General features: G+C 51.9%; 55 protein-coding genes, 8 tRNA genes, 1 rRNA gene, 1 pseudogene and 1 other annotated feature (1 of these 66 cut by a window edge). Of the genes and pseudogenes, 47 read left to right on the forward strand and 18 right to left on the reverse strand.

Features of this window, described 5'->3' with window-relative positions:
• The 7 genes from OCV63_RS10895 to OCV63_RS10925 all read left to right on the forward strand — a co-directional run.
• A 23S ribosomal RNA gene (locus OCV63_RS10895) occupies positions 1-89 on the forward strand; the annotation flags it as partial.
• An 89-nt stretch (positions 90-178) separates the two neighbouring features.
• A tRNA-Asp gene (locus OCV63_RS10900) sits at positions 179-252 on the forward strand.
• A 64-nt stretch (positions 253-316) separates the two neighbouring features.
• Positions 317-389 (forward strand) — tRNA-Val (locus OCV63_RS10905).
• A gap of 23 nt (positions 390-412) precedes the next feature.
• A tRNA-Thr gene (locus tag OCV63_RS10910) sits at positions 413-485 on the forward strand.
• A gap of 46 nt (positions 486-531) precedes the next feature.
• Positions 532-613, forward strand: a tRNA-Tyr gene (locus tag OCV63_RS10915).
• 42 nt (positions 614-655) lie between these two features.
• Positions 656-729, forward strand: a tRNA-Met gene (locus tag OCV63_RS10920).
• A 46-nt stretch (positions 730-775) separates the two neighbouring features.
• Positions 776-848: transfer RNA gene (locus tag OCV63_RS10925), tRNA-Phe, on the forward strand.
• A 76-nt stretch (positions 849-924) separates the two neighbouring features.
• Here the strand turns inward: OCV63_RS10925 and OCV63_RS10930 are convergent.
• Positions 925-2,433, reverse strand: coding sequence for a PucR family transcriptional regulator (locus tag OCV63_RS10930; protein ID WP_158363834.1), 1,509 nt, complete (start codon positions 2,431-2,433; stop codon positions 925-927).
• Positions 2,434-2,782: 349 nt separating this feature from the next.
• Here OCV63_RS10930 and OCV63_RS10935 point away from each other — a divergent pair, with 349 nt between their 5' ends.
• From OCV63_RS10935 to OCV63_RS10945, 3 genes are read left to right on the forward strand one after another with little or no spacing between them, the layout of a single operon-like run.
• Positions 2,783-4,015, forward strand: a complete 1,233-nt coding sequence (locus tag OCV63_RS10935) for a hypothetical protein (RefSeq protein WP_158363835.1) — start codon at positions 2,783-2,785, stop codon at positions 4,013-4,015.
• A 33-nt stretch (positions 4,016-4,048) separates the two neighbouring features.
• Positions 4,049-5,086: an aminomethyltransferase family protein gene (locus tag OCV63_RS10940; protein WP_158363836.1), complete on the forward strand. Its 1,038-nt coding sequence runs from the start codon at positions 4,049-4,051 to the stop codon at positions 5,084-5,086.
• 14 nt (positions 5,087-5,100) lie between these two features.
• Complete coding sequence (locus tag OCV63_RS10945; protein ID WP_158363837.1) at positions 5,101-5,997, forward strand: SDR family NAD(P)-dependent oxidoreductase; 897 nt, start codon at positions 5,101-5,103, stop codon at positions 5,995-5,997.
• 132 nt (positions 5,998-6,129) lie between these two features.
• On the opposite strand, the gene OCV63_RS10950 is transcribed toward OCV63_RS10945, so the two are convergent.
• Positions 6,130-6,203: transfer RNA gene (locus OCV63_RS10950), tRNA-Val, on the reverse strand.
• 23 nt (positions 6,204-6,226) lie between these two features.
• Positions 6,227-6,299 (reverse strand) — tRNA-Ala (locus OCV63_RS10955).
• A 200-nt stretch (positions 6,300-6,499) separates the two neighbouring features.
• Between OCV63_RS10955 and OCV63_RS10960 the strand changes: the two genes are divergently transcribed.
• The 7 genes from OCV63_RS10960 (at position 6,500) to rsmI (ending at position 13,470) form a co-directional block, all read left to right on the forward strand.
• On the forward strand, positions 6,500-7,525 hold the full coding sequence (locus tag OCV63_RS10960; protein ID WP_158363838.1) for a threonine aldolase family protein: 1,026 nt from the start codon (positions 6,500-6,502) through the stop codon (positions 7,523-7,525).
• Positions 7,526-7,587: 62 nt separating this feature from the next.
• Complete coding sequence (locus tag OCV63_RS10965) at positions 7,588-9,210, forward strand: aminotransferase class I/II-fold pyridoxal phosphate-dependent enzyme (protein WP_262670813.1); 1,623 nt, start codon at positions 7,588-7,590, stop codon at positions 9,208-9,210.
• A 13-nt stretch (positions 9,211-9,223) separates the two neighbouring features.
• Positions 9,224-9,811 carry a nucleoside/nucleotide kinase family protein gene (locus OCV63_RS10970; protein ID WP_158363839.1) on the forward strand — a complete coding sequence of 196 codons (588 nt, stop codon included), beginning with the start codon at positions 9,224-9,226 and terminating at the stop codon, positions 9,809-9,811.
• Between the two features lie 168 nt (positions 9,812-9,979).
• Positions 9,980-10,969: a DNA polymerase III subunit delta' gene (gene holB / locus OCV63_RS10975; RefSeq protein ID WP_158363840.1), complete on the forward strand. Its 990-nt coding sequence runs from the start codon at positions 9,980-9,982 to the stop codon at positions 10,967-10,969.
• 1 nt (position 10,970) lies between these two features.
• Positions 10,971-11,891, forward strand: a complete 921-nt coding sequence (locus OCV63_RS10980; RefSeq protein WP_158363841.1) for a PSP1 domain-containing protein — start codon at positions 10,971-10,973, stop codon at positions 11,889-11,891.
• Entirely contained in the window at positions 11,881-12,618 is a 738-nt protein-coding gene (locus OCV63_RS10985) for a tRNA1(Val) (adenine(37)-N6)-methyltransferase (RefSeq protein WP_158363842.1), read from the forward strand. The genes OCV63_RS10980 and OCV63_RS10985 overlap by 11 nt, the downstream gene beginning before the upstream one ends.
• 9 nt (positions 12,619-12,627) lie before the next feature.
• Positions 12,628-13,470, forward strand: a complete 843-nt coding sequence (gene rsmI, locus OCV63_RS10990) for a 16S rRNA (cytidine(1402)-2'-O)-methyltransferase (protein ID WP_158363843.1) — start codon at positions 12,628-12,630, stop codon at positions 13,468-13,470.
• A gap of 67 nt (positions 13,471-13,537) precedes the next feature.
• Here the strand turns inward: rsmI and OCV63_RS10995 are convergent, their stop codons facing one another.
• Positions 13,538-13,792, reverse strand: a complete 255-nt coding sequence (locus tag OCV63_RS10995; protein WP_158363844.1) for an AbrB/MazE/SpoVT family DNA-binding domain-containing protein — start codon at positions 13,790-13,792, stop codon at positions 13,538-13,540.
• 233 nt (positions 13,793-14,025) lie between these two features.
• On the opposite strand from OCV63_RS10995, the gene OCV63_RS11000 reads away from it, so the two are divergent.
• A complete protein-coding gene (locus OCV63_RS11000; RefSeq protein ID WP_158363845.1) occupies positions 14,026-14,628 on the forward strand; it encodes a nucleoside recognition domain-containing protein in 603 nt (200 codons plus the stop codon).
• Positions 14,629-14,632: 4 nt separating this feature from the next.
• Entirely contained in the window at positions 14,633-15,172 is a 540-nt protein-coding gene (locus OCV63_RS11005; RefSeq protein WP_158363846.1) for a spore maturation protein, read from the forward strand.
• Positions 15,173-15,178: 6 nt separating this feature from the next.
• Here OCV63_RS11005 and OCV63_RS11010 read toward each other — a convergent pair whose 3' ends face one another.
• On the reverse strand, positions 15,179-17,185 hold the full coding sequence (locus OCV63_RS11010) for a DUF885 domain-containing protein (RefSeq protein WP_262670814.1): 2,007 nt from the start codon (positions 17,183-17,185) through the stop codon (positions 15,179-15,181).
• 142 nt (positions 17,186-17,327) lie between these two features.
• Positions 17,328-17,915, reverse strand: coding sequence for a 50S ribosomal protein L25 (locus OCV63_RS11015; RefSeq protein ID WP_158363848.1), 588 nt, complete (start codon positions 17,913-17,915; stop codon positions 17,328-17,330).
• A 258-nt stretch (positions 17,916-18,173) separates the two neighbouring features.
• Positions 18,174-18,421: a binding site (T-box leader), on the forward strand.
• 213 nt (positions 18,422-18,634) lie between these two features.
• On the opposite strand from OCV63_RS11015, the gene metG reads away from it, so the two are divergent.
• The 11 genes from metG (at position 18,635) to OCV63_RS11070 (ending at position 31,905) form a co-directional block, all read left to right on the forward strand.
• Positions 18,635-20,608, forward strand: a complete 1,974-nt coding sequence (metG, locus tag OCV63_RS11020) for a methionine--tRNA ligase (protein ID WP_158363849.1) — start codon at positions 18,635-18,637, stop codon at positions 20,606-20,608.
• Between the two features lie 217 nt (positions 20,609-20,825).
• Positions 20,826-21,770 (forward strand): ROK family protein, encoded by a 945-nt coding sequence (locus OCV63_RS11025; protein ID WP_262670815.1) that lies wholly within the window; start codon positions 20,826-20,828, stop codon positions 21,768-21,770.
• A gap of 14 nt (positions 21,771-21,784) precedes the next feature.
• A complete protein-coding gene (locus OCV63_RS11030; RefSeq protein ID WP_158363851.1) occupies positions 21,785-22,873 on the forward strand; it encodes a lactonase family protein in 1,089 nt (362 codons plus the stop codon).
• A 168-nt stretch (positions 22,874-23,041) separates the two neighbouring features.
• Entirely contained in the window at positions 23,042-24,055 is a 1,014-nt protein-coding gene (locus OCV63_RS11035) for a sugar ABC transporter substrate-binding protein (RefSeq protein ID WP_158363852.1), read from the forward strand.
• Positions 24,056-24,165: 110 nt separating this feature from the next.
• A complete protein-coding gene (locus OCV63_RS11040) occupies positions 24,166-25,644 on the forward strand; it encodes a sugar ABC transporter ATP-binding protein (protein ID WP_158363853.1) in 1,479 nt (492 codons plus the stop codon).
• A gap of 16 nt (positions 25,645-25,660) precedes the next feature.
• Positions 25,661-26,632: an ABC transporter permease gene (locus OCV63_RS11045; protein ID WP_158363854.1), complete on the forward strand. Its 972-nt coding sequence runs from the start codon at positions 25,661-25,663 to the stop codon at positions 26,630-26,632.
• A 12-nt stretch (positions 26,633-26,644) separates the two neighbouring features.
• Complete coding sequence (locus OCV63_RS11050; RefSeq protein ID WP_158363855.1) at positions 26,645-27,613, forward strand: ABC transporter permease; 969 nt, start codon at positions 26,645-26,647, stop codon at positions 27,611-27,613.
• Positions 27,614-27,631: 18 nt separating this feature from the next.
• Positions 27,632-28,675: an aldose epimerase family protein gene (locus OCV63_RS11055; RefSeq protein ID WP_158363856.1), complete on the forward strand. Its 1,044-nt coding sequence runs from the start codon at positions 27,632-27,634 to the stop codon at positions 28,673-28,675.
• A gap of 32 nt (positions 28,676-28,707) precedes the next feature.
• Positions 28,708-30,096 carry a 6-phospho-beta-glucosidase gene (locus tag OCV63_RS11060; RefSeq protein WP_158363857.1) on the forward strand — a complete coding sequence of 463 codons (1,389 nt, stop codon included), beginning with the start codon at positions 28,708-28,710 and terminating at the stop codon, positions 30,094-30,096.
• Position 30,097: 1 nt separating this feature from the next.
• Entirely contained in the window at positions 30,098-31,060 is a 963-nt protein-coding gene (locus OCV63_RS11065) for an ROK family protein (protein WP_158363858.1), read from the forward strand.
• An 11-nt stretch (positions 31,061-31,071) separates the two neighbouring features.
• Positions 31,072-31,905, forward strand: coding sequence for a Cof-type HAD-IIB family hydrolase (locus OCV63_RS11070; protein WP_158363859.1), 834 nt, complete (start codon positions 31,072-31,074; stop codon positions 31,903-31,905).
• A 53-nt stretch (positions 31,906-31,958) separates the two neighbouring features.
• Here the strand turns inward: OCV63_RS11070 and OCV63_RS11075 are convergent, their stop codons facing one another.
• On the reverse strand, positions 31,959-32,714 hold the full coding sequence (locus OCV63_RS11075) for a DeoR/GlpR family DNA-binding transcription regulator (protein ID WP_158363860.1): 756 nt from the start codon (positions 32,712-32,714) through the stop codon (positions 31,959-31,961).
• A gap of 174 nt (positions 32,715-32,888) precedes the next feature.
• On the opposite strand from OCV63_RS11075, the gene OCV63_RS11080 reads away from it, so the two are divergent.
• Positions 32,889-33,668: a glycyl-radical enzyme activating protein gene (locus OCV63_RS11080; RefSeq protein ID WP_158363861.1), complete on the forward strand. Its 780-nt coding sequence runs from the start codon at positions 32,889-32,891 to the stop codon at positions 33,666-33,668.
• 78 nt (positions 33,669-33,746) lie between these two features.
• Here OCV63_RS11080 and gnd read toward each other — a convergent pair whose 3' ends face one another.
• From gnd to OCV63_RS11105, 5 genes are all read right to left on the reverse strand, one after another.
• Positions 33,747-35,198, reverse strand: a complete 1,452-nt coding sequence (gene gnd / locus OCV63_RS11085; protein WP_158363862.1) for a decarboxylating NADP(+)-dependent phosphogluconate dehydrogenase — start codon at positions 35,196-35,198, stop codon at positions 33,747-33,749.
• Positions 35,199-35,213: 15 nt separating this feature from the next.
• The gene (locus tag OCV63_RS11090; RefSeq protein WP_158363863.1) at positions 35,214-36,287 is read right to left on the reverse strand and encodes a PfkB family carbohydrate kinase; all 1,074 of its coding nucleotides are present in this window, start codon (positions 36,285-36,287) and stop codon (positions 35,214-35,216) included.
• A 36-nt stretch (positions 36,288-36,323) separates the two neighbouring features.
• Positions 36,324-38,738 (reverse strand): glycyl radical protein, encoded by a 2,415-nt coding sequence (locus tag OCV63_RS11095; RefSeq protein ID WP_158363864.1) that lies wholly within the window; start codon positions 38,736-38,738, stop codon positions 36,324-36,326.
• A 116-nt stretch (positions 38,739-38,854) separates the two neighbouring features.
• Positions 38,855-39,049, reverse strand: a complete 195-nt coding sequence (locus OCV63_RS11100) for a helix-turn-helix transcriptional regulator (protein ID WP_158363865.1) — start codon at positions 39,047-39,049, stop codon at positions 38,855-38,857.
• A gap of 83 nt (positions 39,050-39,132) precedes the next feature.
• Complete coding sequence (locus OCV63_RS11105; RefSeq protein WP_158363866.1) at positions 39,133-39,372, reverse strand: DUF2508 family protein; 240 nt, start codon at positions 39,370-39,372, stop codon at positions 39,133-39,135.
• Between the two features lie 229 nt (positions 39,373-39,601).
• Between OCV63_RS11105 and OCV63_RS11110 the strand changes: the two genes are divergently transcribed.
• The 13 genes and pseudogenes from OCV63_RS11110 (at position 39,602) to OCV63_RS11170 (ending at position 49,156) form a co-directional block, all read left to right on the forward strand.
• Positions 39,602-39,847: a pro-sigmaK processing inhibitor BofA family protein gene (locus OCV63_RS11110; protein ID WP_158363867.1), complete on the forward strand. Its 246-nt coding sequence runs from the start codon at positions 39,602-39,604 to the stop codon at positions 39,845-39,847.
• Between the two features lie 156 nt (positions 39,848-40,003).
• Positions 40,004-40,150 carry a hypothetical protein gene (locus tag OCV63_RS11115; protein WP_262670816.1) on the forward strand — a complete coding sequence of 49 codons (147 nt, stop codon included), beginning with the start codon at positions 40,004-40,006 and terminating at the stop codon, positions 40,148-40,150.
• Positions 40,151-40,153: 3 nt separating this feature from the next.
• Complete coding sequence (locus OCV63_RS11120; RefSeq protein ID WP_158363868.1) at positions 40,154-41,125, forward strand: P-loop NTPase family protein; 972 nt, start codon at positions 40,154-40,156, stop codon at positions 41,123-41,125.
• Between the two features lie 59 nt (positions 41,126-41,184).
• Positions 41,185-42,353 (forward strand): annotated as a pseudogene (locus OCV63_RS11125) (CpaF family protein).
• A gap of 5 nt (positions 42,354-42,358) precedes the next feature.
• The gene (locus tag OCV63_RS11130; protein ID WP_158363869.1) at positions 42,359-43,096 is read left to right on the forward strand and encodes a type II secretion system F family protein; all 738 of its coding nucleotides are present in this window, start codon (positions 42,359-42,361) and stop codon (positions 43,094-43,096) included.
• 1 nt (position 43,097) lies between these two features.
• Complete coding sequence (locus OCV63_RS11135) at positions 43,098-44,444, forward strand: type II secretion system F family protein (RefSeq protein WP_158363870.1); 1,347 nt, start codon at positions 43,098-43,100, stop codon at positions 44,442-44,444.
• A gap of 22 nt (positions 44,445-44,466) precedes the next feature.
• Positions 44,467-44,655: a Flp1 family type IVb pilin gene (locus tag OCV63_RS11140; RefSeq protein WP_158363871.1), complete on the forward strand. Its 189-nt coding sequence runs from the start codon at positions 44,467-44,469 to the stop codon at positions 44,653-44,655.
• Positions 44,656-44,664: 9 nt separating this feature from the next.
• Positions 44,665-46,056, forward strand: a complete 1,392-nt coding sequence (locus OCV63_RS11145) for a DUF5702 domain-containing protein (RefSeq protein ID WP_158363873.1) — start codon at positions 44,665-44,667, stop codon at positions 46,054-46,056.
• 189 nt (positions 46,057-46,245) lie between these two features.
• Positions 46,246-46,992, forward strand: coding sequence for a hypothetical protein (locus tag OCV63_RS11150; RefSeq protein ID WP_262670817.1), 747 nt, complete (start codon positions 46,246-46,248; stop codon positions 46,990-46,992).
• A gap of 3 nt (positions 46,993-46,995) precedes the next feature.
• On the forward strand, positions 46,996-47,412 hold the full coding sequence (locus OCV63_RS11155) for a prepilin peptidase (RefSeq protein WP_158363877.1): 417 nt from the start codon (positions 46,996-46,998) through the stop codon (positions 47,410-47,412).
• A complete protein-coding gene (locus tag OCV63_RS11160) occupies positions 47,409-47,825 on the forward strand; it encodes a TadE family protein (RefSeq protein ID WP_262670818.1) in 417 nt (138 codons plus the stop codon). Before OCV63_RS11155 ends, OCV63_RS11160 begins: the two co-directional genes overlap by 4 nt.
• 45 nt (positions 47,826-47,870) lie before the next feature.
• A complete protein-coding gene (locus tag OCV63_RS11165; RefSeq protein ID WP_158363881.1) occupies positions 47,871-48,917 on the forward strand; it encodes a DUF6382 domain-containing protein in 1,047 nt (348 codons plus the stop codon).
• Positions 48,918-48,979: 62 nt separating this feature from the next.
• The gene (locus OCV63_RS11170) at positions 48,980-49,156 is read left to right on the forward strand and encodes a hypothetical protein (RefSeq protein ID WP_262670822.1); all 177 of its coding nucleotides are present in this window, start codon (positions 48,980-48,982) and stop codon (positions 49,154-49,156) included.
• A 128-nt stretch (positions 49,157-49,284) separates the two neighbouring features.
• Here the strand turns inward: OCV63_RS11170 and dagF are convergent, their stop codons facing one another.
• The 6 genes from dagF to OCV63_RS11200 all read right to left on the reverse strand — a co-directional run bounded on the left by dagF (position 49,285) and on the right by OCV63_RS11200 (position 53,832).
• Entirely contained in the window at positions 49,285-50,019 is a 735-nt protein-coding gene (gene dagF, locus OCV63_RS11175; RefSeq protein ID WP_262670819.1) for a 2-dehydro-3-deoxy-phosphogluconate aldolase, read from the reverse strand.
• Between the two features lie 2 nt (positions 50,020-50,021).
• Positions 50,022-51,128: a DgaE family pyridoxal phosphate-dependent ammonia lyase gene (locus OCV63_RS11180; protein WP_158363884.1), complete on the reverse strand. Its 1,107-nt coding sequence runs from the start codon at positions 51,126-51,128 to the stop codon at positions 50,022-50,024.
• Positions 51,129-51,279: 151 nt separating this feature from the next.
• On the reverse strand, positions 51,280-52,131 hold the full coding sequence (locus OCV63_RS11185) for a PTS system mannose/fructose/sorbose family transporter subunit IID (protein ID WP_158363886.1): 852 nt from the start codon (positions 52,129-52,131) through the stop codon (positions 51,280-51,282).
• A 5-nt stretch (positions 52,132-52,136) separates the two neighbouring features.
• The gene (locus tag OCV63_RS11190; RefSeq protein ID WP_158363888.1) at positions 52,137-52,886 is read right to left on the reverse strand and encodes a PTS mannose/fructose/sorbose/N-acetylgalactosamine transporter subunit IIC; all 750 of its coding nucleotides are present in this window, start codon (positions 52,884-52,886) and stop codon (positions 52,137-52,139) included.
• Positions 52,887-52,924: 38 nt separating this feature from the next.
• Positions 52,925-53,413 (reverse strand): PTS sugar transporter subunit IIB, encoded by a 489-nt coding sequence (locus tag OCV63_RS11195; RefSeq protein WP_158363890.1) that lies wholly within the window; start codon positions 53,411-53,413, stop codon positions 52,925-52,927.
• A 2-nt stretch (positions 53,414-53,415) separates the two neighbouring features.
• Positions 53,416-53,832: a PTS sugar transporter subunit IIA gene (locus tag OCV63_RS11200; RefSeq protein ID WP_262670820.1), complete on the reverse strand. Its 417-nt coding sequence runs from the start codon at positions 53,830-53,832 to the stop codon at positions 53,416-53,418.
• Between the two features lie 268 nt (positions 53,833-54,100).
• On the opposite strand from OCV63_RS11200, the gene OCV63_RS11205 reads away from it, so the two are divergent.
• The 3 genes in view from OCV63_RS11205 to rsmA are tightly spaced (at most 41 nt apart) and all read left to right on the forward strand, a layout consistent with a single transcriptional unit that may run on beyond the window.
• Positions 54,101-54,943: a MurR/RpiR family transcriptional regulator gene (locus tag OCV63_RS11205; protein WP_158363892.1), complete on the forward strand. Its 843-nt coding sequence runs from the start codon at positions 54,101-54,103 to the stop codon at positions 54,941-54,943.
• A 41-nt stretch (positions 54,944-54,984) separates the two neighbouring features.
• Positions 54,985-55,761: a TatD family hydrolase gene (locus tag OCV63_RS11210; RefSeq protein ID WP_158363894.1), complete on the forward strand. Its 777-nt coding sequence runs from the start codon at positions 54,985-54,987 to the stop codon at positions 55,759-55,761.
• Positions 55,758-56,356: the 5' portion of a 16S rRNA (adenine(1518)-N(6)/adenine(1519)-N(6))-dimethyltransferase RsmA gene (rsmA, locus tag OCV63_RS11215; protein ID WP_158363896.1), read on the forward strand. 289 nt of this gene lie beyond the right edge of the window; 599 of the gene's 888 nt are visible here — the first part of the coding sequence; the start codon lies at positions 55,758-55,760; the stop codon falls past the right edge of the window. Before OCV63_RS11210 ends, rsmA begins: the two co-directional genes overlap by 4 nt.

A 56,356-nucleotide genomic window follows, 5' to 3' on the forward strand; every position in this document is an offset into this window, starting at 1 on the left:
CCTTGAAGACGACAAGGTAGATAGGGCAGAGGTGGAAGTGTGGTAACACATGGAGCTGACTGTTACTAATAGGTCGAGGGCTTGACCAAGAGTGTGAAGCGAAAGCGGAACGCGAAGCGTCATAGGATAGAAAATGTCTAAAGAGATATGCAGTATATAGTTTTGAAGGTGTAATTAAGGCCCGATGGCTCAGTTGGTTAGAGCGCCGCCCTGTCACGGCGGAGGTCGTGGGTTCGAGTCCCATTCGGGTCGCTTATATTGAGTAATCAATATATAAATAATCGTACTGACTGCTACATGCATGTCGAGTGCAAATGGGATCTTAGCTCAGCTGGGAGAGCATCTGCCTTACAAGCAGAGGGTCATAGGTTCGAGCCCTATAGGTCCCATTTTACAACCTAAAAGTTGTAGTGCCGATGTGGCTCAATTGGCAGAGCAGCTGATTTGTAATCAGCAGGTTATCGGTTCGAGTCCGATCATCGGCTTCACGGAACTGAAAAATGTGCGTTAGCCGTTGTTGGACCGTGTCATGGGGGAATTCCCGAGTGGCCAAAGGGGGCAGACTGTAAATCTGTTAGCTGTGCTTTCAGTGGTTCGAATCCACTTTCCCCCACTCTGGTTTATCTTTTAGATAAGCCACTTTTTAATTTCATATCGCGAGGTGGAGCAGTCTGGAAGCTCGTCGGGCTCATAACCCGAAGGTCACAGGTTCAAATCCTGTCCTCGCAACTTGAAGAGTACGAAGCACACGTCTCGTGCTCTTCTTTTGTAAGATGCCCAGATAGCTCAGTTGGTAGAGCAGAGGACTGAAAATCCTCGTGTCACTGGTTCGATTCCGGTTCTGGGCACTTTTTTAATTCCTGAAATTTATTCAGGAATTTTTTTTTGTGCTATAGGAAGAATCCTGTAAAGAAGGATTCTTCCTTAGGAACGAGAGGACTGTTTTTTTAGCAGCTGGATACATATACGAAGATACAAGCGTTCATCGGGCTGAGTCAGTGTGCTTCCCAGAATCCGATAGATTTTATCCAGACGTTTCAGAAGACTGCTGCGATGAATAAAGAGAGCTTCAGCTGTCCGGGTAATACTCGCTTCATTTTGCAGAAAGAGATCAAGAGTTTGAAAGTATTCGCTGGATTTTCGGCGATCATGTTCCAGCAGTTGGCGGATTCCGGTAGAAAGCAGGGAATCCAGCGGAAAATCATTCAGACAGGAATCCAGCATACAGGAAAGCGCATGATCCCGGAACAGAATAAGCCTTTCGGTTGTGGCGTGAATCTGTTCCAGAGCATAAACAGCCTGACGCAGGTAATCCTGAAGCTGTGTCAATTGTGTAAAAGGATTGCTTAAACCTGCGCAATATCCCATGCGGGAGACTGTATCGCCAAAACTTTTCAGAAGAGGCTGAAAATAAGGAGTCTGCTCCCGGGTGCGAAGGATGCCGACGATTTTTTCCTGATGAAGGACTGCGTAGACCATCTGTGGAAAAGAGGCGTTGAGGGTAGCATACATATAATCCACCGGAAGTGTACGTTCATTCTGGCATTCGCAGAGCTCGAAACAGAGCCAGACGTCGCCAGGATCCAGATGAAGAAGTTTCAGATCGTCCTTGCTGGGTGTATGGCCATTCAGAGCCTTTCGCAGGGCAGACAAGGCAGCGTTTTCCCGGTGTCCATAGGCGCGCAAATACTTGAAATACGCCTTTTCAAAATATCGGAAGAAATGAGCGTATATGGAAAGCTCCCAGGGCTGGAACGGATGTGGACTCTCAGCGATGGAGATACAGCCGCAAAACTGCTCAGAAAGATAAAGATTCTTGCAGTAAGCCCGTCCTGGTGATTCCACTGCAGTCTGATAGGGTTCCCGGATGACTCGTTCCAGAGAACAGACTTCTTTGATACGCTCATTATATTCTATAGACATGGGGCCGGAGGCTGGAATAAGATAGGCACCTTTCTGTGAATCGTACTGTGAAGCAAAAAGCGGCTGTAGGTTGCTGTCTACCACACTGAGGGCTCGATGAAAAAAATCACTAAAAAGCAAAAAAATTTTCTGAAGATCAAAATCTGCATCCTTTTCCAGTTCATCACGAAGTTGCTGCTCCCAACTATCAAAGTGATCAAAAATCTGCTGAATGTAGTTATAGACCTGATACAATCCGGGAGCTTCCGAAATTTGCAGTAATGAAAGACCGGAAGAAATCCAGGCCTTGGGAACACGTCGGCCGATACATAGAAAATTGCAGGAAGCAGATGGAGGAAAATCGGGAAGATTTTCTGTTTCTACCAGATAGAGAGCACCATCTGTTGGTGTAAGTTCCGGCTCATAGAGCAGAGGACGAGAGAGACACATAGATTTTTGTATTTTTCCGTATTTTTTTGTCGGCCAGCTTTCCGGCAGATAGGCAGCCAGAATATCCAGATTCAATAGCATATTGTCGCCTCCAGTCTTATATGTTTACTACAAAATGTCGCCCATATTTTTATACTGTTTTGTTTATTATTATAAGATAATCGGGAGAAAAATTCCACAATAAAACAATTTAAATGGAAAAGTGTCTATATTTTATAGACTAAACAGGAAAAAAAGACTACGATTTTGTGCCCCTTTTCTTTGTTGAAGAAAGACCGGAAAAGAATGTCAGGTTTAGGAGGGCTTATTTTTGCGCCCTTTTTAAAAAAAGGATTCTATTTTATGCAGTCTGTTTTTTAGAAAGGCATTTTGCTATGATAAAGACAGAAACAACGGACAAAACAAAGAGCTGGAAAGGAGTATGAGCTATATGAGCAAAAAAGTGGATGCAAGACTTCCCAAAGAGGTCGGAACAGGGCTGTATCCGGTAAAATCTCCCTGGGATAAGATGATTACCTATCATGAAGCTGCCCGTTACTGTCAGCGTTATACAGCTGTGGTTAGTGCGGCGATTATGCAGGCCTACCGTATGCTGGTGAAGGATTATGAAGCGCGCAGCAAAGCTATCTGCAAGAATGCCTACAATCGTCTGGCCTATGTCTATCAGGCAATTCCTGGATATACAGAGATGAATGCAGATCAGCTTCGGATGCACCCGTTTATGCGGGGCAATTTTGTAGGTGGCCTGATTGGTGATGCAGGCGACGAGGATCTTCTGATGTGCGGTCGTGTTAATGATTTTGGCACCTACCGGGCAGAAAAAGAGCTGGACGTCTGTTACTGGGATATTATCGGGTCGGAGCTGTGCCGTTCTACGACCCAGTCTCTGCAGGCCTGTGCGGATTATGCAGCGAAGCTTCGTCCGGAAGGCCCCCATATCGAGTATCATATGGTGGAAGCCAAGGGCTGTGGCGACCGGCATTGCCGGATTGTAGCGGAATGTCGGAAAAAGTATCCCATGCCGGAGCATGAGCAGTGGGAATGTTTTGGACCGGTGGCGACAGAAGCGCAGATCAAGTATACCAGGGAAGAGGATACGGTAGAGGATTCCATGATGTTCCGTGAGGAATGCGACTATCGATTCTCCAATGGTACCAATTTTGAAAAAGACTGGCGCTCAGCATATCCGATGGTTACGATGTCCAACGGTGCGACTTATATCTTACCAACTTTGGATGATCTGGTTCGGGAAGGCACACTGACAGATGAAGAAGTGGATTACGCGATTCATTGTGTATGTGAGGCGGCAGGTAAAGCAACTTTTATTGATGATTTTGCAAAAGAAGGTCTGAGAACCTGGCTGGGTGTTCCGCATTCTATCGGTAATGATGATGGACGTATCATGGGTGGTTATCTGGAAATGTTTTTGCAGTCTATGCATATTGCCTATGATATTGAAGCATTTAACCGGGAAGAGGTTATTTACCGGATAGATCGGATGGGATTGTCTAATCGGATGCCCAAAATGGTAAATGCTTATATCTGGTTCTGGTATGGCATGACTAAGAGTCTGGTGAATGCCCAGTGGTCCCTGTGGGAAGAGGCTTCCACAGAGGAGAAGGTTCGGATTAAGATCGCTAAAAAGGTTGATAAATTCTGCTGATGCAGCTGATTTTACAGAAAGGAGTCATGCATTATGAAATATCCATATCCCGTTATGTATCAGAATGTCTACTGCTATGACGAAATGAAACGGGCAGAGCACATGGCTGTGCGGGAGACCGTCGGCTGGTATCTCTGGACCCATCAGATTGTGGAGGTGACCGGAACAGATTGTACGGAATTTTTGGAAATGATGTTTCCGAAGCGTATCGGTAATCTGGCGGTCAGCCGGGAACGTTATACGCCTATGTTGAATGATGCCGCCGAGATTGTCGATGATGTGGTTGTGATGCGTATGGAAGAGAATCGGTACTGGGTATCCACGCTGTTTCGGGCAGATATGTTCCTCTGGTTTGACGCACACAGGGGAGAGCTGGATGTAGCCTATGAGGACATCACAAAAAACTGGGAAATGTATGCGGTACAGGGACCGAAATCACTGGAAATGATAAATGCACTGACAGAAAATCCGGTGGATGGACAGAAGTTCTTCCAGATCCTTCCCAATAAAATCGACGGTATTGATGTGCTCATCAACCGGGCCGGCTTTACCGGTGAAAAGCTGGGCTTTGAAATCTATTATCCCAAGGAGAAAGCGCCGGAGCAGGAGAAAAAGCTGCGGGAGCTGGCGAAGACCTACGGAGGCCGGGAGGTTACAGAATTCCAGATCATGGCATGGACCTTACCCTGTGAGGCGGGCTTCTATTACATGCGGGATCTGCGCCATACGAATCCCTATGAGGTAGGTTTGGATACAGGAATCTGCTGGGAGAAGGAGTTTATTGGAAAAGAGGCGCTGGCAGCCATACGGGATAAAGGAGCAGAGCGCGAAGTAGTCGGTTTTACCGTAGCGGAAAAAGATATCCACATCAAGGGACGCAATATGGGAAATGAAGGTGAAAAGGTGTTCCTGGATGGTGAAGAAATCGGCCGGGTAATGAAAATTACTTACAGCTATGTGTTAGATACCAATAACGGCACAATTATTTGCAGGAAAGGGAGTCTGCGTCCGGGGAATAAAGTACTGCTGCATGGCCATGAGGCTGTGATCTGCGCACCAAAATTTATCTGACGAGGAGGGAGCTTATGAATCTGACACCGGAAATGATTTTAAGAGGATATCTGGCCAATACAGCGTCTCTGGAAGAAATGCTGTCGGTGAAGGGAAAAACAGCGATTGTGACAGGAGGAACTTCCGGTCTGGGCTTTTGTGTAGCACGCAGGCTTTGCCAGGGCGGTGCGAAGGTGGTAATTGCCGGTTCCGGTGAGGGAAAGGGAGAACTGGCCGTTAAAATTTTGAAAGAAGAGAACCTGGAAGTGACCTTCTGTAAAACCAATATCAGAAAAGAAGAGGAGGTCGAGCGCCTGGTAGCTTTTACGGCAGAAATCTATGGCTCCGTGGACATTCTGGTTACAGCAGCAGGTATCTGGAGCTTTGCCCATATCGAGGATTTGCCAGAGGATGTATTTAAGGATACGCTGGATGTGAATCTTCTGGGCGCTTACCGCTGCGCAAAGTATGTGAGCCGCTACATGATCGAACATAAAATCAAAGGTAAGATGCTATTAGTGTCTTCTAACTCTGCGTATCTTCCACAGCCGGTCTTTGGCGGCTATGCCCACTATACGGCTTCCAAGGGCGGCGTGATTGCCATGACCACAGAGCTTGCTAAGGAGCTGAAGCGCTATGGCATCATGGTAAATACGGTAGCTCCGGGCGGTATGTTCACGCCGGGCTGTCTGACCAATGGTCCCATCCGTACCCTGTCGCCGGAAAAGCAGGCAGAGCTTGGTAAGGAAATGATGGTAGCAAAGTTGGATGAAATTCCGACAGCAGATTCTGTGGCGATTGTTGTCTACGGTATGTGTACCCGCATGGCAGATGGAGTTACCGGTGAATGTATCGTAGCGGATTCCGGTATGATGCGGAATATTATGGCTTTCCAGCCTGCGATTGAGGAGTATCCGCCTAAGGAAGGGTAGTATAAAGAGAAAACAGAATCAATGAAAAGCATATATTTAGATAGGAAGGCCTCGCAGGTTTGTGGGGCCTTTTTTCTGTGAAATAAAATAAATAATGTATTAAAAAAAGCCCGTAAATACAGGCTTTTCCAGTGGAAGTAATGGGGCTCGAACCCATGACCTCTCGCGTGTGAGGCGAACGCTCATCCCAGCTGAGCTATACTTCCGTATTTATAAAATCTTTGTTCCATGGACCTGAAGGGATTCGAACCCTCGACCTCTGCGTTGCGAACGCAGCGCTCTCCCAACTGAGCTACAAGCCCTTGCTGTTTCTATGTTTCATTGTAGCACTTTACCTCAGGAAATCAAGAGAGAATCCTAAAAAAAGCAACTTTTTTTCCAGAAAATTTGCGAGAACCTAAAATGAACAGGCAGATTCGTGATATAATTGCGGTAAAACAGAAATCCATAGTATAATAAAAACAACATCAGGATGCAGGGATAGAAAAGAGGAGGTTATGGTATGATTTCATTTGAGAACGATTATTCAGCAGGAGCCCATCCGCGGATTATACAGAGATTGACGGAGACGAACATGGAGCCGCTGCCAGGCTATGGCTCGGATGTATATTGTGAAAATGCCAAACGTAAAATCCGGGAAGCGGCGGAGTGCCCGAATGCGGTTGTGGAATTTCTGGTGGGTGGAACCCAGACCAATGCGGTGGTGATTGCGTCCATGCTGCAGCCTTATGAAGGCGTGGTAGCGGCTGAGACTGGCCATGTGAGCGCGCATGAAGCGGGCGCTATCGAAAATACCGGTCATAAAGTACTGACCCTGCCCCAGCATCTGGGCAAAATTGATGCGGGCGAGCTTAAGAATTATATGGAGACTTTTTATGCGGATGGCAATCATGAGCATATGGTATTTCCGGGGATGGTGTATGTGTCCTGGCCGACGGAGTACGGTACGCTCTATAACAAGGCTGAACTGGAGGCCATCGCGGAGGTATGTCATGCCTATGAGATGCCGCTGTATCTGGACGGCGCGCGTCTGGGCTACGGTCTCATGAGCCCGGAGGCGGATATGACCCTGCCGGATATTGCACGGATCTGTGACGTCTTTTATATCGGAGGCACTAAGGTGGGCGCACTCTGCGGGGAAGCTGTAGTATTTCCGAAAGGGAACGCGCCGAAGCATTTCATGACGCGGATCAAACAGCAGGGAGCGCTGCTGGCGAAGGGGCGTCTCTTGGGCATTCAGTTTGACGAGCTGTTTACGGGAAATCTGTATCTGAATATCAGCCGCAATGCCATCGAAATGGCGGAGCAGTTGAAGCGTCTGCTTCATGACAAAAATTATACTTTCTATTTGGAATCCCCGACCAACCAGCAGTTTGTGATTATGGAAAATGAAAGACTGGAGGAATTGAAGAAACACGTGGCAGTCAGCTTCTGGGAGAAAGCCGATGACACGCACACGGTGGTAAGGCTGGCGACCGGCTGGTCTACGACAGTCCAGGATATGGAAGAGCTGGGCGAGTGGCTATAAAGATAGCAAAAATCGGTGTGTTGCATCGAAGAATAAAACAGAGAAAGTGATTTAAAGATTGCGTGGACAGACAGAATAATAGAAGACAGGACAAGTTCGGCGGGCCGCTTTATGAGAAGCTGGCTGCCTACGGAGCTTCGGATTTTTACGCCTTTCATATGCCGGGGCACAAGCGGCTTATGGGGGAATTTGAGAATCCATTTCAAATAGATATTACGGAGATAGACGGCTTTGACGATCTGCATCATCCGGAGAATGACGGGGTGCTGACGGAGGCCCAGCGGCGGGCGGCGCAGGTGTTCGGGGCCGGGGAGACGCATTTCCTGGTAAATGGAAGTACGGCGGGAATCCTGAGCGCCATCTCAGGCTGCACGAAGTATGGCGGAACGCTTCTGATGGCCCGGAACTGTCACCGGTCTGCCTATCACGGGGCGGAGCTCAGGGGAGCAAAAACGGTGTATCTTTATCCACAATACATCCCGGAATTGGGGATAAACGGCGTGATTTTGCCGGAAGATGTGGAAAATGTATTGCAAAAGTCCATCATAGAGAAAAAACAGCAGGCGGATGGAAAAACAGAGAAAGACTCCGGTGGAGACAGGGAAAAAAATCAAAACCGGATTCAGACAGATATCCAGGCTGTCATGATAGTATCCCCTACCTACGATGGCGTCTGCTCAGATGTGCGCCGGATCGCGGGAATTTGTCATCGATATGGCGTTCCGCTGATTGTGGATCAGGCTCATGGGGCGCATTTTCCATTTTCAAAATACTTTCCGGAGGACGCGGTGAGCGCAGGGGCAGATGTGGTGATTCACAGTGTGCATAAGACGCTGCCGGCCATGACACAGACGGCGCTTCTGCATGTGCAGGGAGAAATCGCGAATCGGGAGCGAATTCGGAAATTTCTGTCTATCTATCAGAGCAGCAGCCCGTCTTATGTGTTGATGGCTTCCATTGACGCCTGTGTGGATTTGATAGAGCGGGACGGCGAGGAGCTGTTCGCGAAGCATGTGCGGGAGCTTAAGAATTTCCGGGAGAGCTGCCGGGAGCTGAAATGGCTGTATCTGGCCGGACTGGACAGTGAGAAGGACGGTATATGGCAGTTGGAAGCGAAACTGGCGGAGTTCGGGCAGACGGCGGATTTTGATCGGAGCAAGCTGCTGATTTCCGCAAGGAGAGCGAATCTGGCAGGAGCCGGGCTGACAGGAGAAGAACTGTCGCGGATTCTGCGGGAGCGCTATCATATCCAGATGGAAATGAGCGGGCCGGATTATGTGGTTGGAATCGCGGGAATCGCGGATTCGGAAGAAGGGTTCGGGAGACTGGCGGAAGCGCTGCATGAGCTCGATCAGGATATGGATGAAAAGATACCGGTCGGCGTGAGCACAGCAGATAAAGTGAGCGCCAAGATCAACGCGCTGCCACGTCTGAAGGCCGTTCTGACTATTGGTGAAGCAGCGGAGGCCGAAGGCGCTTGCAGGCCTCTGGCGGCCTGTGAGGGCGCTGTGGCGGGCAATTACGTGTATCTGTACCCGCCGGGAATTCCGGTTCTGGCGCCGGGGGAGCGGGTGACGGAAGAGCTGCTGAAATGCATAGAGGAATGGCTGGAGGCCGGTTATGAGGTGCATGGGCTGAAATACGACGGAGACGGGATTCCGAAGCTTGGGATTGTAAAAGAATAAAACGGAGAAAATGATGGGAAAATTATTTTATGTAATCGGGAAAAGCGCCACAGGCAAGGATACCATTTTTCAGAAGCTTCTGGAAAACGAAAGTCTGGCTCTGAAGCCGCTGGTGCTGTACACCACCCGTCCTATGCGGGCCGGGGAGGAGCAGGGGGTGCAGTATCATTTTACGGATGAAGCGGGTCTGACAGAACTTCAGAACGCCGGGAAGGTGATCGAACTTCGGGCTTACGATACGGTACATGGAGTGTGGAAATATTTTACAGCTGATACAGAGGCGACCGATCTGGAAAAATATAACTATGCGGGCGTCGGCGTACTGGAGTCCTACCGGGCACTTCGGAATTATTATGGGGCAGAGCGAGTGATTCCCATTTACATTGAAGTGGAGGACGGAGAGCGGCTGCAGAGAGCTCTCGATCGGGAGCGCGGACAGCAGGAGCCTAAGTACGCAGAGCTTTGTCGGCGGTTCCTGGCGGACAGTGAGGATTTCGCGGAGGAGAAAATTGCGGAGGCCGGGATCGAAAAGCGGTTTTATAACCGGGATTTGAAGGAAAGCATAGAGAAAATCTCAGCGTATATAAAAGAACATAAGTGAGAACCTTCAGATAAAAGAAATTACAGTCCGCAGGCGGATTTGCGGAGCAGAACAAAAGTATAAAAAGCTGTTTTTTCTAAAAAATGTATGTTATACTAAAAAGAGTATTTTTTCATCAAGTTAGTTTTGATAAAATGAATAACGGTAGAAAGAAGGGAGTGTGAATATATGGCCGGATTTTCCGAAATCTTGGGGCACGAGCAGATCATCGAGCATCTGCAGAATGCCATAAAGCTTCAAAAAGTATCCCATGCCTATATTCTGGATGGAGAAGAAGGAGCGGGAAAGAACATGCTGGCCCGGGCCTTTGCCCAGACACTCCAGTGTGAACGGGGCGGAACTGAGCCCTGCGGGGAGTGCCATTCCTGCAAGCAGGCCATGAGCGGCAATCAGCCGGATATCATCACGGTGACCCATGAGAAGCCCGCCAGCATCGGCGTGGAGGACATCCGCGGCCAGCTCTGCGGCGATATCCAGATTAAGCCCTACAGCAGTCCTTATAAGATTTACATCGTGGACGAGGCCGAGAAGATGACCGTACAGGCCCAGAACGCCCTCCTGAAGACCATCGAGGAGCCGCCTGCCTACGGCGTCATCATGCTGCTGACGACCAATGCGGACGCGTTTCTGCCGACGATTCTGTCCCGGTGCGTGACCCTGAAGCTGCGCCCGGTGAAGAACGAGATCATCAGGCCCTATCTGATGGAGAAGTACCATATTCCAGATTACCAGGCTGAGGTATGCACCGCATTTGCCAGGGGAAATGTGGGGAAAGCGGAGCGGCTGGCCCAGTCGGAGCAGTTCGCGGAGCTGAAAAGCCACCTGCTTCATCTGCTGCGGCATCTGCGCGATATGGAGGTCTACGAGCTGACCGAGGCGGTACGTTCGGCGTCTGAATATAAGACGGAAATTAACGATTACCTCGATCTGATGGCTCTGTGGTTCCGGGATGTGCTTCTATTCAAGGCCACACGCCAGATCGACGGACTGGTTTTCGCGGAAGAAATTAATGCTATCAGCGCCCAGGCCCAGAAAAGCTCTTACGAGGGGCTGGAGCGGATTTTAAAGGCACTGGAGAAGGCCAAGGTGCGGTTGAACGCCAACGTAAACTTTGAGCTGACCATGGAGCTTCTCATGCTGACGATAAAGGAGAATTAAAATGGAAAAAGTCATAGGCGTCAGATTCCGGAACGCGGGAAAAATATATTTCTTTTCCCCCGGAAAGCTGGATATCCCCAAGGGAAAGCATGTGATCGTGGAAACCGCCAGAGGCGTGGAATACGGATATGTGGTAGTGGGTACCAAAGAGGTGGAGGATAAGAAGATTATTCAGCCCCTGAAGCCGGTGATCCGGATCGCGACCCAGGAGGACGATACCCGGGAGGCGGCCAACCGCTTCAAGGAAAAAGAGGCGTTTAAGATCTGTCAGGAAAAGATTAAAAAACACGGACTGGAAATGAAGCTGATCCAGGCAGAGTATACCTTTGATAATAACAAGGTACTGTTTTATTTTACCGCAGACGGACGCATCGATTTCCGCGAGCTGGTAAAGGATCTGGCCAGCGTGTTCCGTACCCGTATCGAGCTGCGTCAGATCGGCGTCCGGGATGAGACAAAGATTCTGGGCGGCATCGGTATCTGCGGAAGACCATTGTGCTGTCATACCCATCTGTCTGATTTCGTACCGGTGTCCATCAAGATGGCCAAGGAGCAGAATCTGTCCCTGAACCCCACGAAGATTTCCGGCGTGTGCGGCAGACTGATGTGCTGCCTGAAGCATGAGCAGGAGACCTACGAGGAGCTGAACAGCCATTTGCCGGGACTGGGGGACTATGTGACCACTTCCGACGGCCTGAAGGGCGAGGTACAGAGTGTCAATGTGCTGCGTCAGAAGGTGAAGGTAGTCGTGACCATCGAGGGCGACGAAAAGGAGATCCGGGAGTATCCGGTGGAAGAGCTGAAGTTCCGCCCGCGGAAGAAGAAGGCCGATAAAGGGGATAAGGGCAATTCCGACAAGGAGCTGAAGAAGCTGGAGGCTCTGGAAAAGCAGGAGAGGAAATCAAAGCTGGATGACAATTAAGTTGAAGGATGGAGAACGGCTGGATGATCTGCAGCGGAACGGTTATCAGATTATCCAGAATCCCAGTAAGTTTTGTTTTGGCATGGACGCGGTGCTGTTGTCCGGGTTCGCGAAGGTGAAGCTGGGGGAGCGGGCGCTCGATCTGGGGACGGGAACGGGTATCATTCCGATTCTGCTCCGGGGCAAGACAAAGGGCGAGCATTTCACGGGCCTGGAGATCCAGGAGGAAAGCGCGGATATGGCCAGACGAAGCGTGGAATTAAACGCGCTTTCGGATTCCGTTTCCATTGTCCGGGGTGATATAAAGGAAGCGGCTTCTATCTTCGGAGCGGCTTCTTTTGATGTGGTGACCTGCAATCCGCCCTATATGACGGGCAGTCACGGCATCGTGAATCCAGAGCTGCCCAAAGCCATCGCGCGCCATGAGATTCTGTGCAGCTTCGAAGACGTGGCCAGGGAGGCGGCGAAGGTACTGCGGCCCGGCGGACGCTTTTATCTGGTACACCGGCCCTTTCGGCTGGCGGAAATCATCACCACGCTGGTAAAGTATAAGTTGGAGCCCAAACGGATGCAGTTAGTCTATCCATATGTGGATAAGGAACCGAATATGGTGCTTCTGGAGGCCTGCCGGGGCGGGCGTTCCCGAATGACCGTGGAGAAGCCGCTGATTGTATACAAAGAGCCCGGCGTCTATATGGACGAAATCTACGATATTTACGGCTATTAAGGAGATAACATGCAGGGAACGTTATATCTGTGCGCCACACCCATCGGTAATCTGGAGGATATTACCTTTCGGGTGCTGCGTATCTTAAAAGAGGTGGATGTGATTGCGGCAGAGGATACCCGCAATAGCATCAAGCTTCTGAATCATTTTGAAATTCATACGCCCATGACCAGCTATCATGAGTACAACAAGTTCGATAAGGGCCGGGAGCTGGTGGAGCAGCTTCGGGCGGGCAAAAATATCGCGCTGATCACGGATGCCGGAATGCCGGGTATCTCTGATCCGGGCGAGGAGCTGGTGAAAATGTGCGCGGAGGCGGGCATTACGGTGACGGTGCTGCCGGGAGCCTGCGCCTGCGTGACGGCACTGACGCTGTCGGGGCTCGGGACCAGGAGGTTTGCCTTTGAGGCCTTTCTGCCGTCGGATAAGAAGGAACGCCAGAACGTGCTGGAGGAGCTGAAAAGCGAGACGCGGACGATGATTATCTATGAAGCGCCCCATCGGCTTCTGAAGACCCTTGGGGAGCTTCGTGATACCCTGGGAAATCGGCGGATTTCGGTGTGCCGGGAGCTGACGAAGAAGCACGAGACCATTTTCCGGACGGATCTGGAAGCAGCGATTCGTCATTATGAGACGGAAGCGGCCAGGGGCGAGTGCGTGCTGGTCATCGAGGGCCGCAACCGGGAAGAGATGGAAAAGGAAAAGCAGGCGGCCTGGGAGCAGATGACCATTGCGGAGCATGTGGCGCTATATGAGCAGCAGGGAATCCAGCACAAGGAAGCCATGCGGTTGGCGGCCAAAGATCGTGGCGTATCCAAAAGAGATATTTACCAGGCTCTGCTGGAAGGATAATTTTGCGAAAAGAAAAAACCGGGGACCCATTGTTGGGTTGCCGGTTTTTATGTACCGATAAATATAATTAAATTAAGTTAGCCTTTTTTGCTAATTCCTCAATTGACTTTTTGGAAACCATTTTACCATGGAATTCAATAAGATCATCTCGGTCTCCTGTGAAAATATCCGTCGGTGCATACTTCTTTAAAATAATTTTGTCATCTTCAACATAGATCTCGAGAGAATCGCGTTCTTCAATTCCGAATACTTTTCGTAATTCCATAGGAAGCGTGATACGTCCGAGTTCATCCAGTCTTCTGACCACTCCGGTGTTCTTCATTGCTTCTCCTCCTTCATTTAATGGTAACACTCGATTTCAATATTATAACAAAAAAACCATAAGATTCCAATAGGTAAATAAATTTCTTAATGATATTTTAATGAACAAATTGATAAAAAAACATAAAAAAAGGATAAATTAGCAAAAATTTGGGGGAGATAATATGAAAAGCAAAGAAAATTCCATAAATGCGGATTAGAAAGAATATATTGATAAAAAAGGGAGAAGATGTCATGCTGAATTATCTTTGGGCGGCCATGCTGATCCTGGGAATTGTTTACGGAACTTTACAGGGAAGACTGCCGGAGTTGACGGAGGCAGCGCTTACGTCGGCGGGGGAGGCGGTGAACCTGTGCGTCACTATGGCGGGGATTATGGCGCTGTGGGTGGGGGTGATGGAGATTGCCCAAAAGAGTGGCATCATTGGCCGGGTGTCCCGTGTCATCGGGCCGTTTCTGGATTTCATGTTTCCGCGGCTGCCGCGGGAGCATCCGGCCAGAGAGTATATCACGACCAATGTGATCGCCAATATCTTCGGTCTCGGCTGGGCTGCCACTCCGGCAGGGCTGAAAGCCATGGAGGCGCTGAGCGATCTGGAGGAGGAGCGACGGAAGACCGGACAGCAGGCGCGGAAAAAGGGGACAGCCAGCAACGAAATGTGTACTTTTCTGGTCCTGAATATCGCGTCTCTGCAGCTGATTCCGGTGAATATCATCGCTTATCGGAGCCAGTATGGCAGTGTGAATCCGGCTGCGATTCTGGCTCCTTCGCTGGTGGCGACGCTGATCAGCGCCGTGGTGGCGGTGGTGTTCTGTAAGCTGATGGACAGGGGGTGAGAAAATGGCAAGGGTGATGCTTTACATATCGGATCTTATCGTGCCGTTTCTGATTTTCTATGTGGTGATGGAGGGGCTGGCCGCGAAGCGGCCGGTGTATGATGATTTTGTAAAGGGGGCGAAGGACGGGCTGAAGACGGTGGTGCAGATTCTGCCGACGCTGGTGGGACTGATGGTGGCGGTGGGCGTGCTGCGTGCTTCCGGGTTCCTGGATTTTCTGGCGGGAGTGCTGGGCGGCCTGACGGAGAAGATACATTTCCCGTCGGAGCTTCTGCCTCTTGCTATCGTGCGGATGTTCTCGGCTTCAGCGGCCACGGGGCTGGCACTGGATGTTTTTAAGGAGTACGGGACGGACAGTTATGTGGGGCTGGCGGCGTCCATTATGATGGGGTGTACGGAGACGGTCTTTTATACCATGAGTATCTATTTTATGACGGCGAAGGTGAAGAAGACCCGCTATACGCTGCCGGGGGCGCTGTTGGCGACGGTGGCGGGAATCGCAGTCAGCGTGTGGTTGGCGGGGAAGATGATTTTGAATGGTTAGCTACAACTAATCCGTGGCAGTCCAGGCGGGCAGGTAAGCCTGGAGGATGGAAAAAGGGGCGGGGCCGGTGCGGAGCAGATAGCTGTGGAAATCCTTCAGCGCAAATTGCGCTCCGAGACCATTTTCCGCTTCTTTTTTCAGCTCCAGAATCTCCACCGCACCCAGATAATATTTGAGGTAATTGGCGGGATCCTGCTGGATGGTCTGATAGATCTCGGCGAGTGCAGCGGAATCGGTGACGCTGTAGCCGTTCCAGAATTGGTTCATTTCCGAAGGGGTCCAGCCTTCGTAGTGGATACCCACGTCCGAGCGGGCGTAGAGACCCAGCAGGAAGAAGGAGTTGGCGGCTAAGAGGTCGGCCATATCCGGATCGAGACCGGCGTAGCGGTAGGACAGGCGCTCGGCATAGGTGGCCCAGCCTTCGACAAAGCCGCCGAAGTAGAAGAGGCTGCGGACTGGGGACTGCGGCGGGGTCTGTTCGGAGAGCGTCTGATACAGATGGCCGGGGAAGCCCTCGTGGGCCAGGGTGGTAAAGAGGGTCAGACCGTCGTAATCGGCAGCAGGATTGATGTAGATGACATGATTCCACATGGCGTCCAGGGGTGGCGTAAGGTAGAAGGCGGGGCTTAAGTGCTCCTGGAGGGACGGGGAGACGGATTTGATGGAAATGTGGATGGCGTGGTCAGTGCCGTCAGCGTCCGCGCCGTTATGGGCGTAGCTCGTGGCAGCAGGAAAATCAGTCTGCATTCGGGTCTGTAATTCTTCCAGAATCTGCTCCGGTTCCTGGATTTCGATGGTGCGGGAAATGTCGGTCAGCAGCTCCGGGCGGCGTTTGACCAGCGCGGCCATCTGGCGCACATCGGACAGGAGCTGGCGGTCGATGAGGTCGCGGATTTCGGGCAGGGTGCGGCCGGAGCCAACGACGGCGTCCACCAGGGCCTGATAGTAGGCGCGGCCTTCCGGGTAATGGGCCAGGCCCAAGGGATTCGAGCCGGAGCCTTTCAGGGAGGAGAGGGTTTCGATGAGGTGAGCGTAGGCGGGGAAAACGTGGGATTCGAGCACTCGTTGGTTGAGGTTTACATAATATAAGATTTGACGGTCGGAAAGCTGGTTTTTTTGAGAAAGTTCCGTAAGGCGTTCGGAGAAGCTGGCTGCCAAAAAATGTTCGATGATTGCCTCGGAACCTTCCTCAGGTGTGTCGAGAATCTCATTGGAGCTTCGGACAGAGTCAATATCGGTGGCGGCTATGTTTTCAGGCTTGTTCTGATTACTATTACTTTGGTTGGCGTTGTTGAATTGTGTCCCATTCAGAAAATCCTGACACCCCGCAATCACCGCGTCTGCGCTTTCATCCGTCATAAAAAGTCCAGCCGCAGCCTTCTTCTTTTCATACTCGCATAATTCCTCAAAATACACATCTGTCTTCGCCAGCAGCCGCAGATAGACATCCACATCCGCCTCCGAATCAAAGGTGTACTCCGCCAGCAGCACCGGCAGCTGTGCCTGCACACCCAGCAGCGGACTGCAAACTTCCTCATAATAAGGAAAATGGAGCAGTGTAAGCTCCCGGGGAATCTGCGTGTCCAGGATGTCGAAGGTCAGACGGTTCTGATAAGACAGTTTACTTCGCGGAAAATCCGACAGGGCGGCGAACGCATTTTCCAGAGCGGCGGCTGACCGGGCTTTTGCTTCCTCCGAGTAAGAGCCATAGGAAATCGGGAACTTACGAATTCCGTAAGAAGCCGGGTCAGCCAGCGTGTAATGGAGTGTCAGTGTGCTGCCGGTGACAGATTCCCGGAAGAGTCCGTTGGTGAAGGCTTCGAAGGCCTCATCGGCGGAAGTAGTGTCCGTACCGGGCAGACAGGAGCGGGAGAGAAGCAGAGCCGCCGTTAAAAAAGCAGAGAGAAAAAGAACAACGAGGAAGGACTTTTTGCACATACGGCTGTGGCTGGCAGGCCCGGGATGGGGATTTTTCTGCAAAGTGGAAGGGAAAATTGTGGATAACATGTTCATGGGAAACCACCGAAATAACTCTTGGTGTAGTTTATGAGTAGAACGGGGAAAAAAGAAATTGTTACTTGCAAAAAGCCCATATATCGGACTTTCATGTTCGACATATGGGCTTTTCTGTTCTATTTCCATGTTTGGGTTTGAATTATGCTTCTGCGGTCTCACCGTCAGCGTCTTCGTCAGCCGCTGCGGCATGAACCTCCAGTACGGTAGCAACGGTAGCTTCCGGGGAAGTATGCAGGTCAATGGCAGGATTCTTGGCAATATCCAGATCCTTTACCTTCAGTGTCTCGCCGACCTTCATGTGGCTGACGTCAACCTTGATCTTGTCAACCAGATCTGCGGGCAGTGCCTTGTAGGTAACTTCCTGAAGCATCTGCTGTACCACGCCGGCCTGTACGTCGTCCTGACCAAGCAGGATCACCTCAGCTACGGAATGAACCTTTTCATTGCTTACCAGTGCCTGGAAATCAATCTCCAGAAGCTGTCCTCTTAAGGAATCATAATCGATCTCCTTAATCAGCGCGTCATAGGTCTCGCCTGCGACCTCCAGCATTACCTGGCTTCCTTTTCCTTCGGATCTTAAGATTTTCTCAGCGTCTGCCTTGGTAATCTGAAGAGGAATGGATTCCTTCATCTCGCGGCCGTAGATATTGCCGGTAACATAACCTTCACGTCTAAGTTTCTTGGCTTTCGTCAACATGTCTCTTTTTTCAGCTTTTAAAGTATTCATTTATCTTTTCCTCCAAAATCTGAATCGCTTAGCAGCCTTCCACTTTGTGTAACAAACAGGTATTGTTAAGTGGTTCTATATTTACTTTACGGTGCTTATTATAGCACTGATTTTTTAAAGTTAAAGAGTAAATTTCAACAAAAATGAGCATCGAAATTCGATAAAAAACTGAAAATTTTTAAACGAATAAGAGAAGAAAAGTCGGCAGGCTTGACAAAAGGTTTTGGCCGTGTTACGCTTCTTTTATATGAGCAAAATGCAAACGCGATGAAGAAAAGAGTAAGCTGTATGAACCTTTTACAGAGAATTCCCGGTGGCTGAGAGGGATGGAGGCAAAAGAGCTGAAGATGGTTTCTGAGCGGCACGGATGAACGCAGAAGTTTCTGCGATAAGCCGTGAAGGGTGCGCCCGTTACAGCGTCAGGGTATGCAGGTACCCGCAGAGGTCTGTTTCGTGAGGAACAGGCGAATGGAAGTGGTAACACGGGAATCATCCCCGTCTTCTTTGGTATTGAGGAAGACGGGGATTTTTTGCTCTATAGGAAACATTATACTATATGAAAGTATAAAAGTTGGGTTTCCTATAGAGCAAAACCCTCCGGGGGAGCGCACTGCGGCGGAATGGAATTGTGTCGCTGGAGCGACCCGCCGCAGGCGAAGAATCCTGTTTCACAGGATTCTTATTTAAATTTTCGTTTGCATAGAAAAGAGAGGTAAAAAATGGACAAGAAAAAATTTTATATGACTACGGCTATTGCCTACACATCCGGCAAGCCCCACATCGGCAACACCTATGAGATCGTACTGGCGGACGCCATCGCCCGTTTCCGGAGACTCCAGGGCTACGACGTATTCTTCCAGACCGGTACCGACGAGCACGGCCAGAAGATCGAGCTGAAGGCTGAGGAGGCAGGCGTAACGCCGAAGGAATTCGTAGACAATGTATCTGGCGAGATTAAGCGCATCTGGGATCTGATGAATACTTCCTATGATAAATTTATCCGCACCACCGATGATTATCACGAGAAGCAGGTACAGAAGATCTTCAAGAAGCTGTATGACCAGGGCGATATCTACAAGGGCGCTTACGAGGGTATGTACTGTACGCCCTGCGAGTCCTTCTGGACCCAGTCCCAGCTGGTGGACGGCAAGTGTCCGGACTGCGGCCGTGAGGTTCAGCCGGCTAAGGAGGAGGCTTATTTCTTCCGTATGAGTAAATACGCTGACCGTCTGATTGACCACATCAACAAGCATCCGGAATTCATTCAGCCGGTCTCCAGAAAGAATGAGATGATGAACAACTTCCTGCTTCCGGGTCTGCAGGATCTCTGTGTATCCCGTACCTCCTTTAAATGGGGTATCCCGGTGGATTTCGATCCGAAGCATGTGGTATACGTATGGCTGGATGCGCTGACCAACTACATCACCGGCATTGGCTACGAGTGCGACGGAGAGTCCAGTGACCTGTTCAAGAAGGAGTGGCCGGCGGATCTGCATCTGATCGGCAAGGACATTATCCGTTTCCATACCATTTACTGGCCCATTTTCCTGATGGCGCTGGATCTGCCGCTGCCGAAGCAGGTATTCGGTCATCCGTGGCTGCTGCAGGGAGACGGCAAGATGAGCAAGTCCAAGGGAAATGTACTCTACGCAGACGATCTGGTAGATATGTTCGGCGTGGACGCGGTGCGTTACTTCGTACTGCATGAGATGCCCTTTGACAATGACGGCGTAATCACCTGGGAGCTGATGGTGGAGCGTATGAACTCCGACCTGGCGAACACCCTGGGCAACCTGGTGAACCGTACCGTATCCATGTCTAATAAGTATTTTGACGGCGTGGTGAATAACACAGGCGTGCTGGAGCCGGTTGACCGGGAGCTTCGCGAGGCTGCGGTAAGCGCGGCGGAGAAGGCTTCCGCGAAAATGGACGATCTGCGCGTGGCAGACGCCATCACCGAGATCTTTAACCTGTTCAAACGCTGCAATAAATACATCGACGAGACCATGCCCTGGGCTCTGGCCAAGGACGAGAGCAAAAAGGACCGTCTGGCGACCGTGCTCTACAACCTAGTAGAGAGCATCAGCATTGGCGCAAGCCTCTTAGAGCCGTTTATGCCGGAGACTGCCGACAAGATTCTGGCACAGCTGGGCGCGAGAAAGCGTTCCCTGGAGGTTATGAACATGTTCGGTCTCTATCAGTCCGGCAATAAGGTAACCGACAAGCCGGAGATTCTGTTCGCGAGACTGGACGTGAAAGAGGTTCTGGAGAAGGTTGAAGCTAAGAAGGCTGCGGACGCGGCAGAGCAGGCTCAGCCGGAAGAGGCAAAAGAGGAGGCTGCAGACGTCATCGACATCGAGCCGAAGGCAGAGATTACCTTTGACGATTTCGCGAAGCTGCAGTTCCAGGTGGGCGAAATCATTGCCTGCGAGGCCGTGAAGAAGTCTAAAAAGCTTCTGTGCTCCCAGGTCCGCATCGGAAGCCAGGTAAAGCAGATCGTATCCGGTATTAAGTCTCATTACACACCGGAGGAAATGGTCGGTAAGAAGGTCATGGTAGTCGTGAACCTGAAGCCGGCGAAGCTGGCAGGTATCCTGTCTGAAGGAATGCTTTTGTGCGCTGAGGACGCAGAGGGTAATCTGGCACTGATGACGCCGGAGAAGGATATGCCGGCAGGCGCGGAGATCTGCTAGGTATAAGAAAGAACTGGATATAAAATACAGAAAAAAGCAGTATTCGGATCAAAATCCGGATGCTGTTTTTTTGATCTCATGTTTCGAAACAATATAAAAAAGAAACAAAAAAAGTTTTTTTCGAAAGTAATTTATATTTCTATTGACAAGCGTGAAACTGATCTATATAATGATAAATATAAAATATAACAAAACAAATTCAATTTGGAGAAAAAATATGTGCAAAAAGTACAGGATTGGAATTGATGCAGGTGGAACCAAAGTAGCATACGGTTTGTTTGATGCGGACGGGCAGCTCCTGGATCGGATGCAGCATCCGTCGGATATCAATGCAGATGGCCCGGCCTTCAGCGACCGGATGATTGAGACCATCCGTGAGATCGAGAAGAAGCATAACCTGAAGAACGGGGATTTGCAGGGAATCGGAATCTGCATGCCGTCCTATATTCTTTTTGATACCGGTTACGTCTATCTGACCTCGGCGCTGACGAATATTCGCGATTTTCCCATGAAGGAATATCTGCAGGAGCGTCTGCCGGGTGTAAAGATTGTACTGGATAACGACAGCAATGCCGCAGCCCTGGCAGAGTACCGCAAGGGAGCCGGACGGGGAAGCCGCCATATGATCTATATGGCCACCAGCACCGGAATCGGAAGCGGCATTATTGTAGATGGAAAGCTGTTCCGCGGAAGCTACGGCTGGGCTGGAGAGTGCGGACACATGCTGGCGACGCCGGACGAGGGCATCATGTGCGGATGCCGGAACAGGGGCTGCTTCATGTCCCACGCCAGCGGACGCTACGTGCCGAAGCATCTGAAAATCAAGATGCTGGAGGGCAGGGAAACTTCCATGGTGGACAAGGAAGATTTAAGCTGTGAGGATCTGCTGGCAGCCTACAACGAGGGCGACGAGCTGGCCATCGAAATGGTGGAGCAGATGGCGCACTACATTGCGGTCTGTGCGTACAACTGCTTCATGATGCTGAATATCAACGTATTCGTATTCGGCGGCGGCCTGACCCATTTTGGCGACGCGCTGTTCGGCAGAGTGAGAAAGGAATTTGATCGTTACAATCAGATTCCCCTTCCGGTAGAATTCCGGTTCGCGGAACTGAAGAAAGATTTCGGTATCGTGGGAGCATCCGAACTGGTGCTTGACTGATAAGGAGAGAGGGTATGCGGATATTTACGGGAGGCTATACGGAGCCGATTTTGATGGGATCGGGCGAGATAGTAGAAGGAAGATGCAAGGGTATCGCCTGCTATGATTTCGATGAACAGACCGGGAAGCTGGCCTACCGGACAGTGACTGGTGACATTCAGAATCCCTCTTACGTACTGGCAGACGCAGAGGGCGCGTATCTGTACTGTGTCAATGAGCTGAAGGACTGGAATGGCATTGATGGTTCCACTGTTTCCGCATTTGTCATTGACCGGGAGACGGGAGCGCTTCGGCGCATCAACCGACAGTTTACCTGTGGGGCAGATGCCTGTCACCTGAGTTTTTCTCCAGATAAAAAGTACCTTCTGGTATCCAATTATTCCGGCGGCAGCCTGGCCGTGTACCGGATCCGGGAGGATCACGGACTGGAACCGGCGACCTGTGTCCTGAGGCACCGGGGCCGGGGCGCGAACCCGGAGCGGCAGGAAGGTCCCCATATCCATCAGACTGTGATGGCGCCGGACGGACAGCATGTCTATGTGTCGGATCTGGGACAGGACGTATTTGCCTGCTACCGGGCGGACTGGGAGAAGGGATGGTTGCTTCCGGAGAAAGAGAAGAACATCTACGGTATCCCGGGACAGGGAACGAGACATGGCGCTTTCGATGGAAATGGAACACATTTCTATGTGATGACAGAACTGACCTGTGAGGTCAATGTCTATCAGTATAAAGCCGGACAGGCAGAGCTGATGCAGACCATATCCGCGTTTGCGGATCCGGCGCAACAGACGGAAGGCTGTCTTGGCGCGGGTATCCGGATTCATCCCAGTGGGAAATGGGTCTACGGTGCGGTACGCGGTACAAACCATATCGCGGTATTCCGGGTGGAAGCGGATGGACGCCTGACACTGACAGAGACGAAGCTAAGCGGCGGTGAAATTCCCCGGGAGTTTATTCTGTCCCCGGACGGCAGGTATCTGCTGGCGGCAAATCAGGATACCGACAATATTTGCGTATTCGCAATAGATGAGCATACAGGTGGTCTTAAGGAGGTCTGGAACCAGGAAAATGTCTACTGTGTCACCTGTATCACCTTCTGATGAATGAAGCAGATTGTGCACCTTACAGCTCAGAACGGGAGTTGTGGGAGACAGAGGTAAAAACTATAATAGAGACAAATAAAGGACGGCGAAGCAACAACGATAATTTACAGGCAGAAGGCCTGTCGGTTATAGAAAAAACACAAAAAAGTAACAGGAGGAAACAACATGAAAAAGAAGGGATTAGCACTCTTACTGGCAGCGACCATGATCTGTGGTCTGGCAGCATGCGGAAAGTCTGGCGGGGAGACCAAGACTGACGCAGCAGCAGACACAGCGCAGACCGAGGACACCGGCAACACAGCAGCGGCTTCCGGTGACGGCATTACTGTAGGCTGGATTGTACAGGATATGGCGAATGAGTCTCAGTCTTATTCCTGCCGTATCGCAGAAGAGAAAGCGAAAGAGCTGGGAATCAACCTGACCTCTTACGATCAGGCTGGCGACGCTCAGAAGGCTACTGACGCTATCAGCACCTGTATCGCACAGGGTGTAGATGCTATCATTATCAACCCGGCAGATCCGCAGGCGGTTGTACCGGCTCTGATGGAAGCGAAAGAAGCCGGTATCGTAGTAGGACTTTTCTCTTCTGACCTGGCGGCAGAGAGCCAGCAGTACAGAGATTTCTTCTGCGGAACCAATGATACCATGGCAGGCGAGCAGGCGGCTCAGGCGATTATCGACGCATTCCCGGACGGCTGTAATGTAGTAGAGATCGGCGGACAGTCCGGACATGACGCGCAGGTTAAGAGAAGCGACGGCTTCAAGGCTGGTCTGGAAGGCTCCAACATCACGGTTCTGGATTCCAAGAACTGCGATCAGTGGGCAACTGAGGACAGTATGGCTATCATGGAAGACTTCATCGTAAAATACGGCGATAAGATCGACGCGGTATTCTGTCATTGGGACAACGGCGCTACCGGCGTTATCAACGCGCTTGAAAACGCGAATATGGACGGCGTATATATCGTAGCAGTAGACGGATGCTCCGCAGGTTACGATCATGTTAAGGACGGCACCCAGGCTGTATGCATCGGCCAGTCCTTCACCAACATGGTAGCTCAGTCTCTGGATTGCGCACAGAAGGCAGTTGCAGGCGAGAGCTTCGAAGAAATCAACTGGATCCCGCTTGACACCGTTACATCTGAAAATGTAGACAGCTTACCCTATCCGGAGTGGTAAAAAAGAGAGAGTAACACAGAAGTGATTAGCTTGCTCTGGTATCTGCCAGAGCAAGCTTTTCTTAAAAATGGAGATAGTTAAAGGCGATTTTTCTAAAAGGAGATATATCAGTGGAACAGAAAAAAGATTTGATATTGAAGGTCAGCGGCGTAACGAAACGATTTCCGGGTGTTCTGGCGCTGAATAAAGTATCTTTGGAAATTCCCAAGGGCGTGGTATATGGAATTGTTGGAGAAAATGGAGCAGGAAAATCTACGCTGATGAAGATTCTGTCCGGCGTCTATGAAAAGGATGAGGGTACGATTGAGTTTGATGGGGAGATCATTGAGCATACCACACCGATTCAGGCGCTGCGCAGGGGCTTGAGCATCATTTACCAGGAGTTCAATTTGGTCAATACGATGACTGTGGGTGAAAATATTTTCCTCGGAAGATTCTCGGAAAATCATGGGATGAAGGGTACCCATCAGAAGGCCCGCGAGCTTCTGGACAGCATCGGTAGCAAGATTGACACCTATACGCTGGTGGGGGATTTAAGCGCTTCCGAAATGCAGATGGTAGAGATTACCAAGGCTCTTTCCTTTGATTCGAAGCTGATCATCATGGATGAACCCAGCAGCAGTCTGACCACAGAGGAGCTGAAGAAGCTGGGCGAGATCATTTTCCAGTTGAGAAATAAGGGCATTTCTATCATCTATATCAGCCACAAGCTGGATGAGATTTTTGAATACTGCAATATTGTCACCATTATGCGTGACGGTAATGTCATTGACACCAAACCTATCGAGGAACTGACCAGAAGCGAGATGATTGCCAAGATGGTGGGCCGTACCATCGAAAATGAGTACCCGCCCCGGGCACATTTCGTGGGAGAACCTCTTCTGGAGGTGAAAAACCTCAACACAAGTAAGCTACACGATATCAACTTTACTCTGCACAAAGGCGAGATCCTGGGTCTGGTAGGCCTGGTGGGAGCCGGAAGAACCGAGATCATCCGGGCCATCTATGGAGCGGATAAGGTCAAGAGCAAGGAGCTCATCATGGAAGGAAAACCTGTGACCGTATCGAGCCCCAGAGACGCGAAAGCGCTGGGCATGGGACTGGTTCCCGAGGACCGGAAGCAGGAGGGCCTGATTTTACGCTTTTCCGTAGGTGAAAATATCACCATGGCGGCCCTGAGCGAGATTGCGAAAAAGGGTGTGCTGAACCGTAAGAAAGAGAAGGAGATCGAGAATCGTCAGATTGAAAACCTTCTGATCAAGACGCCGAGCGCGGCTGCCAAGGTGTTGAATCTGTCCGGTGGAAACCAGCAGAAATGCGTCGTGGGAAGATGGCTGGAGCTGAATCCCAAGGTATTGATTCTGGACGAGCCGACCAGAGGCATCGACGTAGGAGCAAAGTATGAGATTTATGTGCTGATGAACAAGATCGTGGAGCAGGGAGGAGCCATCATTATGATTTCCTCTGAGCTTCCGGAAGTTCTGAGCATGAGCAACCGCGTACTGACAGTCTGCGACGGCCGGATTACCGGAGAATTCTCTCCGGAGGAAGTAGATCCGAGCGAGATCATGGACAGGGCCATCGGATAAGGGAAGAGGTAATAGAATGGGAAAATCAATCGACGTAAAAAAATTCTTGTTACACAATCTTGTGTTGCTGGGCATCGTGGTACTGTGCGTGGTAACGGCGATTGTGGAGCCTTTATTTCTGACACAGAATAACTTTACCAATATTTTGAGACAGTTCGGTCCCTTAAGCTTTGTAGCGCTGGGTATGACCTACGTGATCATTGGCGGCTTTCTGGACCTGTCTGTGGTAGGTATCATTTCACTGGTAGGCGTGGTGACGCTGTCCCTGATTGACCCGTTGGGTCAGGTGGGCGCGCTGCTCTGCGGCCTGCTTCTGGGAACCTTCTTAGGCTTCCTGAACGGCGTGATCCTGGTGGGCTTTGGCGCCCGGATTCAGGCGGAGGTTCTGTTCATCACCTATGGAATGAGCTCGATCTTCGGGGCTATTGCGCTGATTTATACCAATTCCGAGACGGAGCATATGTCCCGCCTGTCCAATCCCTACACCATTTTCACTTGGATTGGAAAGGGAAAAGTGGGCCCCCTGGCGGTATCCATGATTCTCTTTGTCATTTCACTGGTGGCGGTGGAGTGGTTCTACCGTAAGACTCTCTGGGGCCGACAGATCGCGCTGATGGGCGGCAATAAGATTGCGGCGACGCTTTGTGGTTACAATATGAAGCGCACCATGGTTCTGGTATATACCATCTGCGGCCTGTTCGCAGGCATGGGTTCGATTGTTCTGATTTCACGTGTTACGACCGCGTCTCCGGTGGCCGGAGCAGGCTATGAGACGGACGCCATCATGTCCGTAGTCGTAGGCGGCACGGCGCTGGCCGGAGGAACCGGAAGCGGCATCCGGACCGTGCTCGGAGTACTGTTAATTATCTTGTTATCCAACTGTATGAATATGCTGGGCGTGTCTACTTATCTGCAGACCATCATGAAGGGTCTCGTTCTTGTCATCGCTATCTGGCTGGATAATCGTAAAGAACAACAGATTCATTAAGGAGGGCAGAAGATGGATACCAAGCGTGTTTTCATAAAAGCAAAACAAGTTTTACTGAAGCAGAAAGCAGTATTGGCGATTCTGGCAATGCTGATTCTAATGTTGTTTTTCAACACACAGTTTTACAGTGTATACAACTGGATGAACGTATTCCGTTCCGCGACGGTACAGGGAATCATTGCCATGGGCGTGACTATGACCGTGCTCTGCGCGGCCTGCGATCTGTCGGTGGGTGGAATCATGTGTCTGTCCGGTGTTATTACGGTTCTGATGATCAATTCCGGTATGCCCATCGCGGTAGCCTGCCTCTGCGCATTGCTGGCCGGAGCGGCTGTGGGTCTGGTCAATGGGTTCCTGGTAGTACATCAGAGAACGGAGCCCTTTATCATTACTCTGGGTATGGGAACCCTGCTGAAGGGTATCTGCCAGCAGCTGACGGACGCGCACCCGATTGCCTGCACCAATATGGAATTCATGAAGATTTCCAATACCAAGATTTTCGGACATATTCCGATTCTGGTGCTGTATATGGCGATCATTCTGGTGATTTTTTTCTGCGTGCTGCGGTTTACGACCTACGGAAGAAACTGCTATGCCATCGGAGGCAATTATGATGTGGCGAAATATTCCGGTATCAATACGGTGATGATCAAGTGGTCCACTTTTGTAATCTCCGGCGTGATGGCGGCGCTGGCGGGTATTCTCCTGTCCTCCAGAATGAACTCTGCGTCCTCCGTGTACGGAGACAATACCGGTATGCTGGTCAACTGCGGCGTCGTAATCGGCGGAACCTCCTTCGCGGGTGGTATCGGCGGTGTGGTACAGAGCTTTATAGGAGTGTTCGTTTTGCAGTTGATGTCTAACTGTATGGACTGTCTGGGAATCGGAGCCTATGTGCAGCAGCTTCTGCAGGGTATCATTATTGTACTGATTCTGGGATTTGACTGCTTCGGCCGTCTGAGAAAGCGGGAGCATGTATAAGTAAAGGAGAGACAGACTATGAGCGTGACAGTGAAAGCATTTGACAAACTTCGGGACGGACGGATCGCGAACCTGTACACCATTGAGAATCAGAAGGGGATGCAAGCCGTATTGACGGATTTCGGAGCCGTTCTGGTGAAGCTTCTGGTGCTGGATCAGGACGGAAAGCTGAGAGATGTGGTGCTGGGTTATGACGAACTGGAAAAATACGAGGATAATTTTGATATGCTGGGAACGACAGTGGGCCGTAATGTGAACCGGATTGAGAAGGGCCGTTTTACTATCGACGGCGTGGAGTATCAGCTGGAAATCAATGAGAATGATAATAACATTCACAGCAGCATGGCCCACGGCTTCCACAAGGTCCTCTGGGAGGCAGAGAGTTTCACGGATGACAGCGTATCCTTCACCTATCACAGCCCCGACATGGAAAACGGATTTCCGGGCAATCTGGATATCTCACTGACCTATACGCTGACGGATACAGGCGCTCTGATTCTGTCCTATTATGGAACCACAGATAAAAAGACACTGGTAAATCTTACCAATCACTCTTATTTTAACCTGTCTGGCTATGAGACGGGCAATATTTTGGATACCATCGTGTGGATCAACGCGGAGCAGTTTACACCGGTGCGGAAGGGAATCATTCCCACCGGGGAAATCCGCGATGTGGCTGGTACGCCCATGGATTTTCGGAAGCCCAGGGCCATCGGGCAGGAGATTCACGCCGATGACGAGCAGCTGAAGCTGGTCTATGGCTACGATCACAATTTCGTTTTGAAAGGTTTCGGAAAGGGACTCCGCAAAGCCGCGACAGCCGAGAGTCCCAAGTCGGGCATTCGGATGACCGTGTATACAGATCTGCCGGGCCTGCAGTTTTACGCAGGCAATACCACCCGGGACATCATAGGAAAGGGCGGTGTGCTGATTACGAAAAATAGCGGCTTCTGTATGGAAAGCCATTATTACGCCAACAGCATCAACACTCCGAATTTCCCGCAGCCCATTCTGGATAAGGGCGGGCTGTATAAGACGACGACTATCTATCAGTTTACATAATGAAAACATAAAAGAAGGAGGAGTCTGTGGTCATGAAAAAACAGGTAAAAATTGTAACAATTGGTGGAGGCAGCAGTTACACGCCTGAGCTGATCGAGGGGTTCATCAGGCGCTATGAAGAGCTTCCCATCGGGGAAATGTGGCTGGTGGATGTGGAGCGCGGCAAAGAAAAGCTGCGTATCGTATCGGAACTGGCACAGAGAATGTGGGATGCTTCGCCCTATCAGGTAAAGGTGCATACGACGCTGGATCGCCGGGAAGCGCTTCCGGGGGCGGATTTTGTGACCACACAGTTCCGTGTGGGACTTCTGGAGGCTCGGATTAAGGATGAGCGTATCCCGGATCTGCACGGAATGCTGGGGCAGGAGACCAACGGCGCAGGCGGTATCTTCAAGGCCTTCCGGACTATTCCGGTTATCGGACAGATTATCGACGATATGCGGGAGCTGTGTCCGGATGCCTGGCTGATCAATTTTACGAATCCCAGCGGTATGGTGACTGAGGCGGCCATCAAAAAATTTGGCTGGAAGAAGACCATCGGTCTGTGTAACGTGCCGACCATCGCGCAGATGCGGGAGTCGGGCAATATCGGCGAGACTGAAGAGGAGCTGACTTATCAGTTCGCCGGACTGAATCATTTCCACTGGCATAAAGTGACAAACCGCGACGGCGAGGATGTGACAGCGGAGGTTCTGAAGCATGTCAATGAGAAGAACGGCGGTACGCCGGTGAATATCTATCAGGAGCCGTTCCCGGAGGAACTGCTGGATTCCATGAAAATGGTTCCCTGCGGTTATCACAGATATTATTTTATGCAGCGGGAGATGCTGGAACACAGTATCCAGGAGTTCAAAAAGGGCGGAACCAGAGCCGAGCAGATGTATCAGGTGGAGCATGAGCTGTTTGAGCTCTACGCTCAGCCGGGACTTCACGAGAAGCCGGAGCAGCTTGGCAAGCGCGGCGGAGCCTATTATAGTGACGCGGCCTGTGAGTGTATCAGCGCCATTTACAATGACAGGCATCTGAGAATGACGGTCAGCACCGAAAATAAGGGTGCGCTTCCCTGTCTGGCACCGGATTCCATCGTGGAGGTCAGCAGCCTGATTTCCGCCAGGGGAGCGGAGCCCATCGCATGGGGCGAGATGCCGCCTGCGGCAAGAGGCTGGCTGCAGCTGATGAAGGCCATGGAGGAGTGCGTCATCGAGGCGGCTATTACGGGAGATTATGGTCTGGCGCTGGAGGCCTTTACCATGAATCCGTTGATCGAAAGCGGAAAAGAGGGCAAGCGGGTGTTAGATGAGCTTTTGGTAGCCCATGAGAAGTACCTGCCCCAGTTTGCGGAGAAGATTCAGGAACTGAAGGCTGCCGGTGTGGAGACCGACGACGAGGTAGTCCGGGAGCTTCTGAGAAAGGGACTGTAGCATGAAGTTTTATATTGGAATTGACGTGGGTGGTACGAAGATTGCTTACGGTCTGTTTGATGAAGCGCGCAAGCTGCTGGTGAGAAAGCAGACAGCTTCGGATGATCAGAAGGAAGGCCAGGAGTTTTTTGAGCCGGTGCTGGAGATTATCCGGGGATTTATGGAGGAGACCGGGAACCGTGGAGGAACCGTGGAGGGTATCGGCATCGGGATCACAGGTTTTGTAGATTTTGAAAAAGGAGCCCTGACGAAGACGGCCAGTCTGCCGAAGCTTAATAATTTTGCAGTGGTGGATTACCTGAAATCCAGGCTGGATCAGGATATCCGCATCGTCATGGACAATGACTGTCACTGTGGCGCGCTGGCGGAATATCGGCAGGGCGCTGGCCGGGGACGCCGGAATATGTTGTACTGTCCGGTCAGCACCGGAATCTCCAGCGGCATGATCATTGACGGAAGGCTGTTTCGCGGCAGCAACGGGGCATCCGGCGAGAGCGGGCATATGCTTGCTGCAGTGCCGGAAGAGGTGGGCATGGCCTGCAGCTGTGGCAATGTGGGCTGCTTTAATTCTCTGGGTTCCGGAAAAGCAATCTTAAAATATGTAAAAAAATGGATCAAAGAAGACGGGGAAAGCTCTATTCTGCCGGAACTGGCAGGGGGCGTGGATCAGATTACGACCCGCCATATCAACGAGGCATATGAGAAAGGCGACGCAGTAGCCATCCGGGCTGTAGAACAGATGGCCCACTATCTGGCCATCTGGATTTTCGACGTTTACATGCTTCTGAATATCGACTGCATCGTATTCAGCGGCGGTCTGCTGGCCATGGGCGACAAGCTGTTCGGGCGGATGAAAGAGGAGTTTGAGCGGTATCACACCAATGAGTTCCCGGTGGAATTTTTTCAGACGGAGCTGGGAAGCGATTCTGGACTTATCGGCGCGGTTGAGTTATTATTTGACTGAGGTGAAATAATATGAGTATTCGACTGATTGCGTTCGACTTGGACGGAACGCTTCTGAAAGAGGATAAGACAGTTTCCGGGAGAACCATGGCCGCGCTTCAGAATGCGACGGATCGCGGCATCTATCTGGTGCCCTCCACAGGCAGAATTTACGACGGCATGCCGGATGTGGTAAAGAATATGCCTTTTGTCCGCTATGCCATAACGGTCAATGGAGCGCAGATTTATGACGTGAAAGAAAAAAGGATTTTGCACCGGGCAGAGCTGACCCGGGCGGAGTCAGAGGCTGTCTTTGCTTACGGCAGAGATTGGGAAGTACTCTGCGGCTGCTATCAGAATGGCCAGGGCCTGATGGAAGAGAAGGATTTTGCGGATCTGCGGTTCTATGCCCAGAATGTAAAGGCGGCAGAAATGATGAAGCAGGTGTACCGGCCTTTGAAAAATATGGAGAAAAGGATCTTCGATATAGAGCCGACGATTCAGAAGATTCAGTATTATTTCCGGGAAATTCCGGAGAGGAACCGGAGACTGCCGGAGATGAAGGCGCATTTTCCCAATCTGGAGATTTCCACATCCCTGCCGAACAACATTGAGATTAATTCGGCTAAGGCGAATAAGGGCCTGGCACTAAAATTCCTGTGCGGATATCTGGGAATCGGGCTGGAGGAATGTATGGCGTTCGGCGACGGAACCAACGATCTGGCGCTTCTGAAGACTGCAGGCAGAGGCATGGCCATGGCTAATGCGGACCCGGAAGTGTTGAAAGCAACGGCGTATCATACGGCCTGTACCAATGAAGAGGACGGCGTGGCGATCGAGATAGAAACCTGTTTAAAAGAAGTATAAGAAGATAAAAATACCGCTTTTCCGGAAAAAAGCAAACCGAAAAAGCGGTGTTTTTATGCCTGTGTCGTGGTGGTGATGACCTGGATGCCGTGGCGTTCCATGGTCTCTTTGCATTCCGGGGTAATTTGGTCGTCGGTAACGACCATGGAGACCTCTTCGGAATCGAACAGCTTGGCGACGCTGCGTTTTCCGAATTTATCGGAGGTGGTCAACACGATGACATGGTCGGCCTGCTTCGCAAATTCTTTTACCACGGCACTTCGGGTGTGATTGATATTAGTGAAGCCGTTTTCCTCGGTGTAGCCGTCTACGCCGACGAACAGCTTGTCTACGTGGTATTCCCGGGCGCAGAGCTGCGTGACGGGGCCGGTGGTAACCTCGGCTACCGTATCGTAATCGCCGCCCAGCAGAATAATGTGCGCGGTAGGCACCTGATTCAGGTAGCGGGCGATATAAGCGGAATTGGTGATAATGGTGACGTCTTTCTGAATGGCCGCTTCCAGCGCGAACAGGGCGCAGGTGGAACCGGACTCAATCATAATGGTCTCCATGGGCTCGACGATCTCCATGGCCCGTTTGGCGATGGCCTTTTTCTCCGAATAATGGAAAGCCATACGGGAATTGATGGCGTCCGGCGAGGCCTTTGTGGCGTAGCCGTGCTGACGTCTTAAGAGTCCCTGGGACTCCAGCTCCTCCAGGTCCTTGCGGATAGTTACCATGGAGAGCTTCAGAAGCTCGGACAGCTCCTGGACGCTGACCTTTTCTTTCTCATTGACGAGGTTTATGATTTGTAAATGGCGTTCTTTCATTTGCTTCGTTCTCCTTTGCATTTATTATATAATAAGTGGGAAAATAATGCCACATATTTTCGCTAAAAATTTCAAGAATATTTCAAACGAAATATAAAATAATTTCAAAAATAAGTTTACAAACAATAATGCGAATGATAAACTAAGAATAAGAAAAGAAAAAGGAGTTATTTCATGGGAAATTCAGCAGAAAAAGGGCTTATTTTTAATATTCAGAAGTTCAGTATCAACGACGGACCGGGCATTCGCTCCACCGTATTTTTCGCGGGCTGTCCCTTAAGCTGCCGCTGGTGTTCTAACCCGGAATCCCAGAACCGCTTCCGGAAGAAGGCGCTGGCGTCGGGCGATAAGAAGCTCATTGGCCGGGAATGGACCGTGGAAGAGGTGCTGGAGGAAGTGGAGAAGGACCGGGAGTTCTATGAGGAATCCGGGGGCGGTATCACCCTGTCCGGCGGTGAGGTATTGCAGCAGCACGCCTTTGCGGTGGAGCTTCTGAAGGAGGCGCAGAGCCGGGGACTGCACTGCGCGGCGGAGACTACTGGGTATGCCAGCCACGAGGTATTTCGGGAGTTTGTGGAGTATATTGACCTGCTTCTTTTTGATATGAAGCATTGGGATCGGGAAAAGCATTTTGAAAAGACAGGCGTGTATAACGATATAATTCTGGAAAATATGGGATACGCAGTGTCCCAGGGGATTCCGCTGATTGCCCGGATTCCGGTGATCCCGAAGTTCAATGCCAGCCTGAAGGATGCGGCAGGGATGGCAGAAAACTTATGTAAACTTGGAATCCGTGAGGTACATCTGCTCCCTTTCCATCAGTTCGGGGAAAAGAAATACGAGCAGCTGGAGACAGAGTATGAGATGAGCGGTGTGCCGCAGCTGCATCCGGAGCAGTTGCAGAAGTACATCCAGGTATTCCTGGACAGGGGACTGGACGCCAGCTTTAAGTAAATACAGCGAAGGAAAACCGGCTGCCCGGGCTTATGATAAGCTCCGGACAGCCGGTTTTTTCAGGGGATACAGTCTGAATTAAGCGTTGTAAGTGCTGGCTGCGGTATCGCCGCCGTGGCCGGTCCAGTTGGTATGGAAGAACTGTCCGCGGGGAGCGTCCAGCCGCTCATAGGTGTGCGCGCCGAAATAATCGCGTTGCGCCTGTAAAAGATTGGCCGGAAGCCGGTCGGTGGTGTAGCCGTCGAAATAGCTTAAGGCCGCCGTCATAGCCGGAGCCGGGACGCCGTACTGGATGGCTGCCGCCGCGACTTTCCGCCAGGCCGGAAGCAGCCGCTCCATGGTCTCACGAAAATAGGGATCCAGCAGCAGGTTGGCGAGGGCTGGATTGGCGTCGTAGGCTTCCTTGATTTTACCCAGGAAAACGCTTCGGATGATACAGCCGCCGCGCCACATGAGGGCGATGCCGCCGTAATTCAGGTTCCAGCCGTAGTGCTCCGCCGCCGTACGCATCAGGGAATAGCCCTGGGCATAGGAAATGATTTTGCTGGCGTAGAGAGCCTGATGGATGGCTTCCACCATCTCTTTTCTGTCGCCGGTAAAAGCCGGGATGGCGCGCCGGTACGCTGACGCCGCCGCCACACGCTCTTCCTTCATGGCGGAGAGGCAGCGGGCGAATACGGCTTCGCCGATCAGGGTCAGCGGAACGCCCTCGTCCAGGGCGGCAATGCCGGTCCATTTGCCGGTTCCCTTCTGTCCTGCCGTATCGAGAATCTTCTCCACGATGGGGCTGCCGTCGGTATCCTTGTAAGCGAGAATGTCCCGCGTAATTTCGATGAGGTAGCTGTCCAGTTCCGTCTGATTCCAACAGGCAAAGACTTCTTGCATCTCGTCGTCCGACATACCAAGCAGATCCCGCATAAGCTGGTAAGCCTCGCAGATCAGCTGCATATCGCCATATTCGATGCCGTTGTGTACCATTTTCACAAAATGGCCTGCGCCGTTCTCGCCGACCCAGTCGCAGCAGGGGCTGCCGTCCTCCACCTTCGCGCAGATGGCCTGGAAGATGGGCTTTACGAAGGGCCAGGCAGCAGGCGAACCGCCGGGCATCATGCTGGGGCCCCTGAGCGCGCCCTCTTCGCCGCCGGATACGCCGGTTCCCACATAGAGTTTTCCCTGAGCTTCCACAGAAGCGGTTCTGCGGATGGTGTCGGGAAAATGGGAGTTGCCGCCGTCTATGATGATATCGCCGTCCTCCAGAAGCGGTAACAGCTGTGTAATCATATCGTCTACGGCCTGGCCGGCTTTTACCATCAGGAAAACCTTGCGGGGTTTTTTCAGGGCGTCCACCAGCTCGGTCAGGGAGTGGCAGCCGATGATGTTTTTGCCGGAAGCGCGGCCGTTTACAAATTTGTCGACTTTCTCGGTGGTGCGGTTGTAGACAGCCACGGTAAAGCCTTTGGATTCCATATTCATGACCAGATTTTCGCCCATGACGGCCAGGCCGATGAGACCGATATCTGCTTCTTTCATATTCTGTATGCCTCCTTATCTCTGCACGCGGGCGTTGCCTTTATAGATATCCCAGACCTGTTTTTCATCTGCCGGTTCCGCATAGTCGTTGAGACTGGATGCGGCCAGGACGCCGGACGCCCAGCCGAACTGCAGGCATTTATCGGGAGCCCAGCCGTTCAGCACGCCGTAGAGCAGGCCGCCGGAGAAGCCGTCGCCGCCGCCGATGCGGTCCAGAACCTGAATCGGACGGGGCTCTTCCACGTACCACTGGCCGTCAGCCAGAAGAATGGCGCCCCAGAGGTGTTCATTGGCGGAAAGTACCTGCCGGAGGGTGGTGGCAAACATGCGGGTATGAGGGTAACGTTCTTTTACCTGGGAAATCATGCCTTTGAAGGAATCTATTTTCTCGGAAAGGTCTTTGCCACCGGTCTCGGGGCCTTCAAAGCCCAGGCAGAGCTGGAAATCCTCTTCGTTGCCGATGAGAATATCGGCCTGGGAAGCGATCTCGTGGAAAGCCTGGTGAAGCTCAGCATCCCGTCCGGCCCAGAAGGTGGCCCGATAGTTCAGATCAAAGGAAATCAGGGTGCCGTACTGCTTCGCCACTTTGGCGAGAGCTAGGCAGCAGGCGGTAGTCTCGGGACTCATGGCCGCAATCAGGCCGGAGAGATGCAGGATGCCTACGCCTTCCTGGCCGAAGATGCGCTCCACATCGAACTCGTCGATGGAAAGGGTGCGGCCCACTTCGCCTGCTCGGTCATTCCAGACCCGGGGCGCCCGGAGACCGAAGCCGGAATCCGCGATATTGAACTGATGACGATAGCCCCAGGGGCCGCCCTGATCGACTTCCGCGCCTTCAAAAGCGATATTGCGGGCGCGAAGCTGACGCCGGATAAAATCCGCCATGGGACTTCCTTTTACAAATTTTGTAAGAATCAGGCACTCGCGTCCCAAGGAGGACGCCACGTTCAGGACGTTGGATTCGGCGCTGGTGGCCTGCATATAGAATAAATTGCTGTTCTGCACACTCATCCGGTTTTCCGGGGTGATGCGCAGCCCCATACTGGTCGGGGCTGCGATGGCATAACGTTTCGTTTTCATGGATGTCATAAAAATCTCCTTTGCTGGCCGGCAGAGAAGCCGGACTTAGAGAGACTGCTCCGTTCTTCCGATGATATCGTCCTGGGTCTTCTTGGATAATACGTTGAAGAAAGCACTGTAGCCTGCCACGCGGACGATCAGATCCTTGTGCTTCTCCGGGTGGAGCTGAGCGTCGATCAGGGTCTCCCGGGATACAATGTTGTACTGGACATGATAGCCGTGGAGTCGGTTGAAGAAGGTGCGGATCAACATCTCCAGCTTCTGTTTGTTCTCTTCCCTGGACAGTACCTGGGGCGTCATTTTCTGGTTCAGCAGAACACCACCGGTAATTTTGTCGGTGGGAAGCTTGGACACGGTCTTAAATACGGCGGTGGGGCCGTTTTTGTCGCAGTTATGGGCCGGGCTGCAGCCTTCTGCCAGCGGCTCAAAGGCGTGGCGTCCGTCCGGAGTGGCCATGGTTCCCATACCCTGCCCCACATTAGCGCTGATGGAGGAGGTTCCCGCGTAGCGGATACCGCCGATGGGGCCGCGGTGGTAGCGGGTGCTGGGGTATTTCTTAATCTCGTCGATATAGGTGTCGTAGGCGCGTACCACCAGGAGATCTACGTCGTCGTTGTCATTGCCGTATTTGGGTGCGTCGTTGATGAGCATTTCCTGAATCTTCTGGTTCTCCGGGGACTGGAAGTCGTCGAGAATCGCGTTCCAGAGCTCATCCCGGGTGATTTTTTTCTCATCATAGACTAGCTTCTTGACAGCGGCCAGGGAGTCCGCCATGTTGGCAATGCCCACCTGAAGGCCGGAGATAAAGTCGTAGACTGCACCGCCCTCTTTGATGGTCTTGCCGCGGCCGATACAGTCGTCGGTCAGGGCAGAGCAGAGGATATCGGGCACATCCCGCTCGGAGGCCTTGTCGATGGCATTTTCCACAATGACGCTGTAACGGGTCAGTTCACGCAGGGATTTATCCCAGGCGTCTAGCAGCTCCTCGTAGCTCTCCATATCCTGGAAGTGTCCGTAGCCCTTTACAAAGCGCTTGCCGCTGGTCAGATCCACGCCGTCATTCATGACGCAGAGGAGCAGACGGGGGAAGTTAATGTAGGACATGCCGGTACAGCGGTAGCCCCATTTTCCGGGAACGGCGGTCTCCACGCAGCCAATGGCGCTGTAGTTATAGGCATCTTCCTCTTTGACGCCCCACTGGATAAAGGACGGGATGATAATTTCGTCGTTGTTCAGGGCCGGCATGCCGAAGCCCAGCTTCATGACCTCGATGCATTCGTCGAAAAATTTCGGATCCAGGTTTGCGTGATAGCGAACCGTCAGGTTCGGCTGGGTCAGACGGGTCTGGGCCACAGACTGGAGCACCAGGAAGCTTAAGGGATTGACAGCGTCCTTTTTGTCTACGGTCTGGCCGCCGATGGTGACATTCTGGTACATGGGCGAACCTGCGGAGCTTAAGGTGTGGGCCTGGGAACGGACCTTATTGATGGTCAGGGTCTTGATCCACAGACAGGTCAGTAGTTCCAGAGCTTCCTCTCTGGTGATGGTTCCGTCCTGCAGGGACTTCTCATAGTAGGGATCCATATACTGGTCGAAACGGCCGTAACTTAAGGAATGGCCGTTGGACTCAATTTGCAGAATCAGCTGGATAAACCAGACGGACTGTACAGCCTCGCGGAAGTTGGAAGCGGGTTCGTAGGGAACCTTGGCGCAGATACGGCTCATTTCCAAAAGTTCGGCTTTCCGTGCGGCGTCGCTTTCCCTGGCGGCCAGATCAGCGGCCAGTTCACTGTAGCGGAGCGCAAAAGCCCGGACCGCTTCGATGACAATCAGAACGGCCTTATAGAATACATTTTTGTCGATGCTGTCCGGGTCGGTCAGGTCGAGGGCTTCCTTGCAGGCGCGGGCCTTGGCTTCGTAACCCCGCAGTCCTTCTTTCAGAAGACGCTCGTAATTCACAGCCAGGTGGGCGTCTCCAGCGTTCAGCTTGCCTTCCATGCCAAACAGGCCGGTCTCCATAAAGACGCTGACTTCGTCGGGCAGAAGGGCTTCGCCACGGGCGCGGAGATTGTTATTCTCCCAGAAGGGAGCGATGGACCGAAGCTGTTCTTTGGTTTCCTCGGTGATGTAGAACACGTCGCCGTCGCGCTTCTCGAACAGATCCAGCTCATTCATGACGAATTCCAGGGTATATTCGGGGAAAACGGGAGCATTGCGGTTCTTGGTAGCTTGATTTCCTGCGAGAAGGGATTTATCTTCAATATAGACGGTCATATGCTCCAGAATCTTCTGCAGCATCAGGGCACGCACCATGACCCTGGGCTGGTTCAGGCTCTCACGGTAAGCCTCCGTGGCCCAGATGGCACGCTCGGCGTCCACATAGGGTTTCTCATCCAGAACTTCTTCGCGAAAAGCCTGCATGCGTTCGGTTAAAGTGCCGAAATGGTTTTCGTTTTTCATAGTGACCTCCTTTGAACGTAAATCATAGTACTTTCGTATATATATTATACTACCATTGAACGGTCACTACGTCAATTCAAACTTTCAAATAAAAGAATAAAAAGTTTCGTTAGAAATTATATATTTTCTTTTCGGTATTCCAGAGGGGTGCAGCCATTGATTTCACGGAAGCGTCTGGTAAAATAGCTTATATCGGAAAAACCGCAGACTGTGGCGATCTCCCCGGCCTTTTTTTCAGTGGAAAGGAGTAGCCCGGCAGCCTTCTCTATGCGGTATCGCAGCAGATAGCGGATAGCCCCTGGAGCAGACATCTCCCAATGAGCTGCTCCAAGCCACACCGGCCCGAATTCATAAGAAGCCCTCTTTTTCTTTGGTTTCTTTTAGGAAAAGTCCATCACATTATTTTCTGCAAATCAATCTGCCGCACCTGTTCCAGCAGAAACTTATACCGTTTCTGCACCGAATAAATCTCATAAGTATAGCAGTCGATCAGATCCGGATCAACCACCGTCTCGAAATTCGCGTAGGCTGTGTCCAGCGCGTTTTTTGTAAGCGTCAAATCTTCCATCAGCTGCCGCCGGGCCGAGAAGCGTTCGTATTCCTCCAGCGGCTCATCTTTTTTGAATAATCCCATAAAATCCCCCGTATCTGAAAAGTCTTTTGTATAAATAGGATATTCCGATGGACTCTCCTATTATACAAAGAATTATCGCGCTGCGGCGGAGTGGAATGATGTCGCTGAAGCGACCCGCCGCAGGCGGAAAATCCTGCAAGCAGGATTCTTTGTTCTAGTAGGAGTATAGACCGGTGGAACAGGAAATATACGGAAAAACCTGGTTGGGTGAATTATTTTCAGGCGGCGTATGTATAAATCGGGGAAATGGACTGTATACATAATAAAAAAAGCAGGCGGTTCTATGAAAATTATCAACTTTCTTCTCCGCGCCGTATTCGGCGCCATCGGGATCCAGATCATCAACGCCATCCTCCTTTCCCAGAATATTTCTGTTTTTGTGGGGTTAAATCCGTTGACCCTTTGTACGGCAGGAACCCTCGGAATCAGCGGGATTGGGCTCCTCTACGGAATCGCGGCCTTCGGAATTTTGTGAACCATTTACAATAGACAAACAGAAGAGCACAGGCTATACTTTAGCTACCGTCAGAGATGGCGGTTCGATCGATCAGAATTCTTACAAAAGACCGGCAGAACGTGAGCCGGTACTGTCTTGGTTTGTGTCAAACCATAATTCCTGAGTGGACAAGGAATGGAAGGAGGACAAGAGGAAATTTTGAAGGAAAAAGGGGAAAAGGAGAGAAGAGAGCCTGCGCCATTCCTGATGGCTGCAGTATTTCTGGGACTGGAGCTGTGGCTCAGTCTGATGACCGGATTGCTGCTGAGCTCCGGAATGTAGAAGATGAGAGGAAGGCAGATGGCGGTCTGCAGCGGAGAACGGGAGTATGTGCGGCGGTTTGTGGAGTTTGCGAACCGGCGGCAGGCTTCCATGCTGGCAGTCCATGGATTTACCGACAGTGGGGAGCTTTCCGCGTATACAAAAGAACACCCGGTGGATATTCTGCTTTTGTCGGAGGAGCTGGCGTGTGATTTGCCGAAGAAAAAGGAATACGGAACTGTCATTCTGTTGTCGGGGGAGGAGTATCAGGCTGTTCCCCAGACAGAATATCCGATCATCTACAAGTACCAGTCCTGTCCGCAGATTCTGAGACAGGCCATGGATTTCTATGCGGAGCAGGCGGCTGCAGTTCCGGGTGTGGTGCTTCGCAGGGAAAAGATGAAGTGTATCGGCGTCTACTCGCCGGTGGGGAGAACCGGCCAGACCGGCTTTGCCCTGGCGCTGGGGAAGGAGATTGCGAAGAAGAAGCGGACACTGTACCTGAATCTGGAGGAATATTCCGGGTTCTCCGAGCTGTATCCTACGGAGGAGGGCTGGACATTATCGGAGCTATTGTACTTTCTGAAGCAGGGGAAACCGGCCTTCGGCTGGAAACTGGAGGGATTGATTCGCTCCTTGGGCGAGCTGGATTATATTCCGCCGCTTCATTCCCCGGTGGAGTATGAGCAGGTAAAGCGGGAGGACTGGAAGGAGCTTCTGGAGCTTTTAGGCCGGGAGAGCCGCTATGAGGTGGTGATTCTGGATCTGAGCGGGGTCGTGGACGGCTGGTATGAACTACTGGAGGAGTGCAGCTGCGTTTACACGCCAGTGGAGAAGGACGAGACTGCGAAAGCAAAGCTGCGGCAGTACGAGGAGACCATGAAGCTGCTGGAGCTGGAAGAAGTACTGGAGCGGACACAGAAGCTGGAATTGTCCACCTATGACGGACTGGAGCTGCTGGTGAAGGCCGAAGGAAAAAGGTGGTGCGAGCCGTGAGAAAGGACTGGGAAAAGTGGTCCCGGGAGCTTCGAAAACGGGTACAGGAGCAGCTCGATCTGTCCAGAGAACTGTCGGATGAGGAAGTGCAGGAGCTGATTGACCGGGAGATCCTGAAGACAAGCCGGGAGAACTGTCTGCTTCTGGAGGAAAAGTTGCGGCTGCAAAAGGAACTTTTCAATTCCATGCGCCGTCTGGATATGCTTCAGGAGCTGATCGAAGATCCGGATGTGACCGAGATTATGGTGAACGGGCCCCGGGATATCTTTATCGAGCGGAGCGGGCGGCTGACCCGCTGGGAGCGGTGCTTTTCTTCCAAGGGGAAGCTGGAGGACGTGGTGCAGCAGATCGTCAGTTTCTGTAACCGAAGCGTCTCCAAGGCTAACCCGATCGCGGACGCGCGTCTGGCGGACGGATCACGCGTCAATATCGTGCTGGATCCGGTGGCGCTGAACGGGCCTGTAGTGACGATTCGTCGGTTCCCGAAGGAGCCGGTGCGGATGCGGCAGCTGCTGGAATGGGGATCCATAAGCGCGGATGCCGCGGCATTTTTACAGCAGGTGGTGAAGGCAGGTTACAACATCTTTGTGAGCGGCGGAACCGGATCCGGAAAAACCACCGTGCTGAACGCCCTGTCAGAATATATTCCGTCGGACGAACGGATTATTACCATTGAGGATAATGCGGAGTTGCAGCTGGACCGGGTGACGAATCTGGTAACACTTGAGGCGAGAAATGCCAACCTGGAGGGCGAGCGGGAAATTACGATTCGGGATTTGATCAAAACTTCTTTACGAATGCGTCCTGATCGGATCATCGTCGGTGAGATCCGCGGGGCAGAGGCCATCGATATGCTGCAGGCTATGAATACAGGACATGACGGATCTTTGAGCACAGGCCACGCCAACAGTCCCGGGGACATGTTGTCCCGTCTGGAGACCATGGTGCTGATGGGTATGGATCTGCCGCTTACGGCAGTACGGCGTCAGATAGCGTCGGGGGTAGACCTGATCGTGCACCTGGGACGTCTCAGGGACGGCAGCCGGAAGGTTTTGGAGATCGTGGAGCTGGACGGCATGGAGCAGGGGAGATCCGCCTGCGGCCCCTCTTCACTTTTGAGGAAGAGCCGGGTCAGGAGAAGGCGGCGAGGATAAAAGGAAGCCTTTATAAGAAAGGGGAGCTTCTGCATACCGGGAAGCTCCGGGCGGCGGGAATAGGAGGCGGATAGGCAGTATGGATTATCGGACTTATCGCTTCAGCAGACGGGAATATCTGCGTTACGGGCTGGAGACCGTTGGGATCACCGGAGTGGTGGCCTTCTGCTTTTATAATTCCCTGATTGCCCTGGCCCTGTGGCCTGTAGTGGCGTTCTGGTATCTGCGGGAAAAGAAAGGCGTCCTTCTGGCGAAGCGCAAAGCTGCGCTGAAGGGTCAGTTCAAGGATGCGGTGCAGGCCATAGCCGCCGCGTTGGCTGCGGGCTATTCCGTGGAAAATGCGGTGCGGGAGGCCGGGAAGGATCTGCGGCTGCTCTATGAAGAGCGGACCGATATGGTACAGGAGCTGGCAGCCATGGAGCGGCGGATGGATTCCAACCAGACTCTGGAGGCGGCAGTGCAGGATTTTGCGGAGCGCAGCGGTCTTCCCGAGGCGGAGACCTTTGCGGAGATCTTTGCAGTGGGAAAGCGAAGCGGCGGGGATCTTATCGGGATTTTGGAAGACACGGCGCGGACTATCGCCCAGACTGTGGAGACGGAGCGAGCCATCGATGCCGCATTGGCCTCCCGGCGCTATGAGCAGAAGATTATGAATCTGATTCCGTTCGTGATTGTCATGTATCTGCGAATGGGCTGTCCGGGCTTTATGGAGCCGGTCTATGGTAATGTGGTCGGGGTGTGCGTGATGACAGGGTGCCTGGGGTTGTATCTGGCGGCCTGGTACCTGGGAAAGCGGATGCTGGAAATCGAGGTGTAGCGTGAAGCTGTTGGAGAAGATGAACCGGAGGCTGCTGGGAAAGGGCTATCCGGGCCGGGAGGCGGTAGCCGAGAACTTCCGGATTCTGAACACTGAGAAACAGGTGGATGAAAAACTGGAAGAATTTTACATAGAGAAGCTGAAGCTTCTGGCACTGGTGCTGCTTAGCGGCGTGCTTCTGACAGTCGTGTTGGCTGTGAGCGAGAGCAGAAGCTCCCTGTTGGAAGACGGATACTTCCTGCCCCGGCGGGAAAAGAGCTATACGCAGGAACTATGGGTGATTCCGGATAAGGAATCCGGAAAGGCGAAAGAAGAACTGACATTGGAGATAGAACCCCGGGGAATGACGGCGGAGCAGGTAAAAACTCTGCTGGCCGAGGAGACCGGGAAGATGGAAGGGTATATTCTGGGAAAAAACCGTTCTCTGGAAGAAGTACGGACGGATCTGAACCTGATCCGGGAGATAGAGGGGACGTCTGTCACCGTGGAGTGGGAGCTGGATTCCTACGAGGTCCTGAATCTGGATGGGAGTATTCGGAAGGACAAGGTGACGGAGGAAGGAACCATTGTAGGACTCCGGGGACGTCTGCAATGCGAAGGACAGGAGAGCGTCTATGAGGCTTATGTCCGGGTGCTGCCAGAGATCTTAAGTCCGATGCAGCAGTGGCAGGAGGCGCTCATGGCGGCCCTCCAGAGGCTGCAGGCCGAGACGAGGCTTGCGGAGCGGAAGGAGCTGCCGAAGGCTGTGGATGGCGTCAGCGTGAGTTGGAAGGAGAAAGAAAGTTCCACGGCGGGACTGATCCCGGTTCTGACCCTGCTCTGTCTGGCACTGGTGTATACCGCAAAGGATCAGGAGCTGAAAAAACAGGTGCAGGAGCGGGAATGGGAGCTGCGGCGGGATTACGCGCAGATGGTCAGCAAGCTGGTATTGCTGATGGGCGCGGGAAGCGCGGTGCGGACGGCCTGGGAGACCATGGCGCGGGATTATGAGCGAAAGCGGGAAGCCGGAGGCGGACGGCGCTATGTCTACGAAGAGATGACGCTGGCCTGCCGGGAGCTGCAGAACGGCGTCTCGGAGGGACGGGCCTATGAGAACTTTGGGCTTCGCTGTCGGCTGCCCTGTTACCTGAAGCTGTCGGCCCTTCTGGAGCAGAATCTGAAAAAGGGAAATAAGGGGCTGACACAGATGCTGCAGGCAGAGGTGACCGAGGCTTTTGAGCAGCGGAAGGAGCTGGCCCGGGAGCAGGGGGAAAAAGCGTCCACAAGACTTTTATTTCCCATGGTGCTGATGCTGGCTGTGGTGATGCTTCTGGTGCTGATTCCGGCGGGCATGTCGATGCAGGTGTAGACAGAGATAGGAGGAAAAGAAAATGCGGTTATGGTACAGATGGAAGCGGTTATGGAGCAATCTCTGGGAGGACGAGCGGGGAATCGGAACCGTGGAGATGATTCTGATTTTGGTGGTATTGATTGCGCTGGTTCTGATTTTTAAGAGCAAGCTGACCTCTCTGGTCAATGAGATTTTCGATAAGATTACGAGCCAGAGCCGTCTGGTGTAGGCTGGAGCGATGATGCGCAGAAGGGGAGAAATCACGGTTTTCCTAAGTCTGCTGCTCTCGGTAGTGCTGTTTTTCTTTCAGGCGCTGTTTCAGTCGGCGGGGTATGCCCTGTTCCGCAGCCAGCTGGAGGAGGCACTGGAGCTCTGTGAGTACTCGGTGCTCTCGGAGTATCACCGGACACTGTGGGAACGGTACGAGCTTTTTTATCTGGATCTGGGCTACGGAGGCGGAGCGGAGAAGACGGCGTATCTGAATCAGCAGGCGGAGAAATATCTGAACCTGAACCTGAAGCCGGGGAAGGTAAAAGCTTTGGAGACCTGGGATTACGCACGGGCGACGGATCAGAGGGGTATGGCTTACTATGAGCAGGCGGTATCAGTTATGAAGGCGAAGACGGGCGCTTCGCTTCTGGATAAGCTTGCGGAGTATGGGGAATACGGGCAGCAGGCCGCCGATGGCGGCGCAGCCTATCAGGAGGCGGACAGCCGGGAGAGCCAGAAGCTGGAAGATTTAAGGAGGCGCAGGGAAGAAGAGGAGGAAAAGGGGACGCCCAACCCGGCGGATCAGGTGGAACAGCTGAAGCATGGCAGTATCCTGAATCTGGTACTGCAGGATCCGGGGGCTGTCTCCGGAAAACGTGCGGATTTGGCGGAAAGCCCGTCTAAGCGGACGCTTCCAGAGGGAGCAGGCCCGAGAGGACGCAATAAGCCCGGCGTAGTGAATGACGCCTGGTTTCTGGCCTATCTGCTGGAGCATTTCAGCTACGCGTCCGCATACCTGACAGGAGAGAGCGAGAGCGGGCCGTGGCTGGATTATCAGCTGGAATACCTGATAGCCGGGGAGGAGACGGATATCGCCAATCTGGAAGCGGTCTGCGGGCGGCTGCTGGCCATCCGGGAGGGTATGAACTATGCGTATCTGCTGTCGGATTCCGGAAAAGTAGCGGAGTGCGCCGCACTGGCGGCAGCCCTGGTGGGGGTGACCCTGATTCCGGGCCTGGTGGAGGCGGTGAAGCAGGTATTGCTGCTGGCCTGGGCTTTTGCGGAGAGTGTGCTGGATGTGCGGCTGCTGTTAAATGGAAAGCGGGTAGCCTTTCAGAAGGACGCTGCGACCTGGAAGCTCTCTTTAAGCGGAGCGCTGGAGCTGGAGGATTTGTCCGGGCTTGACGAGGCGGAAGACGCAGATGGTTTGTTATACCGGGATTATCTGGGGATCTTGCTGACCCTGACCGGTAGGGAGAAGCGGATCCTGCGGAGTCTGGACGCCATCGAAGGAGTAGTTTGGGAGGCGGATGGGCAGTGGTTCTATGTGGATCAGTGCATTGACGCTTTCCTTATCCGGACGGTCGTGAACGGCGGGCAGGAATACACGGCAGAACGGATGTTCTGCTACGAATGGTGAAAATGAGGCAAAGGCAGGAAAAGGGGGTGTACCGTGATGCTCTTTCGTACAGGGTTAAATCTGAAAAAATTCAACGCTCTCCAGGCAGCGGATGACGGCGCGACTGTTGATCTCATACATTTTCTTGAATCTTTATCTTGCTCTGAAAGCGGGAGAGTATCACGGTGTGCCTCCGGGAAACGGGGCAGTATGACCGTGGAGGCGGCGCTGGTATTTCCTGTTTTTTTGCTGACGGTGACGGCTTTTGTGTATCTGCTGGCGATGACCCAGCTGAAGACGGAGGTGGGAAGGAGCCTGACGGACAGTGGAAAGCAGCTGGCAGAGATTGCGGAGTACGCGGATACAGCCGGAAGTATCGAATCTTCCGCAGCGGTTATACTATATGGAAAGCAGGAGCTGAAGGAATACCTGGATGGAAGGGTGGCGACTGCCATCTTGCAGGATGGCGTCGGGGGAATCTCGACCCTGGGAAGCAGCTGGGAAGAGGATACGGGGCTGATTACGCTTCAGGCCTCCTGTCAGGCGGTGTTCCCACCGGGGATTACCTGGTTTCATCCGATCCGGATCATGCAGAAACGAGTGGTGCGGGGCTGGATTGGTTTTGACGGGAGGGAGGAGTCCGGAGACTCCGAAAAAGAAGAGGTGGTCTATGTGACCGATTACGGAAGCGTGTACCATAAGGATTTGAGCTGCCGCTATCTGAAGCTGTCCATCCGGCAGAGCGATCTGTCGAAAGTATCAGATCTGCGCAATGAATCCGGCGGCAAGTATTATCCCTGTGAGAAATGCTGGGAGAAAGGGGCAGATCGGGTGTTCCTGACGGAGGACGGAACCCGGTATCACCAGAGCCTGAACTGTTCCGCTCTGATTCGCGGGATTCATACGGTGCTGCTGTCGGAGACATTGCTGCCGCCCTGTTCGGTGTGTGGAGGTTGAACCATGTGGAAGGAATATTATGTGGCCGCTCTGCTTTTTTTGAACGGCGTGTGGGACTGGAAAAAGAGAGAGGTGTGCCTTCCGAGTATTCTGGTCTCGCTGGCAGCAGGACTTGTGGGGGCCTGCTGGTATCAGGAACTGTCGATCCGGGAGCTGGCGGGAGGCCTGGGAATCGGCGTCGGGATGATGGTTTTGGCCTTTCTTACGAAGGGTGCTGTCGGACTGGGGGACGGGTGGCTTCTGTGCGCTACCGGCGTGCTGCTTGGGATGGCCGGAAATTTTGAGCTTCTGCTGATGGGTGCAGTGCTCTGCGCAGTGGTCCTTAGCGGCGGTCTGCTGCTGGGAAAAGCCCGTTGGAAGGATACCTTTCCTTTTGTGCCGTTTTTATGCGCAGCGCAGCTTTTGAGGATTTTGCTATGAGTGTCAGGTGGAGACGGGGAAGCTTTACGGTGGAGGCTTCAATTTTGATGCCCTTTTTGATTCTGATTGTTTTTGTCATGGTGTGCCTGGGATTGTTCTGGCATGATCGAAGCGTGCTGGCTTCCTGTGCGGCTGAGCTGGCAGGCAAGGGGGCGGCACGGAAATATGAGACAGATGCCCATCTGGAGAACTGGCTTACGACGGAGGTAGCGGGGCTTGTGGAAGGGCGGCTGTATCTGCTGAGTGTGACGGAGAGCGGAGCAAAGATTTCATGGGGAAAAATCACAGTGACTTATACCGGGTACAGTCCGCTGCTTGGCGGGCTTAAGACCCGGGAGCAGGAGAGCGCGTCGCGGCACAATCCGGTGAGTACCCTTCGCAAAAGCAGGCAGATAAAAGAATTGGCGGAGTAACTGGTCGGGTATGGGCCAGTTATCTGGCAGGAAAGGTGTAGAGAGATGGAGGTTAGCTACAGACGGGAGCTGGATCACAATTATCTGGTTCTGGAGGAAAAGGAATATGAGGAAAATTATCAGGTTCAGATGCTTTTGAAGAACCGGATTCCGGGTTTTCTGGAATGTCGGATGACCCGGGTGGATCGGGACGCTTCATTTTATTACGAGATCACTTCCCGGCAGAATCTGCGGTTGGTGCTGGAGCGGAAGCGTATCAGCCTGACAGAACTGGTGAAGCTTCTGGAGGGACTGGAAAATGCGGCCGCGACCTGCGAAGAGTATCTGCTGGATTCGGAACGGATCCTGTTGCAGCCGGATTTTATCTATCTGGATCCGGATACCTGGAAGATTCGGGTGTGCTTCTATCCCTTTGAGGAGCAGGATATGGGAGGAGCGCTCCTGGGACTGGCGGAATATCTGCTGGATCATCTGGACCGGCAGGACTCCGGCGCGGTGACGCTGGGGTATGAATTTTACCGGATGGCGGGCGAGGAGAATCCTTCCATCCGAAAGCTTCTGGAGGAATGGGGCGAAGGTGTTGCAGGAAAGGACACGGAAGGACAGAGTGAAAGTCCGGATGTGGAAAAACAGGAGGAGAGGAAACCGGAACGTTTCTGCGGGGAGACCGTGGAGCGCTCCGGTTCGGGGACGGTCCGCTATCGGGAAAGTCTGCCGGAGAACCGACTGGCTGAGAATTTCCCGGAGTGGGTGGATACGGCTTCCGGCGGCACCGCCTGCCTGGCTCATGTGCGGGAACCCGGGCTGTTCCTGCGAAGCGAGAGCGCGGCTTACCCGGATCTTCGTATCATGAAGGAAAGCTTCCTTGTGGGTAAGAAAAAAGACGCCGTAGACGGCTGGCTGAAGGTCCGGGGCATCTCCCGGATCCACGCCAAAATCTCCCGGGAAGAAGACTGCTACTATCTGACCGATCTCAATTCCACCAATGGCACCTTCCTGAACGGTGGTCGTCTGGGCGTCAACGAAAAAGCCCGTCTGCGTCCCGGCGATTCGGTGGGATTTGCGGATGTCCGGTATGTGGTGGAAGGGTAAAAGAAGCTTGTAAACAGTACATAAATCCGCTATACTGAAGGTGCAGAAAGGCGGTGGAAAGAGTGGAAGAAATGCAAGACAAAGAATTAGTGGTACTCCTGATTGACCAGTACACGAATTTGCAGCGTATCAAAAAAGCAAACGGCGATACGGTAAATGAAGAACTGGATTATCAAATCAGAGCTACGGCTGCAAAGCTTACCTCTATCGGAATGAACCTGGAGGAACTGACTCTGTAGAGAGGCGTAGAACGGAGACACATGAAACATACAAAAGAGAAAAGAACAATGAAGATAAAAAACTGAGGATGCTGCAGATAACAGAAGTTATGCGGCATCCTCGAGTTTTTTTAAATCGGTATCCGAACTTATACCAGCTCTTTCACGATAGCCAGCAGCTTCTTCACATCCTCGATGCGGGTGTTGCCGGTAGCCTTGTCGATGATAGAGGAGTATACATGCGGAATCACCTTCTCTACGCCGGCGTTCAGGATGGTCTCCATGATCTCGCGGAAGTTATCCAGGTCGATACCGCCGGTCGGCTCCATGATGAAGTGGTTTCTTGCACAAGCCTCAGCTACAGCCTTCATCTCATCCTTGCACTTCAGTCCGCCCATGGGGAAGTACTTGATGGAGTTGCCGCCCATCTCCTTGATCATGGCGATAGCGGTGTCTACCGGAACGACAGCCGGCTCTGCGCACTCTCTGGACAGCGGGCCTGTGGAAATCTTTACATAGCCAACCTTGCCGCAGGGAGCACACATGGAGTTCAGATGAATCTCATCGGTTCCCAGGTTTGCTCTGGTCCAGCCAACTGCGCAGAACGCCTGGTTGAAGTGGTTCGCCTTAACCTCTTTCGCGATCTCCGCTACGGCTCTCCACTGTGCCGGATTTCCGCCGCCCAGACCTACGGAAAGATTGCCCTCCAGTACGTCCATGTATTTCTTCATGTCCTCTACGGCACTCGGTACATCCGGATAATTTGCGGACAGAACGCCTACAGCCACATACTTCTCAGCTGCCTCGTAGATCTCCTTTGCGTTCTCCAGGCTGCCGCCCAGCACGTTTAAGCATACTCTGCCATTATAATAATTTAATCCCATTTTTATGCCTCCATAATCTCTTTCAGTTTCGCAACAATCAGTTCCTTATCACCCTCCACCAGCGGTCTCGGGTCAAAATCAAGACTTCCCAGGCTCATGAACTCGGTACGGCAGCGGATGGTCGGGGTACCGGCCTTCAGCTTGCCCTCCAGCTCTGTGGCGGTCATGCCGGCCTTCTCCGGGTCAACGAATACACGCGCACGGAAAATCGCCCGTCCAGCCTCGTCCTGAATCTTCTGTGCCTTCAGGTTCGGGATCTGGTTGATCTCGTCCACCAGCCAGTCCACGATCTTGACATTTTTCTCCACCTCAGCCTGCTTGTCCTTGTTCTCATACTGCTCCAGGGCAGCCAGAAGTCCCATGATGGCCTCTTTTCCCACCTTCATAGCGCGACCTACGCCGTGGTACTGCTTTTTAATATAGGAAATGAGCTCTTTCTTACCGGTCACAAAGCCGGATGTGGTCGCCTCCAGAGCCTTGGCACCGCTGTAGCATACCAGGTCGGCGCCCATGGCGATGTACTTGCGGAAATCCTCCTCAGCCGCGGCGTCTACCATCAGCGGCAGGTTGTGGCGGTGCGCGATGTCGATCATGGTCGGCAGATCCAGCATGCCCTTCTGTACACAATGATGGCTCTTTACATAGAGCAGCGCCACCGTTTTCTCATTGATTAACTCTTCCACATCTTCTACGACTACTTCCGTCGCGCAGCCTGCCTCTACCGGTACGCCGCCGCCCAGACGCAGCATGGTTTCGATGGGCGCGTTGAAGTTGATGACATGGCCTTTCTGAAGGATAATCTCATTGGCCAGTCCGGTGGAATCCGGCAGACGATCCATGATCGTCTTCTTTCCCTTGGAAATCATTCCTGCTACAGAAAGGGCGATGGCCGCGGACGCGCATACGGTCGGGCAGCTGTCCTCTCCGCCCGTATACTGAGAAATAATCTCTCCGGCTTTGTCAAGTAAATCTTCTACTACTACATAGGACTGTCCGCCCGCTACGGCTGCCTTGGCCACCTTGTCGCTGATGGTGGATACACCCAGCACGGTTACACGGCCGCTGGCATTGATGACACGCGGAAGTCCGATTTCTTCATAAACAGTCATGTTGTCTCCTCATGATAGGTTTCTATCAATAATCATGATTAGAAAGGAAAATGCCGCTCAATCAGTCTTATGATCTTGCGGCACCTCCTTAAACTATATTGGAAAGGAATTGTATCTGTAAGTTATTGTACCGACAGATATCGGCCGCCGTTTAAAAGATTCCCAACAGGGAAGTGATAACGGAGATAACAACAACGGACAGAAGAATCTTAGTGTAATGCGGTCCCTTCTTGCACAGGTAAGCATAGATAATGAATACAGCTGCAAGAGGAAGCAGACCCGGAGCTACCATATCCAGGACATCCTGAACTACGACAGTGCTTCCACCGGAGAAGCTGAAGCTCAGCGGTGTGGACAGAGTAACGTAGCTTGCGGACAGTGCACCCATCATGGTCAGACCGATAACATTTGCGGTAAAGATGATATTCTTCATACGTCCGCCGTGAAGCAGAGATACGATGGATTTCTTACCAAGTGTGTATCCCTGATGAATCAGGTAGTAAGAAATAAGAATCGTGATCAGCGGGTACAGAATCAGCGGCATAATTCCACCGAACGCAGAACCGTTGGATGCGAACGGAAGGAAGATGGAGAAGATAATCGGCATAACCGCTGCCCAGATAATAGCGTCACCCATACCTGCAACAGGTCCCATCAGACCTGTCTTAATACCGGTGATAGCGTCATCTGTGATATTCTCACCGTTGGCCTTCTGCTCCTCCATGGAGATTACGATACCCTGGATAATAGCACCGAGGATACCCTCTGTGTTGAAGAATACCAGATGTCTCTTCAGAGCAGCACTCAGCTCTTCGTCAGTGTCATACAGTTTCTTCAGAACCGGGGTCATGGATGCACAGAAGACAAGGCTCTGAAGACGCTCGTAGGAGTTGGAGAGCTCTGCACCGGCATAGTAGATCCACATGGACTTGGTAATATCTTTTTTCGTCAGTTTCTTAGCGGGAACTGCGGGAGTTTCCTGAGTCATCTTTGTCTCTTCCATGGTAATTAAGCCTCCTCCTCTTTCATTTTGAACAGACCCATCAGCAGAGCTGCGCAGGTTGCGAAGATAGCAACTGCCATGGTTCCAAGGTTAAGATACATAACGGCGAAGAAACCGATAAGGAAGAACGGAATCAGATTCTTCTTTCCGATAACAGTCAGTGTGATAGCGAAACCAAGTGCCGGCAGGATACCGCCCATGATTTCGAAAGAGTGAGACAGCCAAGTCGGCAGAATCTCGATAAGCTTCTGAGCTACGGATACTCCGAAGTAATCAATGATGAATACGATCGGGAAACGGATGATGAAGCCTGCGATGGACGGATACAGGAATGCTGCACGCATAATTCCTTTTGTATCAGCCTTCTCTGCGTAGCTGTCAGCCATATGTACCCAGAAAGCGTTGGTGGTTCTTCTCAGCTGGTCAACGAATACGCCAAGAACGCCGAACGGGATAGCCAGAGCAATTGCAGTCTCAGTATTCATTCCGGCAGCCACGCCAAGCGGGATGGCGATACAGCCAGCCAGAGCCGGGGCGCTCGGTACATTTCCGCCCGGGGTAGAAGTAACGCCCAGGTATACAAGCTGAAGACCGGCGCCGATCATCATGGACTGTGCCATTTCTCCGGTGATTAATCCAACAAATACAGCGATGGTAACGGGCTGCAGCAAAGCGGAGGACAGGGTATAGCCCAGACGCAGACGGCAGAACCAGTAGTAACAGCCCATAAAAATTGCTATTCCTAAAACACTCATAATTACACTCCTTCGTATGTGATTGAAACGTTAAAAAGTTATTTGTAACGCTTTAAGATATCGTCAAGCTTCATCGGAGTATCCTCCGGAATGGTCTGGAAGATAATGTCAGCTCCCTTGCCCTTCAGGTACTCCAGGGTTTCCACATCCGGATCGTCCAGTGTGATATTCTGGAACACAACCTTGCGGTTCGGTGCGCCGCCCAGGCCGCCGACCTGAATCTGCGGAACGGTAACGCCGCCGTCATAGACCTGTTTCATGGATTTGAGATCCGGAAGCAGCAGCAGAACCTTTCCGGCGCCGAACTGATCTTCGTTCCAATGCTTGATGGTATCCTCAATACCGTAGCACTCTACCTTAACTCCTGCAGGAGCGGAAAGCAGATAAATCTGAAGCATGAATTCATCAGCTGCCAGTTCGTCGCTTACGACAACGATTTTGTTGGCGGAGGACTGATTAACCCATTTTGTCATAACCTGTCCGTGAATCAGACGGCTGTCTATTCTGCATAATACAATGTCTGCCATAATTATCTCTCCTTTTTCAGTGATTGTTCTACTTCTTCAATAACATCTTTTACGGCATCTTTTCCAGACTGCAGTACTGCGTCACAGTTTACTGTGCCGGTAAAAGTGATTTGTGAGCACGCTTCCAGAAGCATGGGGGCATTCAGACCGGAATATACTTTGATATGAAAATCGCGGCCCAGCTTAGCGCCCACATTGGTGGTCGTTCCGCCGAATACATCGGTGAGAATGATGGAGCCTTCCGGCAGTTTTTCCACTTCTGCTTTGACTTTTCCCAGGTACTCGGGAAGTGTCATTTCGGGAAGCAGGGGAACTTCGCTTACGAAGTCTACAGCGCCGAGAATCATCCGGACGCCCTTTACCAGTGACATGCCCCAACCACCATGCGTCAGCAGTAAAATCTGAGGTTTGTTATCCACTTTCGTAACTCCTTTACTTAATATTACAAGTGTGAAATGGCCATTTCCGTGTTGCAGTTGAATTGTAGCACACTACAAAACAAAATTCAATATGGTAGCAAAACTTTGTATAAATTGACGAACAATGTAGTTTGCTACAAAAAATTGAAAAATGGATCCAGAAGGAAATATAAAAGGGGAATACAGGAATACTTTGAAAAAACGCGGCGTTTATGATATGCTAAAAAGAAAATGTGTTTTTTTTGAAAAATGAAGGAGCAGAGAAAGGATGAAAGAGCGGAAAAACGGGCTTTTTTCCGTCATGACGCGGATTGAGGGAATGTCGAACCAGTTTACAAAAACAGACTGGAAAATCGTTCAATATATGAAGGAAAACATGCAGGAATTTGTCTCCTGCAGCGCTCAGGATCTGGCGACCCAGATCGGAGTGTCTGACGCCAGTGTTATACGATTTGCACAAAAAGTGGGATTTTCGGGATTGAATGAATTTCGCTACATTTTGCAAAGCGAGCTGGAGCGGGAGAACACAATTATCAATCAGAATTCCTATACATCCCTGATGCATGATTACAATACCCTGACGGAGACGCTTTTTAAATTTACGAAGCCAGAGTATGTGGACTTGCTGCGGAAAAAAATGCTGAAGGCCAGACGGATTTTTATCGCCGGAATGGATCTGAATAAAAATATTGCCGAGATGGCGGGACATAAATTTATGCTTCTTGGGCTGGATGTGAGGGTGATTACCACCTATGATACGCTGAAGCTGTTCGCGAATCTGGCGACGAAGGACGATCTGTTTATCGTTATTACCCTGTCGGGCGCTCACCAGATGCTGGCGGACGCGCTGGGACGAATCGTGCAGAACGAAAGTTATATTGTAGTGATTTCCAATTACGAGAGATCTTTGTGTTCGGCTTACGCGGATCTGACCTTCCTGATTCCGAAGACGAATCTGTTGGAAAACCACGATACGATTACACGGGAAATATATATCCTGATGCTGTTTGATATTATTTTCCTGAATCTGCTGGAGGGGGATGAGAAGTCCCATGAGGCCTTTCAGAAGATTGCGCCGTTTTCCAGCTGGAATCAGAAGGACAATGATTAAGAGATACAAGGATTAAAATAAAGAAAGAAAAGAGATATAACATGATATTTGAGAGTCATGCTCATTATGACGATGAGGCCTTTGACGCGGACCGGGAAGCGATTCTGGAGCAGTGTCAGAGGGATGGAATAGAATATATTGTAAATGTGAGCGCGAGCCTGAAGACGGTGAAGAGTACCCTGGCGTTGGCGGAGCGGTATCCGTTCATATATGCGGCGGTGGGCGTTCATCCGGATGAGGTGGGCGAGCTGAATGAGGAGAATTTCGCCTGGATGGAGGAGCAGTGCCGGAATCCAAAGACTGTGGCGGTGGGCGAGATTGGCCTGGATTATTACTGGGATAAGGAAAATCATGATCTGCAGAAGAAGTGGTTCCGGGCACAGATGGAGCTGGCGAAACGGACAGGCCTTCCGATGATTGTACACAGCCGGGAGGCGGCTGCGGATACACTGGAGGAGATTAGGGCTGCGCAGGACGAGCGGCTGCGCGGTGTGATTCACTGCTTTTCCTATTCGCCGGAGATGGCCGATGAGTATCTGAAGATGGGATATTATATCGGCGTCGGCGGCGTGGTCACCTTTAAGAACGCGAAGAAGCTCAAAGAGGTGGTAAAAATGCTGCCTCTGGATCGGATCCTGCTGGAGACGGACTGCCCGTACCTGGCGCCGGAGCCCAACCGGGGCAGGCGGAATTCGTCGCTGAACCTGCCCTATGTGGCAGCGGCCATCGGGGAGCTGAAGGGCGCGGATGCGGATGAGGTGATCCGGGTGACGAATGAAAATGCGAAAAAAATGTACTTTGGAGGCAGAACGATATGAACAGACCCGTTCCCACCCTGGGAAACCCGAAAAATACAATTGAAATATTGAATAAATACAAATTTATCTTCCAGAAAAAGTTCGGTCAGAACTTCCTGATAGACGAGCACGTGCTGGGCAAAATTATCCGCTCCGCAGAAATCACCGAGGACGATTTCGTCGTGGAGATCGGCCCGGGTATCGGTACCCTGACCCAGTATCTGGCGGCCTCTGCCCGGGAGGTGGCGGCCATTGAGATCGACGACGCGCTGATTCCGATTCTGGAGGATACCTTAAGCGCCTATGATAACGTGACGGTCATCCACGAGGATGTGCTGAAAGTGGACTTATGTAAACTTGCGGAAGAAAAGAACGGTGGAAAGCCGATAAAAGTAGTGGCCAATCTGCCTTATTATATTACCACGCCGATTATCATGGGGCTGTTTGAAAACCATGTTCCGGTGGAGAGCATTACGATTATGGTGCAGAAGGAAGTGGCAGACCGGATGAAGACGGGACCCGGCTCCAAAGACTACGGCGCACTGTCCCTGGCCGTACAGTATTACGCAAAGCCGGAGCTGGTGGCCAATGTGCCACCCAACTGTTTCATGCCGCG

Origin of the sequence: Laedolimicola ammoniilytica (assembly GCF_025567165.1) — a bacterium.
Lineage (GTDB): Bacteria > Bacillota > Clostridia > Lachnospirales > Lachnospiraceae > Laedolimicola > Laedolimicola ammoniilytica.

What these genes read in the sequence shown, in the direction of transcription:
- OCV63_RS10930 (WP_158363834.1), bottom strand. Translation starts at nt 2,433, where the DNA reads ATGCTATTGAATCTGGATATTCTGGCTGCCTATCTGCCGGAAAGCTGG.
- OCV63_RS10935 (WP_158363835.1), top strand. Translation starts at nt 2,783, where the DNA reads ATGAGCAAAAAAGTGGATGCAAGACTTCCCAAAGAGGTCGGAACAGGG.
- OCV63_RS10940 (WP_158363836.1), top strand. Translation starts at nt 4,049, where the DNA reads ATGAAATATCCATATCCCGTTATGTATCAGAATGTCTACTGCTATGAC.
- OCV63_RS10945 (WP_158363837.1), top strand. Translation starts at nt 5,101, where the DNA reads ATGAATCTGACACCGGAAATGATTTTAAGAGGATATCTGGCCAATACA.
- OCV63_RS10960 (WP_158363838.1), top strand. Translation starts at nt 6,500, where the DNA reads ATGATTTCATTTGAGAACGATTATTCAGCAGGAGCCCATCCGCGGATT.
- OCV63_RS10970 (WP_158363839.1), top strand. Translation starts at nt 9,224, where the DNA reads ATGGGAAAATTATTTTATGTAATCGGGAAAAGCGCCACAGGCAAGGAT.
- holB (WP_158363840.1), top strand. Translation starts at nt 9,980, where the DNA reads ATGGCCGGATTTTCCGAAATCTTGGGGCACGAGCAGATCATCGAGCAT.
- OCV63_RS10980 (WP_158363841.1), top strand. Translation starts at nt 10,971, where the DNA reads ATGGAAAAAGTCATAGGCGTCAGATTCCGGAACGCGGGAAAAATATAT.
- OCV63_RS10985 (WP_158363842.1), top strand. Translation starts at nt 11,881, where the DNA reads ATGACAATTAAGTTGAAGGATGGAGAACGGCTGGATGATCTGCAGCGG.
- rsmI (WP_158363843.1), top strand. Translation starts at nt 12,628, where the DNA reads ATGCAGGGAACGTTATATCTGTGCGCCACACCCATCGGTAATCTGGAG.
- OCV63_RS10995 (WP_158363844.1), bottom strand. Translation starts at nt 13,792, where the DNA reads ATGAAGAACACCGGAGTGGTCAGAAGACTGGATGAACTCGGACGTATC.
- OCV63_RS11000 (WP_158363845.1), top strand. Translation starts at nt 14,026, where the DNA reads ATGCTGAATTATCTTTGGGCGGCCATGCTGATCCTGGGAATTGTTTAC.
- OCV63_RS11005 (WP_158363846.1), top strand. Translation starts at nt 14,633, where the DNA reads ATGGCAAGGGTGATGCTTTACATATCGGATCTTATCGTGCCGTTTCTG.
- OCV63_RS11010 (WP_262670814.1), bottom strand. Translation starts at nt 17,185, where the DNA reads ATGAACATGTTATCCACAATTTTCCCTTCCACTTTGCAGAAAAATCCC.
- OCV63_RS11015 (WP_158363848.1), bottom strand. Translation starts at nt 17,915, where the DNA reads ATGAATACTTTAAAAGCTGAAAAAAGAGACATGTTGACGAAAGCCAAG.
- metG (WP_158363849.1), top strand. Translation starts at nt 18,635, where the DNA reads ATGGACAAGAAAAAATTTTATATGACTACGGCTATTGCCTACACATCC.
- OCV63_RS11025 (WP_262670815.1), top strand. Translation starts at nt 20,826, where the DNA reads ATGTGCAAAAAGTACAGGATTGGAATTGATGCAGGTGGAACCAAAGTA.
- OCV63_RS11030 (WP_158363851.1), top strand. Translation starts at nt 21,785, where the DNA reads ATGCGGATATTTACGGGAGGCTATACGGAGCCGATTTTGATGGGATCG.
- OCV63_RS11035 (WP_158363852.1), top strand. Translation starts at nt 23,042, where the DNA reads ATGAAAAAGAAGGGATTAGCACTCTTACTGGCAGCGACCATGATCTGT.
- OCV63_RS11045 (WP_158363854.1), top strand. Translation starts at nt 25,661, where the DNA reads ATGGGAAAATCAATCGACGTAAAAAAATTCTTGTTACACAATCTTGTG.
- OCV63_RS11050 (WP_158363855.1), top strand. Translation starts at nt 26,645, where the DNA reads ATGGATACCAAGCGTGTTTTCATAAAAGCAAAACAAGTTTTACTGAAG.
- OCV63_RS11055 (WP_158363856.1), top strand. Translation starts at nt 27,632, where the DNA reads ATGAGCGTGACAGTGAAAGCATTTGACAAACTTCGGGACGGACGGATC.
- OCV63_RS11060 (WP_158363857.1), top strand. Translation starts at nt 28,708, where the DNA reads ATGAAAAAACAGGTAAAAATTGTAACAATTGGTGGAGGCAGCAGTTAC.
- OCV63_RS11065 (WP_158363858.1), top strand. Translation starts at nt 30,098, where the DNA reads ATGAAGTTTTATATTGGAATTGACGTGGGTGGTACGAAGATTGCTTAC.
- OCV63_RS11070 (WP_158363859.1), top strand. Translation starts at nt 31,072, where the DNA reads ATGAGTATTCGACTGATTGCGTTCGACTTGGACGGAACGCTTCTGAAA.
- OCV63_RS11075 (WP_158363860.1), bottom strand. Translation starts at nt 32,714, where the DNA reads ATGAAAGAACGCCATTTACAAATCATAAACCTCGTCAATGAGAAAGAA.
- OCV63_RS11080 (WP_158363861.1), top strand. Translation starts at nt 32,889, where the DNA reads ATGGGAAATTCAGCAGAAAAAGGGCTTATTTTTAATATTCAGAAGTTC.
- gnd (WP_158363862.1), bottom strand. Translation starts at nt 35,198, where the DNA reads ATGAAAGAAGCAGATATCGGTCTCATCGGCCTGGCCGTCATGGGCGAA.
- OCV63_RS11090 (WP_158363863.1), bottom strand. Translation starts at nt 36,287, where the DNA reads ATGACATCCATGAAAACGAAACGTTATGCCATCGCAGCCCCGACCAGT.
- OCV63_RS11095 (WP_158363864.1), bottom strand. Translation starts at nt 38,738, where the DNA reads ATGAAAAACGAAAACCATTTCGGCACTTTAACCGAACGCATGCAGGCT.
- OCV63_RS11100 (WP_158363865.1), bottom strand. Translation starts at nt 39,049, where the DNA reads ATGTCTGCTCCAGGGGCTATCCGCTATCTGCTGCGATACCGCATAGAG.
- OCV63_RS11105 (WP_158363866.1), bottom strand. Translation starts at nt 39,372, where the DNA reads ATGGGATTATTCAAAAAAGATGAGCCGCTGGAGGAATACGAACGCTTC.
- OCV63_RS11110 (WP_158363867.1), top strand. Translation starts at nt 39,602, where the DNA reads ATGTATAAATCGGGGAAATGGACTGTATACATAATAAAAAAAGCAGGC.
- OCV63_RS11115 (WP_262670816.1), top strand. Translation starts at nt 40,004, where the DNA reads ATGGAAGGAGGACAAGAGGAAATTTTGAAGGAAAAAGGGGAAAAGGAG.
- OCV63_RS11120 (WP_158363868.1), top strand. Translation starts at nt 40,154, where the DNA reads ATGAGAGGAAGGCAGATGGCGGTCTGCAGCGGAGAACGGGAGTATGTG.
- OCV63_RS11130 (WP_158363869.1), top strand. Translation starts at nt 42,359, where the DNA reads ATGGATTATCGGACTTATCGCTTCAGCAGACGGGAATATCTGCGTTAC.
- OCV63_RS11140 (WP_158363871.1), top strand. Translation starts at nt 44,467, where the DNA reads ATGCGGTTATGGTACAGATGGAAGCGGTTATGGAGCAATCTCTGGGAG.
- OCV63_RS11145 (WP_158363873.1), top strand. Translation starts at nt 44,665, where the DNA reads ATGATGCGCAGAAGGGGAGAAATCACGGTTTTCCTAAGTCTGCTGCTC.
- OCV63_RS11150 (WP_262670817.1), top strand. Translation starts at nt 46,246, where the DNA reads ATGACCGTGGAGGCGGCGCTGGTATTTCCTGTTTTTTTGCTGACGGTG.
- OCV63_RS11155 (WP_158363877.1), top strand. Translation starts at nt 46,996, where the DNA reads ATGTGGAAGGAATATTATGTGGCCGCTCTGCTTTTTTTGAACGGCGTG.
- OCV63_RS11160 (WP_262670818.1), top strand. Translation starts at nt 47,409, where the DNA reads ATGAGTGTCAGGTGGAGACGGGGAAGCTTTACGGTGGAGGCTTCAATT.
- OCV63_RS11165 (WP_158363881.1), top strand. Translation starts at nt 47,871, where the DNA reads ATGGAGGTTAGCTACAGACGGGAGCTGGATCACAATTATCTGGTTCTG.
- dagF (WP_262670819.1), bottom strand. Translation starts at nt 50,019, where the DNA reads ATGGGATTAAATTATTATAATGGCAGAGTATGCTTAAACGTGCTGGGC.
- OCV63_RS11180 (WP_158363884.1), bottom strand. Translation starts at nt 51,128, where the DNA reads ATGACTGTTTATGAAGAAATCGGACTTCCGCGTGTCATCAATGCCAGC.
- OCV63_RS11185 (WP_158363886.1), bottom strand. Translation starts at nt 52,131, where the DNA reads ATGGAAGAGACAAAGATGACTCAGGAAACTCCCGCAGTTCCCGCTAAG.
- OCV63_RS11190 (WP_158363888.1), bottom strand. Translation starts at nt 52,886, where the DNA reads ATGAGTGTTTTAGGAATAGCAATTTTTATGGGCTGTTACTACTGGTTC.
- OCV63_RS11195 (WP_158363890.1), bottom strand. Translation starts at nt 53,413, where the DNA reads ATGGCAGACATTGTATTATGCAGAATAGACAGCCGTCTGATTCACGGA.
- OCV63_RS11205 (WP_158363892.1), top strand. Translation starts at nt 54,101, where the DNA reads ATGAAAGAGCGGAAAAACGGGCTTTTTTCCGTCATGACGCGGATTGAG.
- OCV63_RS11210 (WP_158363894.1), top strand. Translation starts at nt 54,985, where the DNA reads ATGATATTTGAGAGTCATGCTCATTATGACGATGAGGCCTTTGACGCG.